The sequence below is a fragment of the Brumicola blandensis genome (assembly GCF_031846165.1).
In the GTDB taxonomy this organism is placed as follows: Bacteria; Pseudomonadota; Gammaproteobacteria; order Enterobacterales; family Alteromonadaceae; genus Glaciecola; species Glaciecola blandensis.
On the sequence record NZ_JAVRIE010000003.1, the window covers coordinates 230,686 to 288,356 of the forward strand.

Sequence of the window (57,671 nt, forward strand, 5' to 3'; positions counted from 1 at the left end):
TTACTATTCCCATTGAAAAATACCTGTCTAAAAAAAATATCGGCTTTAAATGTGCCAGAGTCACTGAAATTGATGCCCAAAATAGTCAGTTAAAAACGGCTGATGACGATATTGTTGATTATGATTATTTAATTATTGCCACGGGACCAAAATTGGCGTTTGCAAATATTGAAGGTGCGGGTCCATCGGGGTTCACGCAGTCGATTTGCACATTAGAACATGCCAAGCAGTGCTACCTTGATGTTCAAGCACTCATAAAAAATCCAGGTCCTGTCGTTGTCGGTGCATTTCAAGGAGCCAGTTGTTTTGGCCCGGCTTACGAATATGCTTTTATTTTAGACAAGGCTTTGCGCGACGCAAAAATAAGGCACAAGGTCCCGATTCATTTTGTCACTAGCGAACCCTACATTGGTCACTTAGGTTTAGGCGGTGTAGGAGATTCGAAATCACTGCTTGAATCAGACTTACGCAGCAAAGATATTAAGTGGGTATGCAATGCTCAAGTGGATAAAGTAGATGACGGCTTGATGTATGTGTCGGAACTAAACCGAAAGGGCGAAACGGACTTTACTCATGAAATTGGCTTTCATCACGCTATGTTGATCCCTCCTTTTGCTGGTATTGATGCTGTTGCAAATGTAGAAGGTTTGTGTAACCCCAAAGGCTTTGTTATCACTGATGAATTCCAGCGAAGTCCTAAATACCCGAATATATTCTCTGGCGGTGTTTGCGTAGCTATCCCGCCGGTGGAAACGACACCAGTGCCAACAGGAACGCCGAAAACAGGGTATATGATTGAAACGATGATGACGGCAATTGCGCACAATCTAAAAGCCATTATTATTGAAGATAAAGAACCTACGAGTAAAGGGACTTGGCACGCCATCTGTTTGGCTGATATGGGTGATACCGGTGCAGCATTTGTCGCAATGCCGCAAATTCCTCCTAGAAACATTACTTGGTTCAAAAAGGGAAAGTGGGTTCATTTAGCAAAAATTGCGTTTGAGAAATACTTTATGCGTAAGATGAAAACGGGCACAAGTGAGCCTGTCTATGAAAAATACGTACTAAAAGCCTTGGGTATTGAGCGACTTGAGTAGGGCAGACCGACTAGCTATACTGGCTTCTTATGCCAGCGTAGCTTTTTGACTTCAAGTGAGCCGAAGCGAATCGTCGCTCTTAAATACGCTGAATGTGGTCGTAGACTACGCGTAAACTGCGCTGCAGTCCTAAGCGAGTAGGGTACCAACGCAATAGAGCATTATCATCAAGCCCTTGACTACAATCAAACTCAATGCTTTGTGCTAAGTCAATGAGTGGCTCGGCATTGATACTTTTCGACAGTGTTACTAGCTTCTGAGCAAGTGAAATAAGTTGCTGAGCGCTGCCATCACCGGTTGCTTCGTCACCGTACTTTATCAGTTCATCGATGTTATCAAATAAACGCAGTAGAGCATCAGTGAGTGACGTCCCTGCAGATTGTGTTGACCAATACGTCGTTAAATCAAACCATGTACTAGGTTTACTCGGTAATTCTGTGGCCTCAACATCGGGTCTGTTTAATTGTATAACATTGTCGGCTTTTGCATTGCCTGTTGATCCACTTGAACTGCTGGCAGATGCTTGCTCTAGCTGTTTTTGCGCCTGTGATAGCTTGGTCTGAAGTTCTTTTTGAGTCTGCTCAGCTTTTGCTACGCTTTCTTCGTACTCACTTGCACGTTTCTTTTGTGCTTCGAGCTCTTGACTCAATTGTTGGTGCTGACCTTCTTTTCTATCAATCTCACTTTGCAATGAATGCATCGTATCGTTTGCTTCAATCAACTTGCTTTGTAAATCTGCTTGGCTAGATTGACGCTCGGCGTTGTCATGAGAGCTTTGCTTTTCAAAGTTGGCAATAGTATCCAATTGCGCTTGAATTTGTTGCTTCAGCGCTTCAATTTCTTCGTTTGACTCTTGAACACTGGCTTCAAGCGTCTCGGCTTTGTTGTGTTCATTTGCGATCTCTTCAGCAAGTTTTTCATTCACTGCCGATAGCTCTTTTCTTTGGCTAGATGCTTCATTTTCAAGCTCTACGATTTGCGCTTTTAGCTTCTCAATAATAGAAGATTGTACGTCACCCTCAGACGCTCTCTGTTGCGATAGTTGCTGACCTTCTTCCAGTGATTGATTTGCTTTTTGTAGCGCTCGCTGAGTGCTGCTGAGTTCATCTTGAAGTTGTTCTCGCTCGCTCAGTAGAGCCTGTTGTTTTTCTTCAGATGATTTTGTTAATGTGTCTAGTTGAGCTCTCAACTCACTTAATGCGTTAGAGCTATCTTGATGCACTTCCAAATGACTTTGCTTTGCTTTTTCAATAATGTCACGCTGCTCAGAGACTTTTACGGTTAACTGACTAACCTCATCTTGGGTCTTCTCTTTTTCTCTTTTGAGGTTGAAGATCAGGTCTTCAAATTCATCCAGCTTTTCAGTTTTTGATTGCACATCGCTTTTCAGTGACGTCAATTCAGACGTCGCTTTCTCGAAGAGGGCTTCTTGCTCATTATGTGCACTTTTTAAATTTCTTAACTCTTGATCGCGTCGCTCTAGCTCATCACGTTGTTCAGCGCACTCAGTTTTCGTTGCTGATAATGCTTCAGAGGCTTCACCGTGCTGCTTTTCGAGTGAGGCAATACGTTGCGTAAAGGTATTGTGCTCTTTGTTCAAAGAGGCTTCACGAAGCTCAGCATCTTTCAATTGTAGAGCTAAGGTGTCGATTTCAGCTTGCAGCGCTTCTTTGCCACTAGATGAGTTTTCTTTTTCTAAAACTAATTGCTCTACGTTTTCGCGCAACATTTTGTTTTCGCTGTGTGCAATAGACAATTGCGAAGCGATATTATCTCGTTCAACAGAGAAAGAGCTTATTTGTTCTTGTAGCTTGCCGAGTTCACTCTGTTTGTCGTCGAGCGTAGATAATGCTTCTTTTAACTTGGCTTCACTTTCGATTAAGCTGTCGCTTTTTATTTGCAATTCAGTCATATCTGTCCATAGGAACAAGACTGAATCGAATTGGTTGTCTTTAAATATCGGGATCAGCTTGATCTGACATGGACGTTTTCTGTCATTGATTTCAAATGACCACGTAGCAGAAGCTGTACCGCCGTTTGTGCGAGCAGTTTGAAACATTGAAGCCAATTCCTCAGCTTTAGTATCACTATCATTGTACTTCTCTGCGTATGGGAACACACCGCGCAGCATGTCATCAGATGCAACATTGAAAAATTGGCAGGCAGGACGGTTTGCCTTAGTCATGCCTTCACTTGTAACAATTGCAGCAGGAGACTGACTGTTTTGTAACAGTGCTTCAAACTTCTCATATTGGAACTGTTCATCTGAGCGATTAATTATCCAGAATAAATACTCACCTTTACCATCATCAATAGGGTCGATGGTGATCTCACCCGGATATTCTTTACCATTTTTACCGACAAGTTTTACGTGAAAATCACGTAATAGCTTTTGTTCTTTAAGCTGCGTTGAGGCTAATTCTGCTTGTTTTGAATTACTAAATAGTTTGTAAAAATTGCCTTTCTTCAGTTCTTCTTCACTGTATTTGAGGCGTTTAATTAGGCTTTTGTTCGCACCAATAATTTGATGGTCTTTGTTTAACTTACCGATTCCGACAGGTGAAAGTTGCAAAATTTTGTTAATGTCGCCTTCAGCGCCCGCCAGAGCGGTTTTATATTCTTCAAGTTCACTGATTAAGTGTTCATAGCCTTGCAAGCTGTCAGAACTTGAGCTTGGCGCACACATAGTGATAAGACGGACTTCTTCCTTTCCAGAAAGGAGCATTTCGCCAACCGACAAGGTGATAGGTGAGTTACCCTTTATGACTTTCGTATTGATGGTGATAGGTGCGCCATCTTCTTTACTAAACAGCTTCGAGCTGTAGGTGAACTCTAAATATTCATCTATGTTTTTGCCAATAACATCGTTATTTTCTTTGAACAGGTTTTTGACCATTGTATTGGCAAATACGATTTTGCCGTGAGTATCAACATAGACAGCGCCCGTGTTCTTCTCACGCATGGCTTGGTGCAGTGCTTTTCGCTCTTTTTCCATACTGACACGTTTAAGCGCTGCAAAATAAAACTGGATAACTGGAGTGATTAACAAGACGGTAATAACGAACAATAGTGCGTAGATTAACGCAGAAACGGTGCTTGCGCTTTGCTCTTGAACAAAGCCGCTGAACGCATATGCAGAGGAATCAGGAACAAGAACGAGTGCTAAAATACACAGCGAAAGCAATTTTTGTGAGGTGAAAAAACGTAAGTCCATTTGTAATATCCTAAGCTTCTGCATGGTCTAGATAAACGATAATCGACATGATGGCTTCCTCTACTGACCAGAGTTAAGTTTGTTTATGAGATCCGCAGGTAAGCTCAAACTAAAGGTTTGTGCAGAATTAAATTGATTGAAAACATCATCAATTTTCAATTCAATTGTATATTCACCAGCATCAAGGATCTCATCATCAAAAGTAAAGCTGTAAAGGTTTACTTCTTGTGCAGCAATTGAATCGCGCTCAATAGTGTCACCATCCGGGCCAACTAATCGCAGAGAGATGAAGCCATTAGGACGGAAGTTGAATTTTGTCACCATTTCAAATGAGCTAACACATATTTGTGTTGCTGAACGATGTTGGTCACAGAGCACAGGGAGTGTTTCAAATTTCTCTATTGCAAGAGGGCCTGATACACCGCTTGAACTGTTTTCGTCTTCAGCTTCTAGTTCAGTAATTTTCGCTAGGAGTCCAATCTTTTCTTGATTGAGTGTCGCTAACTCGGATTCTAGTTGTGATTTCGCTGCTGCAAGTTCTTGGCTTTGCTGAAGTCTTTCTTCAGTATCGGCAAGTTTACGCTCGAGCGATTTGATACTCGATGACAGTTTGCGGTTTTCATTGTTCTTGTCGGCTAGGTCGGATTGAACCTTGGCTAGCTTCTCATCTTCTGTATCACCGCTATTGCTAGCGCTAATGAGTTGTTGTTTCTCTTCTTCTAGTGCCTGCTTTTCTTCTTCTAGTGTGAGCATTTGAGCTTGAAGCGTGTCTACGCTTTCTTTCGCGCTTTGCAACTCACTTTGCAGCTGGGCTTGTAATTCACTGCTATCGTCTTGTGATGATGATCTTAATGTTTCAAGTTGGCTTTGCAATCTAGAGATATTTCGTTCTGTTTGATTCAGTGAGGCAGAGCAAGCACTGTAGTCGTCACGGGCAATATTAAGGTCTTGTTTAAGACTTGATAGGGCATTTTCATTTGAATCAGTATCGCATTGTAATTGTTCTTGGGCACGCGGTGTTTCGCTTGCAACGTCGACCGTAGCTGCGTTCGTGCTTTGGTCTTGATGACTAAGGTTCTTGCTCATCATGAAGAAAAAATAAAGCGCAAGAGCTGTTAAAAAAGCAACTATTCCGATCGTGTATTTCAATGCGTTTTTTATCATATTATCCATAGACTGACTCATTCCAACAAATACATGCGTTGGTCAAAAAATTGTATCGCTGGGATGCTTTGCAAACCAGAAAATTAGGATTGACCAGGAGTTTTAGGTCAATCCTAATAGGAAGTAGAAGCCCACAACAAGTGGGCTGGCTTTCATTCACTAACTTAGAATACGTAGTTGATTGCAAATCTAGCGAGTGAAGCGTCTCTAGCTTCAACCAAGTCATCTGTGTACTGGCTGAATTCTAATTTCACTGCAAAGTTTGCTGCGTAGTCATAGCGAATCGTTGCCGTGGCAACTTGATAGTTTTGAGCAAATTGTGCATTAATACCTAATACAGCCGGTGTTAACGCCGCCTCTAAAGGCTGACCTAAGGCTGCTAGCTCTTCAACACCCTTCACTTCATCCCCTTCAAACACAGAGTATGTTAATGAAGGCGTCCACTTACCTGCTCTGAAACCAGCGGTAACGAACATAGCTTCATCAGTTGGCGTGTAAGAATCAGCAATCTCGATGTTGGTATACTCACCAGATAAGAACCAGCTGAAGCGGTCAATGTTGAAACCGACACCAACAAAGTTTGCTGTATCTTCATCAATTGCAAGGAAGTCAGCAAAACCAGCGTTGGCTTGACCAATTTGTCCTACAACTGCATCTAATTGTGCTTGTGAGAAGGTTGCTTCAGTACCACCATATACAGCACGAACACTGAACCAGTCATTAGACAATTCAGCATTAACCATATGAGTATTGTCGCCAGTGATAACACCGCCAGATACTTCATTCTCGAATGCACCGACCGCGCCACCTAACTTGATTTCCCAATCTCCAACGAAGTCAGAATAATCTAAACGGAATCCGTCGATGTTGTTAAATGGTACATCATAAACTGCTTGAGGTACTGATACCCAATGGTGTGAGTAACCAATATCCAAAGAGTCAGAGTATTTGAATAGCGGTAGACGGAATCGACCTGCTGAGAATGTTGCTCTGTTAGTCATTCTGTATGATACATAAGCCCATTCAAAGTTTGGAGAATAGTCGTCTGCTCCACGTGCTAGAATTTGAACCGTTGCTGACATTCTTTCGTTAATGCTGCCACTTGCCTGAAGAGCAAAAAGGCTTTCTTCACTAAAATTAAATGTGTCGTCGTATCCGTAAAGTGATTCCTCACTCCCGGTAACACCACCAACTAAATTGGCAAAACCGTTTATACGGATGTCAGCGTGTGCTGGAAGGGCAACTGCTGTACTCAGCATTGCTACTATTAATGATTTTTTCATGACAATCTCCTTAGTCTATTTTCACGACTTTCACGTCACTGTTGACAGAAGACGTATCGATGAAGCCAATTGCGTTTTTGTTTTGTAGAATTAATTCGATCATTTCTTGATCTGAGCTCACAGTCTTTGGCATAGTGCCTCGACCTGTAAATACGAGCTTTGACCAGTAGGCGTCAACAGCAGCGGTTCTGCGCTGGAGAACTGCTTCGTCAAATTCCACACGTAGCGCGGAGTCTGGAGAATGGGTTAATACTGTAGCGACTTCACCGTTCGAGAAGGCAGTTTCTTTGCCTAGAAAAATGCGTTTCACTAATTGATAGTCAATTTCAGATGTGTTTTCAGGGTGCACGACTACTGCGTAGCCTGCGAAAACTTGAGAACTGAATAAGGCACCAAATATGAAAGTGCCAATAATACGCTTCATGTTGTCTATTTCCTTGAGTTGAGTGTAGTTACTTGCAACCTGTCACAATCACATCTGTCTTTCCGTGAATGTCACTGCGGGTGCATTTAGTTATTAATATCGCCACCTTTTCCGTATCGTTAGAAATACCTATTTAACGACTTGTCTGATGACTTCAATAGCTAAGGCCGAAGAGACTAAAGGCCACTGAAATAAAAGTAAACGAAGATAGGGTATGAATAAGTAGTAGGGGGGTATGAAAATGACTAATTATAGGAAGTACTTTATACGCGTTTTTGAACTGATTATTGCTGACCAATATTACATAACTCTGACCTGTAACAAAGACTTAGGGGTGGGTGTATACTCAGCAAAATGGCGGTGTATGCAGAAAGCAAGCTTCACTGATAAGTAAACGATCACTTTGGTTGTAAGGATATTTAGCGATTCGGTAGCACGCTAACTCAAACATTTACTTCCAGCTCCTTTTTTAGAGAGCTATTCCCAAAATCCATATGGTGCCACCGACTTTGAAGGCATCAGAACATTTCTGCTACAGCTCCGCTTTTTCTTTCACCATTTCTTCATATAAATTATTATATTTCGGATAATGTTCAATTATGTATTTATCTAAAGAATTTATTTCGAGTTTTATTTGCGCATCAGATACCTTATCAAATACTAATTTAATAAGTGACTCTTCGCTTTGACCATAAAAATTAAGTTCATCGAATCTCGCCCTCGCTAATAAACCAATACCTGATTCGTTGCGAACAGACGCTTGGGCTAAGATTAATAGCTTTGCAGCCTCTTTGACTTGTTGTGGTCTTTTTCCCTCAGGCCAGTCTTCACCTCTTGGAAAAGGCTGTCCTCTGGTGTATGAAGGAATAAAAAATCTTATCGTTCTTTCTAAATTGACTATAGCCTCCAACAAATTGAGAGATGCTACAGCATCAAAATTTAAGTCAGCACTTGAGTCCAATATAGGGTGGTTTTCCAATTCGCTAAATAATTTTTGGCTCATATAATCAGGGTTATTTTGAAGAACGTATTTTACGTCCTCAATTGAAGGGAATCCGTTATTCTTTAAACTTTTAAATTCTCTTTCAGTACTAAACTCCAAAGCACCAAAAAGCAGTTGGTTAAAAAGAGTGTATTTTTCCTTAGTGGGAAAATCATATTCAGCGATAAGACTATTGAAGTTGGTCGGTTTATAGTCAGGTTTTGTAGCTACTTCGTCAACGTTTAAGGTGGTCTTATTCGCCCTTTGTTCGACTTCTAACGGATTCTGAATTACTTGACTCGGCTTCGATGTGTCTAATCCTTCATCCAGGGGTTTGTCATCATTCGAAAAAATGTAAACACTAAGTCCCAAGGTCATTGTTATACACAATATTATAATATATTTGATCTGATACCCCTGGGATTATCCAGAACACTGCGTCTCTTCGATTTCCCTGCACATGTTTGCATAGTCAAATGCTACATGATTACCTGTTGCATACGCGTGCTTAGATTGTTTTAAGTTGTGAAGCTCTCGCTTTCATTGCGTGCTCAACATCTATTTGAGTTGGCGGGTTACATCCGTTTTTTTCGACGTTTAGAGTTGCCGCCATTAGCGCGAACTGCAAAGTGTATTCGAGAGCCTCATCTGACCAAGGTTGTTTTATTTGTCCTTGCCGTAATAACTGAGCGAGAAACGCTGAGAAGAAAGTATCTCCAGCACCTACTGCATCGACGAAAGGTGTCGGGGAAAAAACGGGTTTGGTGACTTCAAACTTGTTGGTGATTAAAGTGGCACCATGTTCGCCAAGGGTCAACAAAACCATGCTGGCATTCGTTTGTGCAAGTAGTTCTTTTGCACCATCAAGAGGCGCTACTGTTGAGCCGAGCGCAAGTAAATCTTCATCACTTACTTTTATAATATCAGCGTAGTTCGCTAATGATGTTACCGCTTTTACGTAGCTTTCGTTATCGGCCTCTACACCTTTTCGCATGTTAATGTCGATACTGACGCAGACTTCACGCTGTTTTAATACTGTAAAGCAAGGCTCTAATACGTCTACCATACTCGGCACAAGTGCTAACGAACCAGTATGAAACAATTCGATATCTTCAGGGATGACCGATTGCAAAGTAGCTGCATCAATGTCTAAATCGGCAATGTGTTTACGATAAAGGCAATAGTCAGGCTGACCCTGCTCGTCTTTGTATACTAACGCTAAGGAAGTAGGTAAATCTGAACGGTTATTCTCAGGAAGCGTAATGCCTTCTTTGCTGGCAAACTGCTTTAAACGTGTACCGTAAATATCGTTTGAAATAGGCGATAAGTAGCTGATATCTATGTTTTGGCGTGCAAAGCTTTGCGCTACGTTAAAAGGGGAGCCACCAATATGAGAATGCAGAATGCCTTCAGTTTGTTCTATGAGGTCAAATAGAGCTTCACCAAATACTGCAGCTTTCGGTTTGTTTGTGTGTTCAGTCATTTACTTCATCTCTAGCAGATGCTCTGCTGTATATTTATTGGTAATTATGCCACAGTCGAGCAATTCACGTTTTTTGTTATAGACCCAGCCAATAAGTTCGCCTACTGCGCCTAGTTTAACGAGTTCTTTTGCGTCATCTACATTTACATCAATAAAGTCGTCGTTGATTGGAGGGGAGTTTACACCGATATTACCCAAACCGACAAATATAACATCGGCTTGTTTAGTAAGTTATAGGTTACGATAAACAAAAACTGGCCACCCCTACAGGACTTGAACCTGTATCAAAGACTTAGGAGGTCCTCGTTTTATCCAGTTAAACTAAGGGGTGGAGGGGCAAAGCCTTATTTTGTGCTACTTTATGAATCAAAACAAGTCGGTGCGTTTTACCGACATTGTGCTGCTGAGCTTACAGAATAAATGAAGCGTCAAATCAATCGACGATTATTGCCTAGCAACAAAATCATTTGCTTGAATATTACCTAAAAGGCTTCGGTCTCGGCTAGTGACCGTGGCTGTTTCAGCAAATACTTGTGTCACAACAAGAGGAGTAGGGTGTAACACAAACTGCTTATATTGTTGACCAAAGTTGTCCTGAATTTGTTTTACACTAAATAAGGTAAGTTGGTCTCCAGCTTTCACTTGTTGGTTTTCACCAAGGTTAATTTGTAGTTGGTTGTTTGCTACTGCCAAGATTCTACCCATAGTCGGCTCGCACATGGCAAATTCTTCTAAGTCGACTGCTGCTTGCTGCATGCTCTCTAAAACAGCACGGCCGAAACGACTTCGCCAAAATTGATCTGAATGCACGTCGACAGTTTTGGTCCGGTCAAACTCCCAAGCTTCTGATAGTCGATATTGCTTACTCATCAAGGTTTCACCTGAAGCACCGTTCAATAGCGTGATGCTATAGGCAAGGTTTCGCACCGCTTGTTCACCCTTCCAAAACGTAAACGCATTCGATTGATTGCGCTCTACGCTAATGTCATCAATGGTAATTGCTAATACATACTGAACATCCGTTTTTTCTGCCAGTCTGACGGCCTGCATTGCTTGATTTGTTGTATGCCAATTTAGAATATACGGTTCTACATCAGAGACGGTAAGACTTGTTGTGATAGCCGCAAATGTCTCCTGAAGCTTCATTGCTGCCGCTTCACCGAAAGTATGTAGCTGGCCATCCGCCGCTTGTGCACCGTAGCGTAAAGGGAAATATGTAGTTGCAATACGCTTGGTATAATCGGCTGCGCTGCATTGTGATTCTTGTGAAAAGATATCTGCGCGAATAGATACGGTGACATAGCCATCTTCATATACCTCTTCAATAAACTCAATCGTATTTACCTCACCACTAGAGCGAATCTCTAAATGATCATCCATCAGTAGACCGTTCGTCATTTGTTGTACGCTTCGCACAGATGCGCCAGCAAACAATAAGGCTTGCTTAATTGCTTCTTCTGTTGCCTGTTCTCTAGCAGCCACTTTATCACCGTTTAGAATAGCTGCTTGCCCAGTGGCTGAGAACCAGGCCGCCTTAGCTGTGTGGCTAAAACTAAGTGACAAAAGAACAAACCCAAAAATAGTGTACCAAGGTGTTTTCATATCAATGTGCTCAACGTTATGCTGTTCAAGGTTGCATTGCATTTATGAGTCTCTGCAAGACAACTAAGACTAAACTGATACTGTCAAAAAACAGTGTTATTGCTTTGGCTATACAAGTTATATGCCATAAGGCACATTTAGAGGATTTGAAGGTTTAATCTGAAATAGTTGGTTCGCTTATTGCTTAGTGTCTCAATAACGAAGCATATGAATACAGCGTCTATTAAGAAAAGCTACTAGATAGACTCTGCTAAAACAACAAAGCAAGGCAGTAGGAAACAACCATGCAAGAGTATACGAACTATTTACCAAATAAAAAACAGCTTCTAATGAGCGCGATGATGCTTTTCGCTGTCGCCGCTTTGTCGGGCTGTAGCTCAATGTTTACCAAGCATGTGGAATGGGAAACGATTGAGCCTGAATCTTATCCTGTGCTCAGTGCTGTGGGTTATGCACCAATAGATGCACAACTGGCGTCGGATGATTCTACCAAAACACTGATGGCGATAAAGGCATCAAAACTTGACGCCTACCGCGAATTGGCGGAACAAGTTTATGGCCAAAAAGTTGACGGTGAGCAAGAGTTAGCAAATTTGATCCTGACAAACAACCAGTTAAAAAGCTCGGTGGAAGGCGTTATTCGAGGCGCTCGTGTTGTAAAGAGTTACCCCGTAGGTGAAGACACATACGCAACGGAATTAGAGCTAGACATGTCACGAGTCTATGACATCTACCTTTCAACAGCCAAGCCGAAAAAAATACGAAAGGTCACTTACTATTGATTTGAGCAAGCAGACTTCTAACAAACCTTGAGTTCAGCACAATTTGCTCTAACATAAGAGCTTCTATAAGCTAATTTGGGATTTTATGAGTCAAGACATGAGTCATGCAGGTGAGGGTGAACACCTATTAGAACTTCGCCATTTAACGCTCGACGATTTCGACGACATTAAAGAGTTAATGGATGACGTGTATCAACACGTTGGTGGCGCTTGGAAATTACGCGAATACCAAGCCCAACTCAATACCTTCCCCGATGGACAAATATGCATAGAAGATAAGGGTAAAGTTGTTGCCGCAGCATTTGCTGTGATTGTTGACTATGACAAATTTGGTGACAAGCACACTTACGATCAAATTACCGGTGATGCTTACTTAACCACGCACGATCCCAAAGGTGATGTTCTTTATGGCGTTGATATATTCGTATCGAATGACTACCGAGGCTTGCGTTTAGGCCGACGTTTGTATGAGGCGCGCAAAGAGATTTGTCGCAACCTGAACCTTCAGTCTATTATGGCCGGTGGTCGCATTCCTAATTATTCAAAGTATTCTAGCGAACTAACTCCATACGAATATATTGAGAAAGTTAAATCAAAGGACATTTTCGATCCTATCCTGACCTTTCAAATTTCTAATGGCTTCGAAGTGAAGCAAATTTTAAAGGCCTATTTACCGGAAGATAAAGCGTCACGTGGCTATGCAACGTTATTGCAGTGGCACAACATATACTACGATGCAGAGAAGCCATCTATTATTAATGGTGTTAAAGAGTCAGCGCGTATTGGATGTGTTCAATGGCAAATGCGTTACTTTGAAAATGTTGGTGAATTGCTTCAGCAAGTAGAATACTTCGTCGATGCCTTATCTGATTACTCGTGTGATGTTGCATTGTTTCCTGAGTTTTTCAATGCGCCGCTAATGGGCTTAGCTGACTCAGATAGTTCAATTGATGCAATTTGGCATCTAGCGACCTACACCGATGAAATCATCACTGCCATTTCTAAGCTTGCGATCACCTATAATATTAATATTATCGCTGGTTCAGTGCCTGTCATTGAAGATGATGAGCTATATAACGTGAGTTATGTTTGTCATCGTGATGGCTCATTAGAAGCACAGTCGAAGCTGCATCCTACACCTCATGAAAAGTCTGATTGGATCATGAAAGGCGGGGATGAGCTTAAGGTGTTCGACACTGATTTTGGTAAAATAGGTGTGCTGATTTGTTACGACGTTGAGTTCCCAGAGCTTGCGCGTATTTTAAATGAGCAAGATATGCAGGTGTTGTTTGTGCCATTTTGGACTGACACTAAGAATGGTTACCTGAGAGTTCGTCGTTGTGCGCAAGCTAGAGCGATAGAGAATGAATGTTACGTTGCCATTGCTGGTAGTGTGGGTAACTTGCCTAAAGTAGACAACGTTGATATTCAATACGGACAAACGGCTGTATTTTCGCCCTCGGATTTTGCTTTCCCACATGACGCAATTGTGTCGGAAACCACGCCTAACACTGAAATGACCTTAATAGTCGATTTAGATTATAACAAGCTCACGAAGTTGAAAAATGAGGGCTCGGTACGCAATTATTTAGACCGTCGACGCGATTTATACCGAGTCGATTGGATCGGTAAAAATGCGTACGACAGTGGCAAGTCTTAACGGCTAATTAAGGCGAGCTTAGAGCAGTAACAAGCTACCTAACCCTAAGAAAGCCACAAAGCCAACGATGTCGGTTACCGTTGTAAGAATGACAGACCCTGATAACGCAGGGTCTATCTTTAACTTATTCAATACGATAGGTAGCAACACGCCGGTTAATGCTGCCATTGCTATATTCAATAGAATGGCAATAGAAATCACGATGCCAAGTAAACTACTATCGAACCACAAGTAAGCAATTGCACCAACCACAGTTGCCCAAATGACACCATTCAACAAACCTACCTTCAATTCTTTTTCTAGTAACGCTTTGCGGTTACTGTCAGTGACTTGCCCTAGCGCTAGGCCACGAACGATTAGGGTGAGTGTTTGACTGCCCGCTATTCCGCCCATACTTGCAACTACTGGCATCAATACAGCCAATGCCACTACCTCTTGAAGAGTCGCCTCAAACAAGCCAATGAACCATGAGGCTAGAAAAGCGGTGACCAAATTGATACCCAGCCAAATAGCACGCTTTTTTGCACTCTTTCTCACACTAGAGAACAAATCCTCGTTTTCGTCCATACCTGCAGATGACATGACTTGTCGTTCATAATCTTCATTCACTAATTCACAAGCAGTGACAATATCAACGCGGCCCAATAGCTTATTGGTATCATCCAACACGGGTAACGAAATAAATCCGCTGTTCTGAACGACTCTAGCAGCTTGCACTGCATCTTGTTCTGCCTTAATTACACTGATGAATTCAACCGATAAGTCGACCAATGGAATATGTTCTGGCGCACGAAAAAGCCGATCAAACTTCACGGCTGAAGAAAACTGCCCAGTTCTGTTGACTAAAAAGATACATTCGGTTGATTCAGGTACTTCGCGGCGTATCAAACGTAAGGCGTCACTGACTTTGGCATTGAGTGGCAACACCAATACATCATGGTTTAACCAGTGACCAATTTGATTGTCTTTGAATTGACTCGCATCTTGAAAGAATTGGCGCTGTTGCTTACCCATTGCCGAGACGGCAATATCAACTAGGTTGTTTGGCAGACTGTCGCAAATTTCTAGTAGTTGCTCGGAATCAACATCTTGAAAAATGTTTTCCCATTTATCAATTGGGGTAGCGTCGATAAGTGGGGAGCGCGGGTCAGCGCGCATGTCGACTAATACATCTAGTTTTTTATGGCTGGGGATTTGCTCCCAGCTATTTACCCTTTGTTCTACGGGCAATGATTCCAATAGCAATGCAAGGCTTTCAGAATCGGTAGATGCAATGGTATTGATCAACTCGGCATTATCTTCGAGCGCGTCGGCTTTAACGATTTCTTCGATTAAACTAGGAATTTGATCAGACATAATTGCTCAATAGGCTGCCGTGAGAACACCGCCATGCTATGGAAACTAGTGGCATTTGTAAATCAAAAAAAGGGGTTAAGCTGTGAATCCTTTAGATGATCCGTCGCCTGTTGGTTTTCCGCTGCGGTCGTAGGTCATTGATTCACGAGCTCTAAGCTCCATCATCAAATTGCGCAGGTGTGTCAGTCTTAGCTGACCCTGTTCAACCGATTTAGCGTTGATTTGGGTGAGATATTTACATTCATGGATGATTGCGTTGCATTTGTTCATTGCAGCGACTGCTTCTTCCACGTTTTCTTCGTTTGCTTTTGCTTTTTCAAATAGGCTTGCGATAGATGCGTCTTCAGACTCTATTTGATTTAATAGCTCTTCTTTTTCTTTCAATAAACCCATCAATGTTTCGGGTTCTCTGGAGCTAATCAGATGCAGCTCATTCTCAAGCAAGGCTTTGAGAGAAGTCAGTTGTTCGAATTGCTTATCAATTGCGCTCAATAGACTAGGCATCATATTTTATTTACGCTCCAGAACCGAATATTTGAGATTCCAATTTAGCGATTTTCTGCGCTAATACTTCTGGGTTGATTTTGTACTCACCTTCAGCGATTGCTTTCTTTAGTTTGTCCACTTTTTCCTGATTAACAGGGGCTTCGGTACCTTTTTTCTGTACCTGAGACAATTGCTGTGCTGACTGTGTTAGTGACACAGAATCACCACGCGGTGCTGCAGCTGGTGCGGCAGTTTGCGTTGCGTTTCCTGTGGTCGCAGCTTGACCTTGCGTCTGTTGTTGTGACAACTTCTGCCCGTCAATTTGCGGTTTGTTTGCATTGTTATTTACGTTATTAATAGTCATAATTTTTTCCAGAACCTATAACACCTCAGTCATGTTATCGGCGTTCATGTGGTTTACTTTAGCAAAAAAGTGAATTAAAAACACATTTTCTGCTTGTTTTTACGTAATTAATTCCCTTTCTTTCAAGCTCATAAGATAAAAGTGTCAATTTTTTATCACTACTAAATATGAATACTCACTTCACTTGTACTAGAAACCGTCGCAGAAACCGTCTTTTTAGACTGTGCATTTTGCACGCGAATGGTATCACCCAAGTTGCCATCTTGCTGAGCAATGCCTGACACTTTCAGCTGCAAACCCTTCGTTTGCGCCATAATTGTCACCTTGTCGCCTTTACATACAAAGCAAAGCATAGCGTTATTGATTATCTGACCGGGGCGGACTCTTCTTTTAAGACGCGCGCCAATTAAATGATCAGGGTTCGTATATGTCGACCCTCTGAGCCTGTTAATAGGGATATCGGCAATATACAGATTTTGTTCACTTAAAAGTGAGCCTGGACTCATGGTTTCCGACATCACAACAACCGGTTTAGTTTGTTGTACCTGCACTGAGGTAAATAAATACCAACTTGAATTAGGACAAGTTACTTTGACCGAGACATTCGATTGCTTCAGGCTCGATTGCGAGGCTTCAAATGCAAAAGGTGTCTGGCACTGTGGTATATGAATACGTTCATCAATTTTCGCCGCTTTAATGGTTAAATCGGCACTATTGTCTATAATTGCATTTTGTTGCACATATAGTTCGGCTTGATGCTGTATGCTTTGATGTACCGACGCTTTGGAAAAACTTGCAAAAAGCGTGAAAAATAATGTCAAGCCAATGCCAGTAGTGGTCGATAACGAGTTACTTATGTTAATTTGCATCTGTTTATACCTATGCTTATGTTGCTTTCCAGCATGCTAACTTTGGCACTTAGTATGGTGACAATATAAGTGTCAAAAGTCCGGCACATTTTTCTCTTAAACGTGCGCTGGTAATACGGTATATTACACAAGGCAACAATCATGCCTAAAATGAAATTGGAGGTAATGAATGTCCAGTATTATGGATTCTGTAAACCAACGAACGCAGCTTGTTGGGCAAAACCGACTTGAACTGCTTTTGTTTCGTCTGAATGGTAGACAGCGTTTCGGGATCAACGTATTTAAAGTACGTGAAGTCTTGCAATGTCCTCCTCTTACTCAAATACCCAAATTGAACTCTCTTGTAAGAGGGGTTGCGCACATTCGTGGACAAACTATTTCCATTATCGATTTGAGTATGGCGACGGGTGGTCGAAAGATTGAAAACCTAGAGTCAGGCTTCATTATCATTGCTGAATATAATCGTTCAGTGCAAGGATTCTTAGTGGGCTCCGTCGAGCGTATTATTAATACAAACTGGGACGCCATTATGCCGCCGCCACAAGGCACCGGTAAAGCAAGCTATTTAACTGCCGTTACGGAAGTTGAGAATGAGCTGATTGAAATTTTGGATGTAGAAAAAATCCTCAATGAAATTTCACCATTGAACACTGATATTAGCCAAGACTTAGCTGATACCTTAGATGTGAGCTCAAGTGAAGGTAAGATTATTTTCATTGCGGATGATTCATCTGTAGCCAGAAACCAGGTCAAGAAAGCTTTGACAGCGCTAGGTTTGGAGATCGAAGTAGCTAAAAACGGTCTGGAAGCGCTGAAGATGTTGAAAAAGTTAGCCAGTGAAACCGGTGATGTGACTGATAAAGTGGGCGTATTGGTTTCTGACATAGAGATGCCAGAAATGGATGGGTACACGCTAACGGCTGAAATTAAAAATGACCCAGAGTTGGCACGTTTGCATGTGGTTTTGCATACTTCGCTAAGTGGTGTCTTTAATCAGGCAATGGTTAAGAAAGTGGGCGCAGACGATTTCATAGCCAAATTCCACCCTGATGAATTAGCAAGCGCAGTTGAAAAATGGTTAGGTACTGAGCTAAAAGCGAAATAATGTGTGAATAAAGACCTTTCACCAGCCTTGTACGAAAAATTCTGCCACTTTTTACACACAAAAAGTGGCATTGTTTTAGGAGGCTCGAAACAATATTTAGTTCGCAGCCGTATGGTGCCTCTTTTACATCGTCATGGGCTGACCGATATTGATCAATTGATTGAAAAAATCATGCGACAAAGTGACTCTGGCCTAACTCAGTCAGCAATCGAAGCGATGACCACTAACGAGACACTTTGGTTTAGAGATAAGTATCCCTTCAGTATCCTGAAAAACACTATTTTGCCCGAGTTGGCCAAAAAGCAAAATCGCTTGCGAATTTGGAGTGCGGCAAGCTCAACCGGGCAAGAAGCATACTCCATCGCCATTACCATTGCGGAATTCAAGAAGTCCTATCCATCTGCCTTTCAAGGTGGGATCCAAATTCTTGGGACTGACTTGTCTAATACTGTGGTTGCTCAAGCGAAGGCGGCAACATATGACGAGCTCTCCTTAAGTCGTGGCCTAGAGGATGATGTGAAACGAAAATACTTTGAGCATCATGATAACAAAACGATGAGTGTCGTATCTGCTATTCGAAAGTGGGTGGACTTTAAGCAATTCAATCTGACGACCAGTTTTGCCTCCCTTGGGAAGTTCGATGTGGTCTTTTGCCGTAATGTGCTGATTTACTTCGATAGCGAACAAAAAAAACGGATACTGCAAAATATTTCCGCTTCTTTGCAGTCTGAAGGCAGTTTGATCTTGGGGGCATCCGAGTCACTAGGAGGTGCGAGTGCTCATTTCAAAATGTTAACTCAGCCTTCAGGCCTTTATTACCGTAAGTCTGCGTAAAACACTTCAATAAAAATATCACTTTCCTACAAAAATAATTACTGATTGGCACATCATTTGCTGAACACTGGCATGAAAGAATGTGTGAGTAATTATTATGGCGATTAGTTTAGACAGACTTGTAGGCTTCCATCAAAAAGCGCTTTCGATACGAAGTGATCGTATGGAAGTCATTTCTGGCAACCTCGCAAACGCTAACACACCGGGTTATAAAGCACGAGATATCGACTTTAATAAGGCGATGAAAAGTGCGCAATATGACCAAGGTAGCCTTGTAAAAACCCACGACAAACATTTATCTGGCCGCTCGCAAATGCAAGCGGAAATTGAATTCAGAGTTCCGGACCAACCTGATACTGGTGATGGCAATACTGTCGACGCGCAAGTTGAACGTAATAACTTTCTCGACAATGGTATGCGCTATCAGGCCGGTATTATGCTCCTGAACGGAAAGATTAAAGGCATGAAAAAAGCGCTAGGTGGCGGAGGTCAAGGTTAATGAGTTTATTTAATATTATGAAAATTGCGAGTACGGGTATGGGGGCAGAAAGTGTCCGCTTGAATACCACGGCAAGTAACATTGCTAACGCTAACTCGGTCAGCAGCAGTTACGAAGATACATATAAAGCTCGTCATCCGGTCTTTGCCGCAGCATTGGATCAAGCATCTAACGACATGACAAAAGGCGCAGGTGTCAAAGTGTTAGGGGTGGTTGAAAGCACAAAGCCGCTGAATGTGGAGTATGCACCAAATAACCCTATGGCGGATGAGAATGGTTATATCTATCGTCCCAACGTCAATATTGTTGAAGAAATGGCAGATATGATGTCAGCCTCAAAAGGCTATGAAACAAATGTTCAAATCGCAGATACCACGAAAAGAATTTTCCGACGTGTATTGCAATTAGGTCAAGGCCAGTAAGTTTAAGCTAAACGTTTTAGCGAGGAAATTTTATGAATACATTAGAACGCAATACAACGGGCTTAAATAACGATTTGTATTGGCAACCTGAGCCAGTCAAAGTGTCGGATGGCTCAGAGCAGAACCTAAAGCAAGAAGATTTCTTTGCTCTGCTAACCGAACAATTAGCCAACCAGGATCCCACTAAACCGGTCGACAATGACCAATTGGTTGCCCAGATGACGTCATTTACAACAGCAGATGGTATTTCACAGTTGAATGAAAAGTTTGAATCATTCTCTTCTTCAATGACATCCAACCAAGCTCTTCAAGCTTCCAGCTTGATAGGTCAAGACGTACTTGTTACCGGTAATATTGGCCATGTTGCCAACCAAGGTGAAGGAATTACTGGGGTTATCATTAATGAACAAACCTCTCAGAATACCAAAATAGCCATTCAAAATGCCCAAGGCGAAGTCGTTAGAACGATGGACGTCGGTACCCTTGCTGCTGGTAACATTGAATTTAATTGGGATGGTACAGATCAAAACGGCAATCCATTGCCGCCTGGTGATTATGCCGTTCAAGTACAAGGCGATGTTTTCGGTGAGCCGACATCACTTGCCACTGCAATCAATCGACACGTAGATAGTGTGAGCTTGGCCGCTTCAAGCCAAGGTGTCATTCTTAATTTAGATGGTGACGTTAGCATCAAGCTTGATGACGTTATCCAAATCGGTAGTTAATAGGAGTTTTTTCCCATGTCATTCAATATCGCACTAAGCGGAGTCTCAGCTTCACAAAAAGACTTAGATACGACAGCCAACAACATTGCAAACGTAAACACGGTTGGTTTTAAAGAATCACGCGCTGAATTCGGAGATGTTTATGCAGCATCACTCTTGGCGTCAGGTAAAACAAAAGTAGGTGATGGTGCGCTTACACAAGAAGTAGCCCAACAATTTTCACAAGGTAGTTTAACCTTTACCAATAACTCTTTGGATTTGGCAATAACCGGTAACGGCTTCTTCGCAACAGTGCCAGAAATTACTTCTCGTGACTTCTCATTCACTCGAGCTGGCCAATTTAAATTAGATTCCAATAACTTTGTCGTTAACTCACAAGGCGACAACTTGTTAGGTTTCCCGGTAAACACTGATGGAACATCAGCGTCAGTTGCTTTGAGTACGACGGTACCAGTGAGAATTCCAGATTCGTCAGGTTCGCCACAACAAACAACAGAAGTTGACGTTCGCTTTAACTTGCCAGCAGGCGACCAAGCTAAGGTGGCTGCAGATTTCGACCCAACAGATCCCTTAACTTATAATGCAGCAACCTCAGTTACTGTATATGACTCATTGGGTGACAGTCATGTTATGACTTATTACTTTATTAAGGACAATGATCCAGGTGTAGTAAACGAATGGTATGTGGCAACAGCAGTCGATGATCAGCTGATTGATGCCGTAAACTCGGATGGTTCAGATTCAGATCCTGCTACTGCGGTCAACACAATCGGTGGTAATACCGGCAATGCAGTAACGACTGCTAAAATACAATTTAGTGAGGGCGGTGATTTCATCGGTATCCAATCTGCCGACGGCCTGCCACAGCCAGATTCTAAATTCAGAACAGAAGCGCTAGGTCCAACGATACTTAGTAACGGTTCCGATCCAAACCAACAAATCACTATCGATTTTAACTTGGATAGAAACAGTGCGACACCAAATGAGCCAACACAGTTTGCGTCTGCATTTGAAGTAACCTCACTTGAACAAGATGGTTTGCCAGTAGGGCGATTAACCGGTATTGATATTGGTGCAGATGGTCTAGTGAGAGCAACGTTCTCTAATGGTACTTCTGAACCTATCGTAAGAGTTGCACTTGTGCGCTTCTCTAACGAACAAGGTTTAACACAACAATCGGGTACGCAATGGAAAGAAAGTATTCTTTCTGGTGAGGCACTAGCGGGCGAAGCCACAACAGGTACTTATGGCGACATTAACTCGTCAGCACTTGAGCAAGCTAACGTGAACTTAACCACTGAGCTAATCGATATGATTATTGCTCAACGGAACTTCCAAGCAAACTCAAGAGCACTTGAAGTAAACAACCAGTTGAACCAGACAATTCTGAATATTCGATAATACCGAATAAACTAAAAAAAGCGGCAATTGCCGCTTTTTTTGTGCCTGCAAATAAACCGTAGCTTAAGCACACTAACAGCCTTCAGCCTTTGCCCGTATAAAAGCCGCGTGCGACATTTTGTAAAGAGTGCGGTAGCTAAACCAACAGCGGAAAAACCTTAGGGCCTTGAAAGACGCTTCAAGCCCATCCATGGGTCGCTTGGCACTCGACATCCATGTCGAGTGACACTTTCAAGTCCCTAAGATTCATCCGCTTTTTGTTGATTTAGGTACCGCACTTTATAGGTGAAGCGCTCACCTGCAGCTCAAGCACGCTAACAAAAAGCCGTAAGTCTTTGCTCGAATAAAAGTGTCAATCGGCAGGACGCCGATTGTCAAGCGTCCCAAGGATGGGCTCGCAGCGACTTTTATTCGGGCAAAGGCTGAAGGCTGTTAGTGTGCTTGAACTGCGGATTATCAGCGAGCTTGAGCTACGAGTTAACGTTCGCCTGAAGGCGAGCGCGCGTGTTTGGCATTGTCTTTGCAAACATCTCAGTATTCAATTTTAGTTACGTCAAAAAAGAGTCGAATGCTATGGATAAAATGCTGTATATCGCTGCAAGTGGCGCGAAACAAGACCTTCTTGCGACTTCAGTACGTGCCAACAATTTGGCAAATGCGCAGACCACGGGTTTTAAAGCCCAGCTAGAGCAAGCGAGAGCGATGCCTGCTTACGGCGAAGGTTTGCCTACTCGCGTATTTAGCATGACTGAAAGTCCTAGCAATGATTACGAAAGTGGCCCTTTAATTACCACTGGGCGTCCACTTGATGTGGCAGTTCAAGGCTCAGGCTGGCTGAGCGTGCAAACACCACAGGGCGAAGAGGCCTATACTCGTAGTGGCTCATTAACGATGACGGTGGATGGTGCTTTACAAGACTCAAAAGGTAATTTGGTATTGGGCGAAAATGGTCCGCTATTTTTACCTGTACCCATAACTAATCTCACTATTTCAGGCGATGGCCGCATTTCTGGCCGTTTGCAAGGAGCACCACCGGATCAAATTGACGAAATAGGCCGCTTAAAAATGGTTAACCCTGCATTGGATACCATGAAGCGCCGAAACGATGGTTTATTTGATTTGAAAGAAGGTGGTATTGCCCCTCAGGATATAAACGTTGGTGTTGGTTCGGGCATGCTCGAAGGTTCAAATGTCAATGCGGTTGAAGAGATGGTCAGCATGATTAGCTTACAGCGTCACTATGAGATGCAAGTAAAGCTAATGAAGAAAGCTGACCAAATGGTTACTAGCTCGAATACCTTACTCAGAATTATTTAATTTTTTAAAAAGCGAATTGTTTTTTCGCGGAGGTTGTTATGCACCCAGCATTATGGATAAGTAAAACAGGACTAGATGCAGCACAAACTGATGTATCAGTTGTATCGAATAACTTGGCAAATGCCAGCACCGTAGGTTTCAAGAAGGACCGTGCGGTATTCGAAGACTTGCTCTATCAGAACATTAATCAACCGGGTGGTCGTTCGTCGGCGGATACCGAACTTCCCTCAGGCTTGATGCTTGGCGCAGGTTCTAAGGTCGTTGCGACCCAAAAATCGCATACTCAAGGCAATCTATTAACCACTGACAATGCTTTAGATATCTCTATACAAGGTCGTGGTTTCTTCGAGATTCAGCAACCTGATGGCACCTTAGCGTATACCCGAAATGGTCAGTTCACGCTGAATGACCAAGGTAATATCGTGACACCTGGTGCGGGTTTCGTGCTGCAGCCTGTCGTGACTTTGCCGCCAGATGCGCAGCAAGTGACAATTTCGCAAGACGGTGAAGTGTCTGCGCAATTGCGTGGTCAGGCTGAGCCTCAAGTCTTAGGTCAGCTGAACCTAGCCGATTTCATCAACCCTGTTGGTTTACAACCAATTGGTCAAAACCTTTACGTTGAAACTGCTGTTTCAGGGGCGCCAATTCAAGGTGTTCCAGGTCTTGAAGGGCTGGGAACATTAGCCCAAGGAACCTTGGAAACATCAAACGTGAATGTGACGGAAGAACTAGTGAATCTCATTGAAAGCCAACGTTTGTACGAGATGAACTCTAAAGTGATTTCTTCTGTCGACCAAATGCTTGGCCAAGTTATTCAGCAGCTTTAGGAATAAATTCATGACTCTATTATCTTTACGTTCGTTCAAACTCATCGCAGTGCTTACCACAGTTGTGATTGCTCTGAGCGCTTGTCAGTCTACCGAAGTACAACCGGTTACCGCGAATGATCCTTATTACGCGCCAGCCGTGCCGAGTTTGACACGCGACGAAATTGTTGAAGATGGTAGCTTGTTCATGAAGGGAATGGCAAACAGCTTGTACTCTGATGTTAAAGCTCGTCGCGTGGGTGACATTATCACTGTTCAATTGAGTGAAAACACAAATGCCACTAAATCCGCAGGGACAACCTCAAGCAAAGAGTCAACAGTCGATGTGCAACCTATTATTGGTCTTGGTGGGAATGCCATCAATATAGGTAAAGAATCCTTGCAGCTGGGATTAGACTCCTCGAATGAATTTACTGGTGACGCACAAGCGAATCAGAGCAATAGCTTGTCTGGCAATATCTCCGTCACTGTTGTGGAAGTGCTCCCAAATCAAAACCTGATTATTCGTGGTGAGAAGTGGCTAACCCTTAATAACGGGGACGAATATATTCGTCTTACCGGGGTTATTCGCGCCGCCGATATTTCGCCTACCAATGAAATCGAATCAACCAAAATAGCCAATGCTCGCATTCAGTACAGCGGCAAAGGATCCTTTGCCCAAGCGCAGGAAAAAGGTTGGTTGACGAAATTTTTCTCTTCAACTTGGTGGCCACTTTAGGAAATTATGATGAAGTTTATCACTGTAGCACTCATGCTAAGTCTCTTGCTTTCGCCGTTTCAAGCGCAAGCACAACGAATTAAAGATCTCGCCAGCGTGCAGGGCGTGCGATCCAACCAATTAGTGGGTTATGGCTTAGTTGTCGGTTTGCCGGGTACTGGCGAAACCAGTCCATTTACCGAACAGAGTTTTCGCACCATGCTATCCAATTTTGGTATTTCATTGGATAGTAGCGTAAAACCAAAAATCAAAAATGTGGCTGCGGTAGCAGTCCATGCAACGCTTCCTGCGTTTTCTAAACCGGGTCAAAATATTGATGTTACGGTATCTTCGGTCGGCGAGGCATCTAGCCTGAATGGCGGAACTTTGTTGCAAACCTTTCTACGTGGTTTGGATGGTGAAATTTATGCGGTTGCACAAGGTAGCTTAGTTGTCAGTGGTTTTGGCGCAGAGGGCAACGATGGTTCTCGGATTGTATCGAATACGCCAACCGTAGGACGTATCGCCAACGGAGCTGTGGTGGAAAGAGCGGTTCCTTCTGGTTTGATGCAGAATGATTATCTTACTTTGAACTTGAATACGCCCGATTTCAGCACGGCACAAGCCCTTGCTGATGTGATTAACATGCGTTTAGGTGGCGATCCGAGCAAAGGTACTGCCATTGCAATGCCAATGGATGCTGCTTCTGTGAGGGTGTCAGCGCCGCGTGATCAAGCTCAACGAGTCAGCTTTTTGGCTACCATTGAAAATTTTGAATTCCAGCCAGCAGCGGCACCTGCGAGGGTGGTAATTAACAGTCGTACCGGCACTATTGTCATAGGTGAAGATGTAAAACTATTGCCTGCAGCCATCACGCATGGTGGCTTAACGGTCACGATTTCAGAAAATGCCCAAGTTGATCAACCAAACGCGCTAGCGAATGGTAATACCGTCATTACGCCGCAATCCATTGTTGATGTGCAATTGGATGACAGTCGTATGTTCTTGTTTGACCCTGGTGTGAGCCTTGATGAATTGGTTCGTGCCGTGAATGAAATCGGTGCTGCACCTGGCGATCTGATGGCAATCCTTGAAGCCCTGCGTCAAGCGGGCGCGCTCCAAGGTGAATTGGTAATTATCTAATGGACTTAAGCGCTGGCACTAAATCACAACTGGAAATGTCACGAAACTACCACGATATGGGTAGTGTGAATAAGTTGCGTGAAGCTGCTCAATCGGGCGACTCCGGTGCGCTTGAGGAGGCGGCAAAACAGTTTGAAGCGATATTTGTTCAAATGATGTTGAAGTCAATGCGAAAGGCACAAGATGCGCTAGCAGATAAAGACAGCCCATTTAGTTCCGAACAAGTAAAGTTTTATCGTGAAATGCATGACAAGCAATTGGCAACCGATCTGTCTGCAAACGGGAGTATCGGTCTGGCCGATATCATTATTCAACAAATGAGCCCCGGTGAGGGCGTGATGCCCGCAGGTGCCGTGCGGTCCGATGGCGATCTATCAATACTGAATAAGCACAATGTTGCCGCAGTACAAAATGCGCAAGACAGAGTGCTTGGCGTAAACAATGAAAACGTATCACCTGCTGCATTCAAACAATCAGCCTTTGCGTCCCCTGAAGAGTTCGTTAAAGCGCTTTACCCTCATGCGGTTGAAGCCGCAAAAGAGTTGAACTTAGATCCTAAAGCAATGATCGCGCAAGCTGCCTTAGAAACAGGTTGGGGTAAGAGTCTCATTCACAAAATGGGGGGTGAGAGTAGCCACAACTTGTTTGGTATTAAAGCTGACCGTCGTTGGGAAGGTGAAAAAGCAAATGTAGACACCTTAGAGTTTGTTAACAACATGCCTGAAAAGCAACAGGCGTCATTCCGTAGTTATGGTTCTTTCGATGATTCAATGCGCGACTATGTCGACTTTATTAAGTCGAATCCTCGATACGAAAAAGCAGTACAACAAACCGAAACACCACAAGATTATTTTAAAGCATTGCAAGAGGCGGGTTATGCCACTGATCCTCAGTATGCTGAAAAAGTCATGTCGGTCTTTAACGGTAATATCTTGGGTGAATTACTACCATGATCAAAACGGCCGATTTATTCTCAATAGCCAAAACCGGTGTTAACGCGAGCAACCGCTTGCTTAACACGACCAGTAACAATATCGCCAATATCAATACCGAAGGCTATGTCCGCGAGCGCACTGAATTTAAGTCAGAACTCACCGGTGGCGTTGATAGAGGATTCACTGATCGTGTTTTAAATCAATTTGCGGCTAACCAATTGCGCAGGGATATTACTAGTGTAGGTGAATCACAAGCTTTCTTTGACCGCGCTGAAGGTCTCGACAACGTGTTGGCTAGCGAAGCCAATTCAATTTCAAGCGCGTTAACGCGTTTCTTTGCATCAGTGCAAACTGCGGCTGACGATGCGACTAATATTACCTCTCGTGATTCTGTATTGGGCGAAGCTCAAGGCTTAGTTAATCGCATCAATACGCTTGGCGACTTTATGACAGTGAAAGAGCGAGAGGTTGAGCAACAAATTGAGGACAGCGTCAATAACGCCAATGCGCTAATCAAACAAATAGGGCAACTCAACGAAGCAATTCAAGTTGTGGGTAATAGCAGTAGCGTTGATACACCATCTACTTTGATGAACGAGCGTGACTTGGCTATCCGCAAGTTAGCGGAATACATGTCTATAGAAACACGTACGAGTCCAAATAGTGATTTAGGGATTGTGGTTAACCTTAGTTCAGGTGAGTCATTAGTATTAGCAGATGGCACTTTTAATGTGCTCGCCCTTGACGGTGAACCTGATTTTACCAGTGCTCAACTGCAACTTTCTACAGGGTTTGAAGCGCCAAAACGCAATACGACTTTGAATGTTGAAGAGCAAAAAATGGGCGGCGCTTTGGGTGGTTTGTTTCGCTATAGAGAGCAAATATTAGAGCCTGCACAACGTGATTTGGGCAAGCTATCAATTGCCTTAGCAGATACGTTTAACAGCACTAACCGCCAAGGTATGGACTTAGATGGTCAACTGGGTGGTGATATTTTTGCTTTGCCAGAGTTCCGAGGTATTAACTATCCTGATAACTCTGATTTAAGTTTAGGTATCCAAGGACGTTTCACACCTGGCGCAGGTGGTGATATCACCAAGACGGACTATCGTATTGAAGTATTGACTAGCCCTGCAGGATCACCTCCTACTTTTGATGTGCAAGTGAATGCTTTGAATACTGATGGCACTGAACAAACGGACTCAGATGGGAACCCAATCACACAAACGTTGACGGTTACCGCCGAGTCGGGTACCTACAATGCCATTATGGGCGGCATCGAAATTGAGTTCTCCAGCGGAGCTGGATATGGTGTAGGTGATCAATTCTTATTTCAACCATTACGAACCGCTGCGAATGACTTATCCCTGCAGACAACGAGAGGAGAAGACTTAGCATTCGCCAAGCCACTGAGAGTCGATACAAACCAAGCAAACTTGGGCGATGCTACAATTTTACAAGTCAATATCACAAATTCTTTGGTTGATAATTCCCTGACCAATACTTTAGCTTCTGGTTTCAATGGCACGGGAGGCATACAAAGTGCGGCAGATAATGGCGCAAGCGTTGGCGCTCCAGCTGTTGTGCGCTTTACATCAGAAAGCGATTTTGAAGTATTAGACAACGCTGTGCCACCGAATGTGATTGCAACCGTTACTGGCGCTAGTGACCTTAACAACCTATTACAACAAGCCAAAGACAGCGGCACATGGCCTGCTGATTTTGCCGGTTTAGAAGACTATCCGGGTTATGACTTTAGTCTTCAAGGCCGCCCAAAAGCGGGTGATAGTTTTGATATTGGTTTTAACACTGATGGCTTTGCTGACAACCGAAATGCCGTATCGCTTGCTGGTTTACAACAAGCCGACACTGTTCGTCAAAGCGTTGGAAGTAATGGAAATAAAGCCACATTCAATGAAGCTTACGCAAACATCGTTGGTAGTATTGGTGCCAAAACTGCCAACGGACAGATCGAATTAGAAGCAGCGAAAGTGTTGCAAACACAATCTTCAGATTGGTTTGAATCGACGTCGGGCGTGAGCCTTGATGAAGAGGCGGCAAATTTGATCCAGTTTCAACAATCATATGCAGCCGCCGCGAGAATCTTAAGCACCGCTCAAGATCTTTTTGACACCATTTTAGCAGCAGCTAGGTAGTAATTATGCGCGTAACAACAAACCTTATTTATAATCAAAACTTGCGAAATATTGATGCGAACCAAGGCAACCTTGTGGATATTCAACAACAACTTGCTAGCGGCAAAAAGTTGCTGCGTCCAAGTGATGATCCGGTGGGTGCTGCACAAGTCATTCGTTTAACCGAAGAGTTAGACAAAATTACGCAATACAATCGCAATAATGACCTCACAACGAATGCCTTGGAATTGCAGGAAACTGCTTTGCGAAGCATCAATGATGTCGTGAATAGAGCAAGAGTGCTTACTGTGCAGTCAGGTAACGGTATTTTGGCATCAGAAGACAGGAAGGCTATTGGCGCAGAGATTGAACAAATTCGCAATCAAGTCTTGGATTTAATGAATACCCGAAATGCCAGTGGTGAATATATTTTTGCTGGGTACCAGTCGTCTTCGCAAGCGTTTGAATTCAATCCAAGCGCAAGCGGCAACAAAGTATCATTCAAAGGTGATGATGGTGAGAATCAGATTCAAATCTCTGACAGTGTGAAGATCCAAAGCACCTCCTCAGGCAAGAGTATTTTTCAGGAAGTGTTTGCTCGTTTGAATTTCGATATTACTGCAACAAGTGGTGTGAACGTTGAAACAGCCAGAGTAGACGAACAAGGAACGTTTGATAAGTTTCATAAAGCGAACTTCGATCCCGTTAATCCTCTAAATAACCAGTATCGTATTGAAGTATCGGCCGCTGGCGATCAGGTTAATGTAACGAATATTGGCACGGGCGATATTATATCAACACAGAGTTTTGTATCCGGGGAGACGATACGTTTCGAAGGACTTGAAATTAATTTTGACGGCGGCGCTGGTGACTCTATGGAAATTAGCTTAAATCGTCCAGAGAAAAAGAACTTAGCAGAAACCTTGAACGATATGTTTATTGCACTGACTTCTGACGATATCTCTGAAACAGACTTTGTGAATGCCATTGATAATACGCTAGTGGGCTTGGATAATGGCCTTGAAAAAATGTCCCTAGAAAGCTCTTCTATAGGGGCCAGGTTAAACATTGCACAAGCGATCAAAGAATCCAATTTAGATAGCGAAATAGCCTTGGCGTCGGCACGTTCGAGCATAGAAGATGTTGACTACGCGAAAGCGTCAACTGAGTTTGCTAAACAAGAAACGGCCTTGGAGGCAGCGTTCCAGTCTTTCCCAAGAGTGAGCAACTTAAGTTTATTCAACTATATAAATTAACTTAGCAAAACTCATACAGCAAAGATCAGCAGGCCTTACTATACTGGTGTTGTTCAATGAAAGCGGTAAACGCATCTAAGACGAGGTTCGGTGCTTCCAATTGCGGATAGTGACCAACATCTAATGCGGTAGTTTGTGGATTTGGCATCAACTCTTGATATTGCTCAAGCATGTGCAGTCCAGAAATCGGATCCTGAACACCGTTAATAAAATGCAAAGGAACTCGCGTTTGCTGCATTGCTTGCACCCATCGTGTGCGATGCTGACTGCGTTCGTCGATATAGGACAATAAGTCGTGCAATACTTGCGTTCCTTTTTTATATTCTAGTAATTCCCACAACACTTCTATTTCATAATTTGATGGGGGTGTTTTATCCCCAAAAATTTTTAAAAAGCTTTTCATTAAACTATCTTTAGACATGAAGCGACAGATCAAAGGACCTAGCGAGCTTTTCAATAGTTTTTGCATGAAAAGAGGCCGATGACTCTCTGCAAATAAACCACCATTGAGAAAGCACATGCTATGAATACTTGGGCGAAAGTTAGGATCTTCTTGTCTTTCAAACGCTCGTGTTAAGATCTCTTGGACCACAGAATTACCATAATCGTGGGCTAAAATATGGCAGTCACTTACTTGATGGTGTGCCAGCACAGAGAATGCGATATTAGCTTGTTCTTGTAAGCTATATTGATGAGGAAGTGGCTTATCAGACAGACCAAAACCCAACATATCGAATGCGAGTAGGTGATAACGATCAGCAAGCTTTAGCCATAGGTGGTGCCAATCCCAAGATGCACTAGGAAAGCCATGAATGAACACAATTGTTTCTTTGTGTTGGTTTTCGTCTAAGGCTGTCGGTATAGATTGCCAACAAGCAATATTGTGATTATCTACTCGGATAAATTGCGCTTGTTCCCGATATTCTTCAATACTGCTAGTAGGCATTTTGTTCCCTTAATTATTTAGTTATCTTGCTGGTTACTATAGGCAAAATCTTATTCATCGTAGCCAGGGTTAACACGATTAAGCTTTCTTAGTATGCCAGGCCAAGCTAATGAGCCTCCGGCCGAACGGGTTACTTCTGCTGCTTGCTTTTGAATACCTGCCAAAATTGGGTCTGGAATTTTTATCATTTCTTGCCCAGTCGCCTGCGCCTGAAGTTGAATTTCACAAGACCGTTGTAATAAAAACATAAAGGTAAATGCATCGGCAATACTTTGCCCGCACGTTAACAAACCATGATTTCGTAAAATCATAAAATTGGTATTGCCTAAGTCTGCGACTAGGCGTGCTTTTTCCTCAGGATTTAGCGCAACGCCCTCATATTCGTGATAGGACAGGGACGATAAAGCAAAAAGAGATTGTTGACTGTAAGCTTGTAAGCCGTCTTTTAAAGTTGATACAGCAATGCCTTCCGTTGTATGCAAGTGCATGACGCACTGTGCATCTTCTCGATTCTCGTGCACCGCGCTATGAATAATAAAACCAGCGGGATTAATATCGAAATCACTTTCCATCACTTTATTACCATGGATATCGACTTTGACCAAACTTGACGCAGTGACTTCGTCGAACATCATTCCGTATGGATTGATCAAAAAGTGATGTTCAGGTCCTGGAACGCGAGCTGAAATATGTGTAAAGACTAAATCATCCCAGCCATAGTGGGCAACAATTCGATAAGCAGCAGCGAGATCAACACGCGTCTGCCATTCAGCTTCGCTTACTTTGTCTTTTACTGAGGGGATTCCAGCTGATAAATCAAGTGGTGGCATAGTCACTCCGTTGGGCATAATGTTAATAATAGGTTAACGCTAGATTAGCGTAGTTATACACGCTACACTGTCGCCAATTTGACAATTCGGTGTTTTTCTTATGGTTATTAAGAAACACGTAAATGAGACAAGGTCTGCCCATGAATTGTGAGCAATACAAACCTTTACTGATGAAGAACCCATGGTTTGCGATGTTGCCAGCCTCCACCATCAAGCAACTTCTTGATCTGTGTAAATTAAAACACATTGCAAGAGGGGAACAACTGCTAGCTAAAGATGCAGAGGCTGATGGCATGTATTGTGTGCTTGAGGGCAAAATTAAAATCAGCAACGTGAATCGTGAAGGTAAAGAGATGGTGCTCACCTGGCTTACTGCCGGAACATGGTTTGGTGAAATCTCTATGTTTGATGGCTTGCCTCGAACACATGACTCATTTGCTGAGTCGGATTCTCAGTTACTCATGATCCCAAGCCAATCTTTTCATCGTTTGTTGCTTGCACATCCTGAGCTTTACCCCCACTTTATGAAACAGTTATGTGAGCGCATTCGAACGGTATTTGCGATCTTAGACGAAACCAGTGGCTTGTCTTTAAGAAGTCAATTAATGAAGCGTTTAGTGATGCTTTCTAATGGGTGGAACGCAGCTAGTCAGCAGGATGAAATACAGGTTTCGCAAGAGTCCTTAGCTCGTTTACTGAATACATCGAGACAAACAATCAATAAATTATTACAAGCCTTGCAGCGCGAAAAACTGATTGAAGTGAAGTACGGTAAGATAAAACTATTAGAGCCAGAAGCTCTGCGTTCACAAAGTGACTTGTAAGCACATGATCGCTAGCACCTTACAATTTTTACACCTTAAAACCTAAACTCACCAATCAACAGAGCCTGACGTTCAATTTGTTGTTGCAATAGTGCTAATTGGGCACGATTAGCAGCCCGGTTTTTATTGAAATGAAATTCAATGCCAGCGGTGAATGAATCAGAGAACTGCTGTTTGGCGGTGAAGGTAAATGCGTAACCATGGCTATTATTGTTGTCTTCGGGGATATCATCTCGTTCATTTACATCGAAAATATCTAAACGACCAGTGACCTTCGTATTCTGCCCAATTTTTTTCGTGACTTGAGCAAAGCCTGCTAAATAATTTACATGCACAAAATTGTCACCCATCAAAGTACTACCGCCGAGCAATTGGGCTTTTATGCTCATTGATTTATTGAGCTGATGTTGTAGAGCTAGGGAGTGAAATTTGGTTCTCCACGCGTATAGGCGCAAGCTGTTGACGACATTAGGGTCGGCAAAGTTATCGTAATAGTAGTATTTGAACTGTGTTTGGCGAAGGTAGCTAATGTGAACACCAAGGTATGCACCCACTCTGGAATCTAATTCGCTGAATGCTTCAACCCATGCTGGATGATTGATTACCTCTGCACTTATAACGGACGGATAGGGTGCAAATTCAAGCCTTTCATCAAATAAACTTTGGCGGTCATGAGTGGCAAAACCTCGCCAAGCAATCACACTACCCAGCGGATCATTTCCCTTATAAGCGCCGAGTTTGGCATCCCAACTCCATGGACTTGATTGTCTTCGACCACTTTTAAATAGCGATGCTTCAATGCCAAAAATCCGTAACTCCTCTCCGAACCAAGAGTTGATAGCAGATTGTGTGTAAGTATCAGGTGATAGCCAAGCAATATCGGTGTTTTCAACTGACAACTCAGGATAAAACATACCCAGTCGAATTCGGTATTTCAGGTCTGAGCGGCGAATTGGCTGATATTTTACAAATGCCTGTGATGGGCCTAGTTTTTGATCACCGTCGGAGTAGGAATTTAATATCACGGTGCTTGTAAAACCTGCGCTGAAGTCAGACTCAATTTGTACGACACCTTGGTTCCATTTTAGTCCACTGGTATCGTAACGAGTGATACCAGTGCCACTATTGAGAAAACTGCTTTGAGTATTACTGTAGACAATGCCAGTTTGTATCAATCCTGAAACTTGGTGATGAACCTCTGCGGTCACGATGGAAGGGCTTGATGCCAAAAAAAACAGCAAAAAAGCGCTGATGACTCTTTTGGGGAGATTGATAGACACTCAGTTAGTAACCATCAATACTGAGGTCTTCATAACCTTCAACATCTTCGCGCATTGCGTTTGTTAATTCAAAACGCATTTTATTACCAGTGAATTTCTGTTCAATACGTCTCTCATTTTCCTGCATACGAGGGTGCCAAATAGTGATACTTTTTACGTGTTTGTTTTCGAGTGTGTATTGAAGTTGCGCGATACCTTTTTCATTCGTTTTGGCGAAGTAGGAAGTATCTGCGATATAAATATAGCCTAACATCCAGTCGTGAATATTGCAGCCAAGGTCAACCACTCCGGCGTTTTCAAAAACAATCGGTGGTGCCTGTTTACCTGCATATAGGCCCTGCTCAAATGATTTGGCTTCGGAAAACGAATACACATGATGCTTTATATTATCTGAATTGGGAAAGCTAACAGAAGTGCCCTTTTCGACAGTTAATATATGAGGGCTAAACTGTTCCTCAATTTGATCCATGATTGCCGTTGGGGTGCTTAAATTGCTAGGACGTTTTTGTTTTGCGGATTCATTCAGGTGCCACTCTACCACGACATTTCTGACGGGCTTTCCTTGATGATCAATGACGGTCACTTCTAAAGCATTGCTGTCGAAGCATAAGGAACTGAGTAACAGTAAAATAAGATAAGTCGTTTTTTTGTTGAACATGTATTTCGCGCGTCCTGTAAAATCAGAGGTCAAGGTTCAAATATCGGAAGACCTTAATACACCGAGTTAGATAGACCTAGGAAAAAGTACAAATCTATTCAACAAATCGATGATTTTGAGAATTATAATTCATTTGTATCATTTAGATATCGACTTCACACAAATATACCTGAGTTCTGCACTGATCTGCACTGGAGTAATAAGTGATAAACAACTTATTTTCTGCCGAAGTGATTCCGGGATATCCGTTGTCTCCTGCACTTGGCAAAGGTAATGTAAAGTCGAGTTGCTGGGTGTTTATATTCAATATGAATAAACCCGTTTTTAAACTACCCTCAACATACGCATCTCTTTCAACGTCGCTCCCAAAATACTGCAACAAACTCTTGTGAGCTTCGGTCAACGGCGTTAATACAGAATGCTCATAGCGAGCAGCAACTAAAACTCGATTTTGATCTAATAGGTACAAGCAGGGGCTAGCAAGATAAACGGATAGTGCTTGCCATTCCCACTTCGCTATCGTGCCTTCTTCGTTAATGTCACTCATGCCAAGTTGAGTCGTAAAGCTATCAGCATCTCTGCGCGTAATCGCAAGCACCTTATTGTTGGGTAAAAAAATTAAATCGCTCTCATTGGGATAAGCCAATCCATGCTCTTCCAATGAGAGCACTGGAGGTGTGAGGTGTTTGAAAACTTCCAAACCTTCACCTTGATAGAGAAACAGGCTGTTTTCGCTGCGTTTGTAGGCAAGGCTGTAAGCTATATTTTTATACCACCTTGTTCGCCAACACCAATGATAAGGCTCAGCAAAACGCCCTTTATATTTCCAATTTAGACCAACTACCATGTCTTGTGCCTGGTCTATCGAGTGATAATTACCTGCGTCAACGAGGCACTCCCAAAAGACATTTTCACTGATATGGTGAACAGACTCTTGTTGCTGTATTTCGTTCTTTTCGGTATTCGCACAAACAGTGCTGTGTAAATACCTCTTCGCATAAGCACTCACGTAACGAAGCTTTCCATTAACCACGTGAATTCGAGGGTCTCGTAAGTCTGTATTAGCGAGCGAAAACACATACTCATCAAGGAGTTTGCCCGACAGTGTTCGCTTTTGTAAAACGATCATACCCTCTTTGCTGTGATGATCACTTCCACGCCTAAAACAAAGCAAAAGCATGTTATTTACGCACTGCAAATCAGTAAACGCATCATGAGTATTGGCGTTAAAAATTTTTTGCAGGGAAATTAAATTAAATTTCTTCATTTTACTCATTGTTTTATATCAGTTTTTCTATGCTTTTGATAAATAGGGCGGCAATTTTTTGCCGCTAATAGCAAAAAAAAGCAATATTTAGTTAAAGGGAATTTGTCGCTTGTCGATAAACATTTACGAGAGAGCCAGTACATTAACTTATCACTAGTATAGTTATTGTTCTACAAGTTGTTATTAAACCACCGGAGTCACGTCCGGCGACCAGCATGCCGCTGGACTGAGAGTGTAGGAGAGACTTATGTCCTTGTTCGTAAATACAAACCAATCGGCGTTGAACGCTCAACGTCAATTAATGAATTCATCTAGCAGTTTGAATACTTCATTCGAACGCTTATCTTCGGGCTTCCGTATTAACCGTGCATCTGATGATGCTGCGGGTTTGCAAATATCGGACCGCATGACAACCCAAATCAATGGCTTAAACCAAGCTGTACGTAACGCTAATGATGCTATTTCATTAACGCAAACTGCAGAAGGTGCGCTGTCTGAGACTACAAACTCATTACAAAGAATTCGCCAATTAGCAGTTCAATCACAGAATGGTATTAACTCTTCTGCTGACCGTCTTGCCCTTCAAAAAGAAGTATCAGCGCTTAAAACTGAAATTTCTAGAATCGCAACTGATACCCAGTTTAACAAAGTCGATTTGTTAACTAACAACTTCTCAGCGGCATTCTTAGTCGGTGCAAACAGCGGACAAACTATCTCTGTAAACCTTTCAGGTCCTAATCTACAGGGTATTGATGGTTTCTCAGCGACTGGTTTGAACATTGGCGACCTTTCTGTTGCAACTTTCGCGGGTGCTTCTGCAGCCCTTGTTGCAATTGATAATGCAATCTCAGCTGTGGGTGGCGTAAGAGCCGATCTCGGTGCATTAACTAACCGTTTCCAGTCAACAATTCGTAACCTGACTAACATCTCTGAAAACGTATCTGGAGCGAGAGCGCAGATCCGTGATACAGATTTCGCGTCAGAGACAGCAGAGTTGACTCGTAACCAGATTATTCAGCAGGCAAGCACAACCATACTATCACAGGCTAATCAGCGTCCTCAGGCCGCTCTTCAGCTTCTTGGTTAAGCCTAACTGACCCTACTGTTTGGGGAATGAAGCCAGGAGGTAGTATCTAGCGTCACCATCCAAACAGCAGAGAGTCCGCTCACTCTCGACACACCAGAGCGAATGGCCAGGCATTGCCTGGCCGCTTATTTAGCTAATAAATACAATGGCTTAATAAGATTTGGTTTTTCCCTTCAAAAATAATTTCAATTTATTTAGTTTAATCACTAAAGGTTTTTGCGTATCTGCACGATAAGTATTTCAAGCACGGAGATAAAAACAATAAATACTCTGTACAGCGATGTTGAGACAAATGCCAAAGAGCGTTCGCCAACACAATCGACACATAATAAAAGCAATAGTCGACGCTGAAAAATACGATGAATGACGAGTAGCACCCAAAGAGGTTCGCCGATGTTCATTAAAAATCGTTAGGAGAAAAATCGTGAGTTTATTCGTCAATACGAATGTGTCTTCGTTAGAAGCACAGCGCCAGATTTTTACTGCGTCAACGCGACTAGATACCGCATTTGAACGCTTATCTTCTGGTTTTCGGATCAACAGTTCAAAAGATGATGCTGCAGGTTTGCAAATTAGTGACCGCATCTCAACGCAAGTGAACGGATTGAACCAAGCTGTACGCAATGCTAACGACGGTATTTCACTTGCTCAAACCGCTGAAGGTGCAATGCAAGAGATTACCAACGCATTGCAACGTATTCGAGTACTAGCGATCCAATCTCAAAATGGGATTAATTCCTCCAACGATAGAGTGTCATTACAAAAAGAAGTGTCTGCACTGAAATCGGAAATCGATAGAATTTCATCGACGACTCAATTTGCTGGCGTAGACATTTTAAACGGCAACTTTTCGTCCATATTTTTAATCGGCGCGAATTCAGGGCAATACATTGCCATCAATTTGTCTCGACCTGGTGGATTCGGCACACAAGGGCTGTTTGGCAGCAATGAAGTGTCGGTCAGTGATGCGGCGCAAGCCTCTGCAACACTTGGTTTTATGGATAGTGCAATTTCGATTATAGATGCCAAGCGCGCCGATTTAGGAGCATTGCAAAATCGCTTTCAATCTAGCGTACGCAATTTGGCAAATGTGGTTGAGAACGCCTCGCAAGCTAGGTCTCGTGTTCGAGACACAGATTTTGCGGAAGAAACGGCTGAATTGACGCGGTGGCAGATAACGCAACAAGCCAGTGTTACCGTGTTAGGGCAGGCAAATCAGCGGCCGCAGCAAGCCCTGCAGTTATTGCAGTAGCGAAAAGCGGATAGCGCTAGGCTGTCAACAAAATGAAAATAATTTTTAGGAAGTTATATCACACTCGTGAGGGATGAGTGTGGGTGAAAAACACTGATATGCCGCCCCAGGATGAATTGGGGAACTGCTGACTGACAGGAACGATGCCAGGAGGTAGTGAGAGGTATAGAGGTCTGGACCACCATACCTGTCTGTCAGCAAGAGCTTTCGCTCTGTTACAGCAATTGCTTCATCCGGCGAGTGACTGCTAGATGACAATAAGTCAGTCCATGACTTGACTAGATTAAAGCACTAAGTGTGCCAAAAATTAATTTTGCGCAAAAAATAATAATAAAAAGCGCTGTTGTTTTATTTTAATAATTATCGAAAATCGTTAGGAGATTATCATGAGTTTATTCGTCAATACTAATGTGTCAGCTATTAATGCCCAAAGGCAGTTAATCAACACTTCATCAAGTTTAAATACATCTTTTGAGCGTTTGTCTTCGGGCTTCCGAATCAATAGCGCGAAAGATGACGCGGCAGGCCTGCAAATTTCAGACCGCATGACCTCGCAAATACAAGGTTTAGACCAAGCCGTCCGTAATGCCAATGATGGTATTTCTCTTGCTCAAACAGTAGAGGGCGCATTGCAAGAAACGACTAATGCCTTGCAGCGAATTCGCGTTCTAGCGATTCAATCACAGAACGGTATCAACGATCCGTCTGACCGATTAGCGCTTCAAAAAGAAGTATCAGCACTTAAGTTTGAAATGAGCCGAGTGGCAACGACGACACAGTTCGCCGGTGTGAACGTACTTTCTGGTAGCTTTTCTTCTGCATTTTTAGTTGGAGCGAACGCTGGCCAAACTATAAACGTGAATATTTCAAGAGTGAATGGTTTTGGTACTTTAGGTTTATTCGGTAGTGCTTCATTAAGTGTTGCTACCCCTGGACAAGCATCGGCAGCATTAGCACAAATCGATAGAGCAATTGAAATTGTCGATGACAAGCGTGCGGACTTGGGAGCAATACAGAACCGTTTTCAGTCTACAATCAGAAACTTAGCTAATATTTCAGAAAATGTTTCGTCAGCAAGATCTCGTATCAGAGACACTGACTTTGCAAAGGAAACAGCCGAGCTAACTCGCTCGCAGATTATACAGCAGGCTAGTACAACTATTTTGGGGCAAGCAAATCAGCGTCCTCAAGCTGCATTGAGCTTACTGCAGGGTTAATAAAAAGGTAATTCCAATGTTAGAGTTATTATGTTGTTTATTATTGGTAAAGCTTGTTGTTAAGGCTGGTTTGTACTTAAGTCTGTTGAGCTAAGCGTTAAAAGCTGGAAGTAATAATACTTGGTGTGATTGTAGCGGCAACTATTCACCATGGCGGCAAAGTTTAGATGTTAGATCCGTCATAATGAAGCCAGGCACCGAATAAACAATGACGCATGATAGACAGTGGAATAGATAGAAAAAGTATCAAGTAATCACTCATAGAAAAGGTTTTAGTGATTAGCTTGTATAATAAATTGGAAAGCGTTGAGAGGCTCTCTATTGCCAAGGATGGCAGCCGTAAGGCGAGTCAATACGATAATCTTAAGCGCATCAACAGAGGTAAAATGTCGACCGACAGGACTGAGAGTATAGAAGTTTTGGTTGAGAGGCCAGTAACTTGTTCTACAATCCTGCAAGCCGACGAAACTGCTTTGCTCCAACTCCTAACGTGAGCAAGTTGGTCGGGCCGCCCTATGGCTCGACCTTTTTTCCTTTCTAACCAATCATCCTGATGATTAGCTAGTAATTACCTCGGCACGAGATATTGACACACACTTTAAAACAACAAATAACATGTTTTTTAAAGCATACCGTGTGCCAACTTTTGTAGAGTTACCTTTCTTTTAAATGTTTTTTTCAATAAAACGGATAGCGTTTTCTAAATAAATACGGCGACTGTTTCCGGAGGACATCCAATGATCTTCACCTTCGATTTCAATATATTGAGTATCCTTATGGCCTAACTCAATTAAACGCTTATGCATTTTATCGGATTGAAAAGAGGGTACTACGGTGTCTTCAGAGCCATGAAGTAACAAGATAGGAGAGGTTTTTTCAGTTGCCATGAACAGTGGTGAGTGTTTCTTTAATTCTTCTAATGCACTGCGTTCACCGATACTGTTGGTCCAATAACTAATTGTGTTTTTTTGTTGCTCCTCATGGTAGAAAATATTACTAAGCTCACTTATACCACCAAATGACACAGCACATTGATACATATCTGGTTTAGCTGTTGCTGCATACATAGCCGCATATCCACCATAACTGGCACCTACAATACAAACATGTTTAGGGTCAACAATGCCTGCAGCAATCAAGCTATCGACGCCCTCGTCTATATCGCTTTGCATGCGTTTACCCCATTCTCCATATCCAGCTTCTTTAAATGCTCGGCCAAAACCCTCAGATCCTCGAAAGTTAGGCTGAAAAACGGCGTAGCCCATTGCAGCGAAAAATTGTCTTTCCCAACTAAATATCTTGGAGTCTCTTGATGCAGGCCCACCATGGACCAGTACGATGAGTTTGTGTTTTTTCGCTTCGTTTGCTTTTGGCAAGGTTAAGTAAGCAAATAAAGGGAGATCATCACTTGCTTTATAGGTATGTCGTCTTACTTTTTGTAATTGAGCATCCTGCGGCAAAGGGAAACCACTTCCAAGAAAGGCTAAACTGCCTTCTTGGGTGTCATATAAGAAGTATTCCTCCGGATTTTGGTCGCCTGTAATTGAGGCTACAAATTTTGTGTTTTCCCGGTTTGATGAGTTGATATTGACTTCGGCATCAGGAAATGTGGCCACTAGGTCGGCATAGGCTTGCGCGTGCGTAACATCGAAAAAGGATGCTTCATTGTAATCTCTTTCGACGTCATAGCCTATCAATTCGGTGGTGTTGTAATCGACTAGGATATAATCGAGGTCATAGATTTGGTTTTCAGAGATAATTTTGGATTCAACCACTTTATTGCCTTCTATACGCCCCTCCAACAGTACTCCAATATCATCATCTTTGAGGCCATAATAATAGATGGCTTTTCTGTTAGGGCTTAGCTTTATGACAGAATAATCAAACAAACTAAGCTCTTCGCCCTCTTTAATGTATAAAGCTTCATAGTCATTAGTATTTGGCACAAGATACATGTTCATGCTTGTATCTGACCTTTTATCGTACTTTTTGTACATGACGATATCGCCTTGATCATCAACGGTAAAATCCATAATATCGGATTTACTAAACACTCTATCCCGTGAGCCATCTTCAATATTTATTTTAAAGACTGCATTCATGAGTTTCCGTTCTTTGCGTGCAGTTCTTTTTTGTTCTGAAGAGGTGGCATCAGCACCAAGCCGATAGTAGTAAGACATGATGATATGAGATGTGTCCTTCGACATCTTACTTTCGAGTTTTGGTCCGCTTACGTTGTATTTGAACTTAGCGGAATCAAACGGCCACACGACACTGCCGTCGTCTATATCCATGATGCCCGTGCGATAGAGTGTAAAGGTTTCAAAATCACCGCCAGAATATAGCGTGCCAGAAGAGGTAAACAATAATTTCTTATCACCCACCCAATTAATGTCGCGCATTCTGTTGTCACTTATTTTAAGCGTGCGCGGTTGTTGTTTAGGATTCACTAAGCTTTGCACAACCACTATGTATTCGTGATTAACCTCACGCAGATAGGCAATGTGTTTGCCGTCTGGAGACAGTTGTATATCTTTTACAAAAGGCAGTCTTCCGAAAGTATCCAAATGTGGATTGGCATGCGATAAATTCGCCAGTGAAAATAACGTGATAATGAGTAAAACAGACGTGATTAATGTTTTCATCTTTATTCTTACATCCTTGTAGAAATTAGCCTTAGAGCTTATCAATATTCCCGTCTTTTGTGAACATTAGCGGGTGGCTATCTAACTAATAAGCGGCGTTTTTAAAGTTACTTTTAAAATAAGCAAAGGCACGATAGCTGAGGATAGTGGTTACAAATACAGGCAATTTTGATAACAAAAACTGTGTATCCCATTCGCCCGTAATAACACTGAATAATGCAACAAGCATAAAGATAGCGCTGAATATTGCAAACAAACCAAATACGACCGCCCAGACCACTGATAAGTGAAACCATTGTTTCTTGTTAAGCGAGTTGCGACTCACCTTCAAGTACGAAAAAAGGCTGATACAAGCCATGATAAACACAATGATAAGGGTGATGTATTCCATTATTAGTCGCCAGATTCTGATTTAAAGTTGTTGAAAAACAATTGTTTAGTTTTTTTGTATTTTTTTTTGATTTTTTTACTAAAGTTCTTCAAGTCTGCGCCGATACAGTTAGTCGAGGGGTAATTTAAAGTTTTTTTGGTTTCGTGTCGAGCCAGAACAACAAGAGGTAGCTATCAAGGCCTAGTGAACCAAGATAGCATGAATATAGGTTCGAAACAGAGTTTCATACACTCGCTCTGTTTTGATTGGAGGTATTATGTCAATTTTTGTAAACACCAATGTATCTGCGCTAAACGCTCAACGTCAGTTATTTGACTCTGGGCAAGCTTTAAATAAATCATTCGAAAGATTGTCGTCAGGTTTTCGTATCAACAGTGCTGCTGATGATGCTGCAGGCCTGCAAATTTCTGATCGTATTACAAGCCAACTTGAAGGCTTGAATCAAGCGTTGAGAAATTCAAACGATGCGATTTCTTTAGCACAAACAGCTGAAGGCGCATTAGCTGAGACGACCAACTCTTTGCAACGAATCCGCCAATTAGCAGTGCAAGCACAGAACGGAATCAATTCTTCGTCTGACCGTCTCGCACTACAAAAAGAAGTATCTGCTTTAAAAACAGAGATTTCTCGTATTGCAACAGACACCAAATTCAACAATGTGAGTCTTTTGAATGCTAGCTATTCTGCTGCGTTTTTAGTGGGTGCGAATAGCGGTCAAACCATCAGTGTTAACTTGTCAGCAGGCAACATTACTGGTGCTAGTGGCTTCAGCGCTACTGGTCTAGGTATTGGTTCCTTGACTGTGGATACCTTTGCAAATGCGTCAGCAGCCTTGACCAGCATTGATACTGCTATTTCAGCTGTAGGTGGTGTGCGTGCTGACTTAGGTGCTTTGCAAAATCGTTTTGAGTCTACTATTCGAAACTTAAGCAACATTTCGGAAAATTTAGCCGGTGCAAGAAGCCAAATCAGAGATACTGACTTTGCGACTGAAACCGCTGAATTGACGCGCAATCAGATTATCCAACAGGCATCAATTTCAGTATTGAGCCAAGCAAACCAGAAACCGCAATCTGCACTTGCTTTATTGGGCTAATAAAACAGATTTTTAGTTGCGTTGAACGGGCGGTTCACTTGTTTTTTGAGTGCAACCGCTCCTCACTTAATAGTTGGAGGTATTGAAAATGGACACAATAATCCCGCAAGCTGGCAACAATGTTGCAAGTCAGTATACGAAACCGACAGAATTGCCGGTATTCGAGCGTGTCTCTCAGGTTAATGATTCTGACGAGGCAAAATCTGACGCACAGAACGCTAATATTGCGAATAAGCAAAGTAGTGAAGTATTGAGCACAGAAACTCAGCAAATTGCTAAAGGTATTTCCAGTGAGGCCGATACTAAACAACGAGAGGAAAGCGTTGTTGAGGTTGAACAAGCGCTGGGTGATATTAGTGAGTTTCTGCAAAATAGAAACACGCAATTAGCATTCTCTATAGATGAAGCAACCGATAAATCAGTAGTGACGGTTACGGATGCGGCATCTGGAGATGTGATACGGCAAATTCCTTCCGAGGAAGTGCTAAAATTTGCAGAGCGGATTAACGAATTACAGTCTGAATTTGGCAGTAGTGCAGGTATTCTACTGAGAGGGCAGGCTTAAACATGAGGTAACATTATGGGCATTTCATCATTAGGGGTCGGTTCTGGACTGGATCTCGAAGGATTAGTAGCACAACTACTAGAGGCGGAGCGCGCCCCAAAAGCAGCTCGCTTGGATGCCCGTGAAGAAACCATTGAGTCCGAGATTTCAAGTCTCGGACAAATCAAATCTAAATTATCTGAATTCAAAGACACTGTTGACGATCTTCGAAAAGATCAATCGTTAACTGGTCGCGAACCCACAATCAGAAACCCATCAGAAGACACCGAACCTTTTACTGCAGAAGCGTCCAACTCGGCTTTAACCGGTGAGTACGATATTACCGTTGAGCGCTTGGCAAGCGGCACGAGAATTGAAACAGAGAACGCAGCATTCGCATCATCGAGCGATTCTGTTGCTGATGCAGACGGGTCTCTAACTTTTCGAGTAGGTGATGCGGGTGAAACGTTTACACTTAATATCGCTGCAGGCACCACCCTCGCGGAATTGCGTGAACAAATTAACGATGCCGAAGACAACTTTGGTATCACTGCCAACATCATCAACACCGGGACCGACTCGGGTGGTGTAAAGCTGGTCATAAATTCTACTGTGACAGGGCAAGGCAACGACCTGAATATTATCAATGATAATGATCTAGTGGGTTTGAACCGCCTAGCCACAACAAATTCAACTGAGTCGACTGCCTTATTAACACCAACACGTGTCGCTGAAAATGCACAGGCGATCATCGACGGCATTACAGTGCAAAGCGACACGAATAAGTTCGAAAACACCATTCAAAATGTCACGTTTACTGCGAAAGCTGTTTCTGAAAAGAACGCGAATGATGTATTTCAGTCGTCATCTCTTGTCATCGGTTTTGATGAAGAAGCCTTAGATGAAAAGATCCGAGCATTTGTGGAAAGTTATAACTCTTTGAACGATGAAATCCAAACACTGACCCGCTACGGTGAATCTTCGTTGGAGGAGGATGGCGCTCTAGCAGGCGACTTTACGGTGCGCGGCATACAGGCTGGCCTAGGTAATATTTTGAGTGGCACAGTATCTGAATCAGCCTTGGGTGGTCTTTTCCAGATTGGTATTGAATTGACCAGTGATGGAAAGCTTGAAATTGGCAGCTCTGATTTTGGTTTGGGTACCGGTGAGAGTCGGTTAAGTGACGCATTAGAAGATAACTTCGATGAAGTGTCTAAGCTATTCACCGCTGACGATGGCATCGCAAATAAATTATATGACTTTCTCGATCAATACACTAAGTCAAATGGTGTTCTTGCCGATAGAGAAACATCAGCAAAAGATCAACGAGATCAATTGCTCGATGACCGAGCGGCTTTCGAATTACGTTTGGTCAGTTTTGAAGAAACATTGCGTGGACGTTATCTAAATTTAGACCAAACGGTCGCGCGTTTACAGCAAACCAGTTCGGCCTTACTTGCTTCTTTGTAAGCAAGTTAGGTGAATGGATAGCAACATTACGTTTAGTAATTGATAAATCTACTAGCTACCTCGAAAGGTAAGTTTTCACATTCGAGGCGTCATCAAAAAATTAGAAATAGTAGAGTATCACCCATATTTGGAGATCATATTGCATGGCCCTTAAAGGCATTAACGCATACAAAAAAGGCAGTCTGAAACAAGACGTCGCCACCGCCGACCCTCACCGTTTGACCTTGATGCTTATGCAAGGCGCTCTCGACCGTATGGCCTATGCGAAAGGCTGCATGGAGAGAAAAGATCTAGCCGGCAAGTCTGAGCATCTATCGAGAGTCAGCGCAATTTTAATCAATCTTCGCGATACTTTAGACTTAGATATTGGTGGCGAAGTCGCTGATAACTTGTATGCCCTATATGATTATATGGTGCAACGTCTGGTCGACGCGAACATGCAAAACAGCTTGCAGATAATGGATGAAGTGATTAACCTGCTGTTACCGATTAAGACGGCATGGCTGAGTATCCCCGAAGAAGCAAAGCAAGAGGCATACGAAGCTCAACGTCAAAAACGCCAATCAGTGTGAGTAAAATAGAATTGAACCACGAGCTAACGCCAGAGCGCCTTAGCGAAATCAATGAGTCGATATGTGTGTTGTTAGCGGCTAAAGAGTTAGATGATAAAAATCTTCGTCTGAAAGTGACTCAGCGAGATGAGTTCATCCAAACACACTTACAATCACTGTCGACTGATGAGCGCAAAGCATTTGCAAATGCTGAACTATCTGTGAACAACCGACTTCAAGCAACAATAAAGAACTTATTCACCGACTCATTAAGTGAATTGAGTGGTTTAGTCAGGGGTATGAAAGCGGTCAAAAAATATAAGTGATACCCAAACATTATGTTGAACGATATCCGTGTCCATATACATCCAAATGAGCAACAACAAGAAGCCATTGAGCAACGTTCAGCTGCTTATATCTCTGAAACAATTCAACAAAATAGGCTTGCTTTTGCACGCCATATTCCAAGCTTAAATGGTGAACTAGACGCCATACGCAGTGACAATATTTCTATATTTTGTAATAAAAATGAAGAGTACAATATTGTCGATTTTGGACTAGGTCGCACACTTTATGGTGAGCAACCAGGTGCTGAAATACTCCGTCAATGTCAACATTTTGCGCAACACTCCGCTATTTTATCTTTCTCAGAGGATAGGCGCCCACCGTTTTCTGGCTGTGAGAGTGAGCAGGAAGAAGCTGAGCAAAAGAGTGCATCAATGTTACTCCAAGAGCTAAGAGCAAACGCACAATTTGTTGATGCTCACGCAAGTCAATCTGACGTCTTAGTCATTTTGGGCTTGGGTCTAGGTCAACATGTCGACTTCTTAGTCAATTATTTGCTAAACGCTAAGGCCCCTGTAAAGCACATTATTATTTATGAACCAGAAGCACAGTACTTTAAAAGTGCTTGTATGGTCAAAGATTGGCGCATGTTGCTTGAACTCATACAAGAGCATGATATTGGTTTGTATTTTCAATTGGGCAAAGACGCCAGCACGTTAGTACAAGATTTAAATGAACTGAAAACGCATTTCCCTGTAAAACAGGCTTTGGTATATCAACACTATTATGCACCTGCTTTCGATACTGCAATGAATGCAATTCGCTCATCAACATGGGAAGCGCTTAGTAGGCAGCAAGGTTCGTTTGGCCGCAAAGAATCATTTCAGCAATACACCCAAGCTTGGGCCTTAAGCCAGAACGTTGAGGAACTTGTAGCAAGCGATTGTCAACATCCTCAATTTGTTAAGAATCTGGCGGCATTCAAACAGTATTACCCGAACATTTATGCCGAGTTTGAAAGCTATCAACCTGTCTCATGGTCAGTGGTTGAGAATAAAGCGCATGAAATTAATTTGCTCAATCACTTTAACGGTGCATGTTTTTATGGGCCAGAACCTAAGCAAGATGGTTTGGAAAACTACCAAAGCTTTGAAAAGAATCCGAATAAAGACGGATTGATTTTAGGGTACAACGGCCAAAAGCTAAAACACTATTTGCACTACCGGATGGTCAAGAAAACCGAACGTTTGTTGGCGAAAGCTGAAGACGAAGCTGGTATGTTGCCTGACACAATAAAGTCACTTATTTTGTTTGGATTAGGTGCAGGCTACGAGCTAGAAAGTCTGTTAGATAATCGAGAGGTCGAGAAACTTTTCATTTGTGAGCCTAACCGTGATTATTTTTATGCTTCTTTATACGCAATTGATTGGGCTGGCATTTTACAAAAAATTGATGCGCAGGGCGCCAATCTGTATATCAACATAGGCGATGATGGAACTAACCTATTTAGAGATCTATTAGGTCAATTTTATAACATTGGACCCTATGTTCTAAGCCAAACATTTTTCTACCAAGGGTATTACAATGCGTCGTTGAATGACGCCATCGTGCAGCTTCGTGAACAGCTTCAAATCGTTGTCTCCATGGGCGAATATTTCGATCATGCGTGTTTTGCTATTGAACACACCAAAGAAGCCTTCCGTAAAAATGTGCCGTTTTTAAAAGCGAAACCAAGTCAATATCTGAACGCAGATGAAAAAGAGTTGCCGATTTTGTTTGTGGGAAATGGGCCATCTTTAGACTACAGCTTGGAAACAATTCGAGAGCTACAAGAACAAGCGATTGTGATTTCATGCGGAACCTCATTACAGGTGCTACATCGTAATAATATCGTTCCCGATTTTCATGCTGAAATTGAATTGAACAGGGCCACCTATGATTGGGCATGCCGAGTCAATGATCCTGCCTACCTGAAGAAAATAACCCTGCTCAGCTGTAACGGAATTCATCCCGATACCTGTGACTTGTACAAAGATGTGATGATTGCCTTTAAGGAAGGGGAGTCAGCGACGGTTTCAGCGCTAAACGTGATTGGCGAAGACAAAGTTGAGTCATTGGCCTTTGCTTTTCCAACGGTCAGTAACTTCGCTATTAACTTGTTCTTAAGGCTTGGATTCCATCAATTCTATTTGTTTGGTGTGGACATGGGGTTTGTAGACAGCACTCAGCATCACTCAGCGCAGTCTGGTTACTACGACGAGAAAGGCAAAGAGATGTACAAGTATGCCGAAGCAAATAACACCGGCTTACTGGTACCGGGCAACTTCCGTTCAGTGGTGAATACCAAGCATGAGTTTAAGTTAGCTAAAACAATTATTGAACAAGCCTTAGCGTCTCAGGCTGTAGATTGTTACAACACTAGCGATGGTGCGCGTATTGAAGGCACATCTCCACTAGATATTGATAATATCTTATTAATGACTAGTCCTGAGCTTAAGTCTCAAACGCTACACACTTTGCAGACTTGTTTCTGTCATCTACCAGAAGGGCAGTTCAATCGAAGCTTTGATGAAAAGTACGACATGAATAAGCTACAGGGTGAGCTAAGGCAGCTAAACGAGATGTTGAACCTTGAACTACACGATCAAGACGATATATTTGAGATAGTCGAAAGACAAAAGCAATTTTTATTTTATTCTTACAAACAGGGCAACTCGCTATTCTTTTATTATTTATATGGCTCGATGAATTATATTAATTCTGTGTTGAGTAAAGCCGCTATGCATCAGAATCGAGAAACCGCTCTAGACGTTGCAAATGAAGCGATATCGATTTGGCAAGACCTGCTTAGCAACGTCAAACTTTTGTTGTCAAATCCAGCGCAACTATTTGACACCTCATCGAGTTTTACCTTAACCCGAGAGCGTTTTATAAAAGCAGCTCAAGCTAGCCAAGATATCCACTTTATTATTTTCGATGGTGCACTGAATAGTGCAGTCGATAAAGAAATACAAGAACTATCTGAAATATACCCACTGCAATCGCTATGTGTTGACGGCAATCAGATATTGTCGGAGCCGCAATATGTGGATGAGAACGCAACAGATAAGATTATATTGGTGAATAGTCGCAGTCAGTGGGAGGCCGTCACCGACTTACTACATGCCATGAACGAGTCTGAACATGCGTGCGATAGACACAACAACATATTGATTTGTATCGCTTGTGATTACGAACCTGACTGGATTTCTTCTGCTTCACATTTTGAGCACTTACAACTTGGTTTTCAAGTGCTACCCAGCTTATTGGAAAGTGGTGACATTGAGCAATATAGGCAAGGTGAAGTGCCATTTGCACCGCTTAAGCTTCATTTAGAAAGTGCAATTAACCACCTTGGCGACTTAGATAAGCAACTTATTTTTATACAAAAATTAGAATTTTCTGAGCTTGGCTTGAAAAATGCATTGCATTCGATATTGGAGCATGCAGAAACTGATGACGCAGCCTCCAAAGATCCTGTATTGCAATCAGCAGCGACGGATGACGAAACCCGTGCGTTTGCCTATATTGAGCAAATTATATTGGATAAGGTCGTTTGTGATGGCTTTGTCGACTATAAAAACTATATTGCAATACCAAGGCAAACGAGCAATGACAATAAAGACGAGTCTGCGCAAAATGCGACAGAGCTCGATTCTGTTGGTTCTCGTGGCTTAAAGATCGCAAGACAACTAAGCGCATTAGAAGTGTTTCAGAATTGGCAAAAGCACGCGGTAGTTGAAAAGAATATTGGTGTTTACCAAAAGGCAAAATAAGCATGTTTGATAATAAAACGATACTCATTACTGGTGGGACTGGCTCATTCGGAAAGCGATATGTTCAACATATTCTCGCTAACTACAGCCCGAAAAGAGTGATCATATATAGTCGCGATGAATTAAAGCAATTTGAGATGCAGCAAGAGTTTTCTCATAAAAGTATGCGCTACTTTATTGGCGATGTAAGAGACGCCGCGAGACTTGTCAGTGCAATGCGCGGTGTGGATTATGTGATCCACGCTGCAGCACTAAAACAAGTGCCCGCTGCAGAATACAACCCTAATGAGTGTATTAAAACGAATATCAATGGCGCGCAAAACGTGATTGATGCGTGTATAGAAGCGAAAGTGCACCGCGTTATTGCACTGTCTACAGACAAGGCAGCCAACCCTGTTAATCTGTATGGTGCAACAAAACTGGCTTCTGACAAATTATTTGTTGCTGCAAATAACATAGCTGGTGCTGATGGTCCTCGATTTGCGGTTGTCAGATACGGCAATGTTGTGGGCTCAAGAGGATCAGTTGTGCCGTTTTATCGACAACTATTGGCCCAAGGCAAAAAAGTATTGCCGGTTACCCACGACGAAATGACCCGATTTTGGATCACCCTAGATGAAGGCGTTGAGTTTGTATTGAAAAACTTTCAACGCATGCAAGGTGGTGAAATTTTTATTCCAAAAATACCATCCATCAGAATACTCGATTTAGTCGAAGCGATGTGTGGTCATCGAGAACATGAGCTTATTGGTATTCGTCCTGGTGAAAAGTTACATGAAATTATGGTTCCTGCTGAAATGGCGCACCATTCTTATGAGTTTGATGATCATTTTGTGATTACTCCAGCCATCAAGTTCTTCGATAAAACCGTTAGTTATGCTAAAAATAGCTTGGGTGAAGAAGGCAAAAAAGTAGATGATAAATTTGAGTATCATTCTGGTACTAATCATCATTTCCTTAGCGTTGATGAATTAAAAGATTTGGACAAGCAAACCTTATGATCCCTTACGGCAAGCATCATGTTGATAGCGACGATATTGACGCTGTCGTCGATGTATTAGAAAACCATTTTCTGACGCAGGGCACCAAAGTGCCTGAGTTTGAACAAGCCTTATGTGATTACACGGGCGCAAAATATTGCACTGCTGTGAACAGCGCAACATCTGGTTTGCATGTCGCTTGTCTTGCCGCAGGCGTCGAGGCTGGCGATCTTGTGTGGAGCACGCCTAACTCCTTTGTTGCATCGGCAAATTGCGCATTGTATTGCAATGCGAAGGTCGATTTTATCGATATGGACCCTGCCACGCGTAACATTGATATCGAAAAATTAGCGAAAAGAGTGAACGCAGCCAAACGGGATAATGCCTTACCAAAAGCTATTATCGTCGTTCATTTTGCAGGATTTAGTTGCGATATGCAGCGAATTTCGAGATTACTAAAGGACACTGATGTTGTCTTGATTGAGGATGCTGCACATGGTTTGGGCGGTTCTTATCACGGCAAAAAAATTGGCTCATGTGAGTTTTCGGACATGTCCGTATTGAGCTTCCATCCAGTGAAAAGCATTACCACCGCAGAAGGTGGCGCAGTGATGACCAATAGTGCTGAGCTCGCAGAGCGCTTGGTTTTATTTGCCAAGCATGGCGTCACGCGGAATCAAGATTTATTCGAAGGTAGCCCAGAAGCCCTACTGCAGCAAGGCCCGTGGTATTACCAACAGTTAACATTAGGCTACAACTATCGATTGAGTGATATGCAAGCCGCCCTGGGTATTTCTCAGCTTAAGAAGCTTGATGGCTTTGTTGCAGCGCGACAAAAGTGTGCTGACTTTTATTTTGAGAAGCTAAAAGGTCTGCCGGTCGTCCTGCCAATTGACGAAAAACAAACGACTACGACAAATGAGAAAGGCAATCAAAGTGGTTGGCATCTATTCATGATTGAATTGCTCGATGATGAGAATTGCGAAAACGCAGAAGCGATATCCGCTAAACGAAAACACGTTTTTGAGCAGTTACAACTGAAAGGAATTGGCGTTAACGTACATTACATTCCAATTCATTTGCATCCTTATTATCAATCCTTAGGCTTTAAAGCTGGTGATTATCCGTGTGCTGAACGGTTTTATAATAGAGCCATTACCCTTCCTCTTTATCCAAGCTTAACTGAACAAGAACAACAAAAAGTAGTGGACACCTTAACGGAGATATTGCAGTGAAGATAGCAGTGATCCCGGCACGAGGCGGGAGTAAGCGTATTCCCAAGAAGAACATAAAAGCATTTGCTGGACAGCCCCTCATCGCTTATTCAATAAAAGCGGCACAAGAAAGCGGGCTGTTTGATGACATTATCGTATCTACAGATGATGAAGCGATTGCTGAGCTTGCCAAACAATATGGTGCAAAAGTGCCTTTCATGAGACCTGATGTACTTTCCGATGATATGACAGGCACGCGTCCGGTGACAAACCATGCTATAGAGTGGTACCGAGACAATATCGCGACACCCACATTCTGCTGCTGCATTTATGCAACGGCACCTTTTTTACAAGCAAAGTATCTTCAGCATGGGCTTCAAGGTTTACTTGATGATCCGAGTAAGGGCTTCGCATATTCAGTCACTAGCTTTCCTTTTCCGATCCAGCGAGCATTGTTCCTAAAAGAAAACTACGCTTTCCCAGCATTTCAAGAAGATATTTATAAGCGCTCACAGGACTTGCCAGAAGCGTATCATGACGCTGGGCAGTTTTATTGGGGCACTACCGAAGATTACTTAAGCCCAAAAGCTATTTTCTCTGAACACGGTATTCCTGTTGTATTGCCGAGACATTTAGTGCAAGACATTGATACACCCGAAGACTGGGACAGAGCTGAATTGATGTATCAAGCATATATGATGTCGAAGGCTGCAAAGTCATGAGCGGCGAAAACAAAGAAAAAATTCTAGTGATCAGAATGCTAGGACTCGGTGATGTCACCTGTATTGGCCTGCCAGCTGTTCGCTATCTTAAGCGCAAACATCCTGAGGCAGACATTCATGTATTAAGTTATGCAGCCGGAAAAGAAATGATGGCACTGGCTGAACCGGGCATAAAAACCTTTGGCTTGGATAAAGGAGAGTGGCCGGAAGATATTATTCAAGCCATGGAGTCGTTCTTAGGTTTAGCTGAACAAATTATAGGTGAGGCTTACACAAAAATCATCAACTTGGATACTTGGTTTATGCCTTGTTTCTTGGCGCGTTTTCTAAAGGATGCTGGCGAGCCGGTGCAAGGCAACTATATTGGCATGTCTATCGCAGACCTTATCGACCAATTTCAGAATCAAACGCTGCAACCTTCGTTTGTGAACGACCCTAGTCATTATATGCAAAGCACTTGGTTTAGTATGATGCGGTGGCACACTACTTGGTGGGAGACTGATTACTTGCCAGAGGGTGGGTATCCTGAATTTTATCTAAAAACATGTTGTGGTTGGCAAGACTTAACACTCGATATGCAAATCGATGTTACTCAAGATCGTGCTCTTGCCAAAAAACGGAAACAAAAAAAGGTGATTGCCCTAGCAACTGAAGCAAGAACATCAGAACGCAGTTATCCTTATGCTGAGGCACTTAAAAACGCGCTTCAACTCGCCGGTTTTGAGGTGTGGTCTCAGTTTGATGGTACACAATCCCTGCGAGATACTCTCGCTATGCTGAAGTCCAGTGATTTGCTAATTTCAGTGCCATCAGCACCTCAGTGGATGGCCACTGCGGTGAACTGTCCCTGCATGATTATCAGTGGTACGGTTGACCCTAGAACTTTAATGCCGGATTACGCCACAGACATGTCACATCAACCAGCGGAAGTCGAAAGTTTAGTCGAGGGTGTGTTGAGTATATTTGATGGTAGTGTTGATGGTGCAAAAGAAAATACCTATTGAGTAGATATAGGCCATTAAGAAAGGCCATTTAGAAAGTAAAACAGCGTCAAGTTTATTAATTCATTAAGAGAGTCATTCGAGTGAGCTCTCTAAGCGCAAAAGGACCAGTAATATGTCGGGCAAATTAGACACACAACACGAAAACGCAGCACAAGCGACGATTCGTATTGGTGATGACGATTTATTCGTAGACATCGGAAAAGGCCACAAGCCTTTCATCATTGCTGAGTTGAGCGGCAATCATAGCCAAGATTTTGCCTTAGCTAAAAAGATGGTGCACGAAGCAGCAAAAGCAGGGGCACATGCTATAAAGCTACAAACCTACACAGCCAGCAGCATGACCTTAGACCTTGACTCCGGTGACTTCGTTATTCAGGAAAAAGACAGTTTATGGGCTGGAGAAAAACTGTTTGATTTATATGGTAAAGCATCCACGCCTTACGAGTGGCATGCAGAGCTCTTTGCACTGGCAAATAGTCTGGGGATGCTGGCATTTAGCTCCCCATTCGACGAAGATGCAGTGGATTTTTTAACAAGTTTAAATGTTCCTTGTTTTAAAATTGCATCATTTGAATTGACTGATATTCCCCTTATTCGCAAAGTCGCGAAGCAAGGTAAACCGATGATTATGTCGACTGGCATGGCAACGGTCAGCGAAATTGAAGAAGCGGTAAAAACAGCTAAATCTGAGGGTTGCGAGCAGATTATTTTGTTAAAATGCACGAGTACTTACCCAGCATTGCCGGAAAACACTAATTTAGTCACCATTCCAAACATGCGAACCACATTCGATTGCCAAGTAGGCTTATCTGACCATACTGCAGGTATTGGTGTGTCTGTAGCGAGCGTTGCTTTCGGTGCAAGTGTTATTGAAAAGCATTTTGTTTTATCACGAGATGCCGGTGGCGTAGATGCTGAGTTTTCAATGGAACCAAACGAACTGGCTCAATTGGTGTCTGAAACTGAACGTGTTCATCAAGCCATGGGCAAAGTAACTTATGGTGGCAGCCAAGCAGAAGAAAAATCTAAGCAGTATCGTCGTTCTATTTATATCTGCAAACCAATCAAAGCGGGTGAAACTCTGAGCAGAGAACATGTGAAAATTGTTCGCCCAGCGCATGGCTTAGCGCCTAAACATCTTGATACGGTTGTGGGTTCGATCGCGAAGGAAGATATGCATATAGGGACTCCGCTAAGCTGGGCACTGATTTCTACACAGGGTTCGTAAAACGTCATGCAGCTAATATTCCGAGTCGAAGGTAATCAACAAGCGGGGCTTGGCCATCTAATGCGGTGCTTTGCTCTCGCACAGGCTGCTCAAGAAGCACACATCGAGTTTACATTTGTTTGTACCGAGTCAACTCAGCGCTTTTTACAAAGCCGTCACCAATGGCAGGGTAACACTGCACTTATTCCAAATGGTGCCAGCATTGATGATGAAATTAATATTATTCAGGGGCTCTTCGCTGCAAAACAGGGAAAGGATACCATCAACAATAAGCCTGTATTTTTGGTACTAGATGGCTATCAGTTTGACTACGATTATCAAACAAAACTCAAATCCGCAGACCTCCCTTTTGCTTACTTTGATGATATCAATACCTTCTTAGCCAATGGCCAACAACACCTAGCCAATATTATTATTAATGGCGCGCCTTCTGCCACAGAACTCGGTTATGAGCAAAATGCGAGTACTAGTCTTTTGTTGTTAGGCGATGCTTATCAAGCTTTGCGTCTGGAATTTTTGGACTTAGCCCCTATCCCTATTTCTGAGCGTCATTCTATGCTTATCTCATTTGGTGGTGCAGATGCACAAAACCACTCCTTACATTTACTCGCTGCATTAAGTGCCTTGCGAGTAGAAATACCAGTGCGAGTAGTGACAGGCGCCGCGTATGCAAATACAGGCGAATTGGATGCATGTATTAGACAAGGTCGCATAGAATCACACGATCAAGCTTTCGATATCTCTATGCCTGTGCAGCATGTTCATGATGCTCAAGACATGGCCGATATGATGCTGCATAGCAAGTTAGCGGTGTGTGCTGCTGGAGGTAGTCAATTTGAGCTACTCCATTGTTACACTCCAAGCTTTTTGCTAGTGGTGGCTGACAACCAATACCCGGCGACGCAAAAGGCAAGCCAGCAAGGCTGGTGTGAAGCTGTTGATTGGCGAAAAGAGCCGGTCACTTGGGACGATTACTTAGCCCTAGCAACACAGCTTTCACTTGCGTTCGATCAAGACAAGGCGCTAGAAAAATCGCAGCAGATGGCTATTGAACAGATGCAAGGGCGACAAGCGCAAGGCTTTGGTATACACAACATACTTGACGCGTGTATCGCGCAAGCTAAGTTTGTGGCGAACGAACAATGATAAAACATGAATTGAGTGGTTATGGGCTTGTGCTTCGCCCGATTGAAGAAAAAGATTTAGTACAATTGTTAGCGTGGCGAAACCGTGAAGATATCCGCAGTATGATGAAGTCACAAGACATCATTTCGATGTCAGATCATTTGGCTTGGTTTGAAGGCTTAGCGAATAAACCACACGTCCAACATTTTGCAGTGTGCTATAAAGGAACGTTGATTGGTGCGGCTAATATCATGACTGAGTCTGATAGTTTAAGCCTATGTCAACATGTTGAGCCTGGCTTATATATTGGTGATGAGAAGTATCGTGGCAACATCCTTGCCTTTGCCCCCAGCTTAGTGCTGAACGATTACTGTTTTGACACCTTGAATGTGAGCTCCTTAACGGCGACGGTGCATCACAATAATTCACAAGCGATTTCCTATAACGAAAAGTTAGGCTATCGAATTGCTAAGCGTGGAGACTGGTTAACAATGACATTAAACATTGAGGACTATCTTGAGGCGACTAAAATGGTAAGGCGTTTTCTTTCACGCAGCAACACAAACAAAAAACCACAAAAGAACGATAAGAAGGATGAGGCATGAGCACAAACACTGAAAAACTAGAGGCGGCATTCGTCACCGCTTTGGATATTGACGCGAGTGCCGTCACCGATGACTTGGCTTACAATAGTATCGAGCAATGGGATTCCACGGCACACATGATTTTGATTGCTGAATTAGAAGATCAATTTGATGTGATGCTAGATACCGACGATATTATCGACATGAGTTCGGTTGGCAAAGCCAAAGAAATACTAGGTAAATATGAGCTTAGTTTCTAAGGATAAAGCCCCAGCTATTCTCATCACAGGAGCAAGTGGCGGTATTGGTCTTGCTACCCTCATCGCGTGCTTAAAAGAAAATTGGCACGTGTTTGCTGCATGCCGCGATGAAAAAAAGTTAAAAGAAACGCTGGCTAGTGCAGATATCAGTGCTTCGGATATTGAGCATCATCTCACCGTGCTCACTTACGATGTATCAGATCAAGAGGCAGTGAAACAGGCGTTTAGACAAATTCAACAATCACCATTCTCACTCTATGGCTTAGTCAATAATGCTGGTGTGATGTTGGACAGTATGCTCGGTATGACATCGCTAGCGCAATTTGAGCAG

53 protein-coding genes, 1 tRNA gene and 1 pseudogene (2 of these 55 only partly in view) are annotated in these 57,671 nt (G+C 42.7%); 35 read left to right on the forward strand and 20 right to left on the reverse strand.

Annotated features, from left to right (window positions below; all coding sequences use genetic code 11):
* Nucleotides 1-1,100, forward strand: the 3' portion of a protein-coding gene (locus tag RM544_RS09460) for an NAD(P)/FAD-dependent oxidoreductase (RefSeq protein WP_311361547.1). It extends 172 nt beyond the left edge of the window; the window shows 1,100 of its 1,272 coding nt (coding positions 173-1,272); its start codon lies beyond the left edge, outside the window; the stop codon is at nt 1,098-1,100.
* A gap of 79 nt (nt 1,101-1,179) precedes the next feature.
* Here the strand turns inward: RM544_RS09460 and RM544_RS09465 are convergent, their stop codons facing one another.
* From RM544_RS09465 to RM544_RS09505, 9 genes and pseudogenes are all read right to left on the reverse strand, one after another.
* Nucleotides 1,180-4,314 (reverse strand): PAS domain-containing protein, encoded by a 3,135-nt coding sequence (locus RM544_RS09465; protein WP_311361548.1) that lies wholly within the window; start codon nt 4,312-4,314, stop codon nt 1,180-1,182.
* A gap of 60 nt (nt 4,315-4,374) precedes the next feature.
* Entirely contained in the window at nt 4,375-5,487 is a 1,113-nt protein-coding gene (locus tag RM544_RS09470) for a hypothetical protein (protein ID WP_311361549.1), read from the reverse strand.
* 155 nt (nt 5,488-5,642) lie between these two features.
* A complete protein-coding gene (locus RM544_RS09475; RefSeq protein ID WP_311361550.1) occupies nt 5,643-6,761 on the reverse strand; it encodes a topoisomerase IV in 1,119 nt (372 codons plus the stop codon).
* Between the two features lie 10 nt (nt 6,762-6,771).
* Nucleotides 6,772-7,185 carry a type 2 periplasmic-binding domain-containing protein gene (locus RM544_RS09480; RefSeq protein WP_311361551.1) on the reverse strand — a complete coding sequence of 138 codons (414 nt, stop codon included), beginning with the start codon at nt 7,183-7,185 and terminating at the stop codon, nt 6,772-6,774.
* 532 nt (nt 7,186-7,717) lie between these two features.
* Nucleotides 7,718-8,545, reverse strand: coding sequence for a hypothetical protein (locus tag RM544_RS09485; RefSeq protein ID WP_311361552.1), 828 nt, complete (start codon nt 8,543-8,545; stop codon nt 7,718-7,720).
* A 130-nt stretch (nt 8,546-8,675) separates the two neighbouring features.
* On the reverse strand, nt 8,676-9,650 hold the full coding sequence (locus RM544_RS09490; protein ID WP_311361553.1) for a PfkB family carbohydrate kinase: 975 nt from the start codon (nt 9,648-9,650) through the stop codon (nt 8,676-8,678).
* Nucleotides 9,651-9,866 (reverse strand): annotated as a pseudogene (locus RM544_RS09495) (hypothetical protein); the annotation flags it as partial.
* Between the two features lie 39 nt (nt 9,867-9,905).
* Nucleotides 9,906-9,981: transfer RNA gene (locus RM544_RS09500), tRNA-Arg, on the reverse strand.
* A gap of 113 nt (nt 9,982-10,094) precedes the next feature.
* Entirely contained in the window at nt 10,095-11,294 is a 1,200-nt protein-coding gene (locus RM544_RS09505) for a flagellar assembly protein FlgT (RefSeq protein WP_311361554.1), read from the reverse strand.
* 287 nt (nt 11,295-11,581) lie between these two features.
* Here RM544_RS09505 and RM544_RS09510 point away from each other — a divergent pair, with 287 nt between their 5' ends.
* Nucleotides 11,582-12,034: an LPP20 family lipoprotein gene (locus tag RM544_RS09510; protein ID WP_311361743.1), complete on the forward strand. Its 453-nt coding sequence runs from the start codon at nt 11,582-11,584 to the stop codon at nt 12,032-12,034.
* Nucleotides 12,035-12,119: 85 nt separating this feature from the next.
* Nucleotides 12,120-13,694, forward strand: coding sequence for a bifunctional GNAT family N-acetyltransferase/carbon-nitrogen hydrolase family protein (locus RM544_RS09515; RefSeq protein WP_311361555.1), 1,575 nt, complete (start codon nt 12,120-12,122; stop codon nt 13,692-13,694).
* 18 nt (nt 13,695-13,712) lie between these two features.
* Here the strand turns inward: RM544_RS09515 and RM544_RS09520 are convergent, their stop codons facing one another.
* From RM544_RS09520 to flgA, 4 genes are all read right to left on the reverse strand, one after another.
* Nucleotides 13,713-15,050, reverse strand: coding sequence for a magnesium transporter (locus RM544_RS09520; RefSeq protein WP_311361556.1), 1,338 nt, complete (start codon nt 15,048-15,050; stop codon nt 13,713-13,715).
* A 75-nt stretch (nt 15,051-15,125) separates the two neighbouring features.
* Complete coding sequence (locus RM544_RS09525; protein WP_311361557.1) at nt 15,126-15,557, reverse strand: flagella synthesis protein FlgN; 432 nt, start codon at nt 15,555-15,557, stop codon at nt 15,126-15,128.
* A gap of 7 nt (nt 15,558-15,564) precedes the next feature.
* Entirely contained in the window at nt 15,565-15,900 is a 336-nt protein-coding gene (gene flgM / locus RM544_RS09530; RefSeq protein WP_311361558.1) for a flagellar biosynthesis anti-sigma factor FlgM, read from the reverse strand.
* Between the two features lie 161 nt (nt 15,901-16,061).
* On the reverse strand, nt 16,062-16,769 hold the full coding sequence (flgA, locus tag RM544_RS09535; RefSeq protein WP_311361559.1) for a flagellar basal body P-ring formation chaperone FlgA: 708 nt from the start codon (nt 16,767-16,769) through the stop codon (nt 16,062-16,064).
* A gap of 169 nt (nt 16,770-16,938) precedes the next feature.
* Here flgA and RM544_RS09540 point away from each other — a divergent pair, with 169 nt between their 5' ends.
* From RM544_RS09540 to flgL, 13 genes are all read left to right on the forward strand, one after another.
* On the forward strand, nt 16,939-17,874 hold the full coding sequence (locus RM544_RS09540) for a chemotaxis protein CheV (RefSeq protein WP_311361560.1): 936 nt from the start codon (nt 16,939-16,941) through the stop codon (nt 17,872-17,874).
* 3 nt (nt 17,875-17,877) lie between these two features.
* A complete protein-coding gene (locus tag RM544_RS09545) occupies nt 17,878-18,708 on the forward strand; it encodes a CheR family methyltransferase (protein WP_311361561.1) in 831 nt (276 codons plus the stop codon).
* Nucleotides 18,709-18,805: 97 nt separating this feature from the next.
* Nucleotides 18,806-19,207 (forward strand): flagellar basal body rod protein FlgB, encoded by a 402-nt coding sequence (gene flgB, locus RM544_RS09550; protein WP_311361562.1) that lies wholly within the window; start codon nt 18,806-18,808, stop codon nt 19,205-19,207.
* A complete protein-coding gene (gene flgC / locus RM544_RS09555) occupies nt 19,207-19,629 on the forward strand; it encodes a flagellar basal body rod protein FlgC (protein ID WP_311361563.1) in 423 nt (140 codons plus the stop codon). The genes flgB and flgC overlap by 1 nt, the downstream gene beginning before the upstream one ends.
* Before the next feature lie 32 nt (nt 19,630-19,661).
* Nucleotides 19,662-20,354: a flagellar hook assembly protein FlgD gene (gene flgD, locus RM544_RS09560; RefSeq protein WP_311361564.1), complete on the forward strand. Its 693-nt coding sequence runs from the start codon at nt 19,662-19,664 to the stop codon at nt 20,352-20,354.
* A gap of 15 nt (nt 20,355-20,369) precedes the next feature.
* Nucleotides 20,370-21,755: a flagellar hook protein FlgE gene (flgE, locus tag RM544_RS09565; RefSeq protein ID WP_311361565.1), complete on the forward strand. Its 1,386-nt coding sequence runs from the start codon at nt 20,370-20,372 to the stop codon at nt 21,753-21,755.
* A 573-nt stretch (nt 21,756-22,328) separates the two neighbouring features.
* The gene (flgF, locus tag RM544_RS09570; RefSeq protein WP_311361744.1) at nt 22,329-23,072 is read left to right on the forward strand and encodes a flagellar basal-body rod protein FlgF; all 744 of its coding nucleotides are present in this window, start codon (nt 22,329-22,331) and stop codon (nt 23,070-23,072) included.
* 38 nt (nt 23,073-23,110) lie between these two features.
* Nucleotides 23,111-23,899, forward strand: coding sequence for a flagellar basal-body rod protein FlgG (flgG, locus tag RM544_RS09575; protein WP_195732029.1), 789 nt, complete (start codon nt 23,111-23,113; stop codon nt 23,897-23,899).
* A 10-nt stretch (nt 23,900-23,909) separates the two neighbouring features.
* The gene (gene flgH, locus RM544_RS09580) at nt 23,910-24,617 is read left to right on the forward strand and encodes a flagellar basal body L-ring protein FlgH (protein WP_311361566.1); all 708 of its coding nucleotides are present in this window, start codon (nt 23,910-23,912) and stop codon (nt 24,615-24,617) included.
* Nucleotides 24,618-24,623: 6 nt separating this feature from the next.
* Entirely contained in the window at nt 24,624-25,739 is a 1,116-nt protein-coding gene (locus RM544_RS09585) for a flagellar basal body P-ring protein FlgI (RefSeq protein WP_409220066.1), read from the forward strand.
* Nucleotides 25,739-26,692 (forward strand): flagellar assembly peptidoglycan hydrolase FlgJ, encoded by a 954-nt coding sequence (gene flgJ, locus RM544_RS09590; RefSeq protein ID WP_311361567.1) that lies wholly within the window; start codon nt 25,739-25,741, stop codon nt 26,690-26,692. Before RM544_RS09585 ends, flgJ begins: the two co-directional genes overlap by 1 nt.
* Nucleotides 26,689-28,830, forward strand: a complete 2,142-nt coding sequence (gene flgK / locus RM544_RS09595) for a flagellar hook-associated protein FlgK (protein ID WP_311361568.1) — start codon at nt 26,689-26,691, stop codon at nt 28,828-28,830. The genes flgJ and flgK overlap by 4 nt, the downstream gene beginning before the upstream one ends.
* 5 nt (nt 28,831-28,835) lie before the next feature.
* Nucleotides 28,836-30,065, forward strand: a complete 1,230-nt coding sequence (gene flgL / locus RM544_RS09600; RefSeq protein WP_311361569.1) for a flagellar hook-associated protein FlgL — start codon at nt 28,836-28,838, stop codon at nt 30,063-30,065.
* A gap of 25 nt (nt 30,066-30,090) precedes the next feature.
* On the opposite strand, the gene RM544_RS09605 is transcribed toward flgL, so the two are convergent.
* The gene (locus RM544_RS09605) at nt 30,091-31,011 is read right to left on the reverse strand and encodes an alpha/beta fold hydrolase (protein WP_311361570.1); all 921 of its coding nucleotides are present in this window, start codon (nt 31,009-31,011) and stop codon (nt 30,091-30,093) included.
* A 50-nt stretch (nt 31,012-31,061) separates the two neighbouring features.
* On the reverse strand, nt 31,062-31,841 hold the full coding sequence (locus RM544_RS09610; RefSeq protein WP_311361571.1) for a class II aldolase/adducin family protein: 780 nt from the start codon (nt 31,839-31,841) through the stop codon (nt 31,062-31,064).
* Between the two features lie 140 nt (nt 31,842-31,981).
* Between RM544_RS09610 and RM544_RS09615 the strand changes: the two genes are divergently transcribed.
* Nucleotides 31,982-32,665, forward strand: a complete 684-nt coding sequence (locus RM544_RS09615; RefSeq protein ID WP_311361572.1) for a Crp/Fnr family transcriptional regulator — start codon at nt 31,982-31,984, stop codon at nt 32,663-32,665.
* Nucleotides 32,666-32,700: 35 nt separating this feature from the next.
* Here RM544_RS09615 and RM544_RS09620 read toward each other — a convergent pair whose 3' ends face one another.
* From RM544_RS09620 to RM544_RS09630, 3 genes are all read right to left on the reverse strand, one after another.
* A complete protein-coding gene (locus RM544_RS09620) occupies nt 32,701-33,945 on the reverse strand; it encodes a hypothetical protein (RefSeq protein WP_311361573.1) in 1,245 nt (414 codons plus the stop codon).
* Nucleotides 33,946-33,949: 4 nt separating this feature from the next.
* A complete protein-coding gene (locus RM544_RS09625) occupies nt 33,950-34,603 on the reverse strand; it encodes a methylamine utilization protein (RefSeq protein WP_311361574.1) in 654 nt (217 codons plus the stop codon).
* A 142-nt stretch (nt 34,604-34,745) separates the two neighbouring features.
* The gene (locus tag RM544_RS09630; RefSeq protein ID WP_311361575.1) at nt 34,746-35,870 is read right to left on the reverse strand and encodes a hypothetical protein; all 1,125 of its coding nucleotides are present in this window, start codon (nt 35,868-35,870) and stop codon (nt 34,746-34,748) included.
* A gap of 247 nt (nt 35,871-36,117) precedes the next feature.
* Here RM544_RS09630 and RM544_RS09635 point away from each other — a divergent pair, with 247 nt between their 5' ends.
* The 3 genes from RM544_RS09635 (at nt 36,118) to RM544_RS09645 (ending at nt 39,426) form a co-directional block, all read left to right on the forward strand.
* The gene (locus tag RM544_RS09635; RefSeq protein WP_311361576.1) at nt 36,118-36,957 is read left to right on the forward strand and encodes a flagellin N-terminal helical domain-containing protein; all 840 of its coding nucleotides are present in this window, start codon (nt 36,118-36,120) and stop codon (nt 36,955-36,957) included.
* A 424-nt stretch (nt 36,958-37,381) separates the two neighbouring features.
* Nucleotides 37,382-38,209 carry a flagellin N-terminal helical domain-containing protein gene (locus tag RM544_RS09640; RefSeq protein ID WP_311361577.1) on the forward strand — a complete coding sequence of 276 codons (828 nt, stop codon included), beginning with the start codon at nt 37,382-37,384 and terminating at the stop codon, nt 38,207-38,209.
* A gap of 386 nt (nt 38,210-38,595) precedes the next feature.
* Entirely contained in the window at nt 38,596-39,426 is an 831-nt protein-coding gene (locus RM544_RS09645) for a flagellin N-terminal helical domain-containing protein (RefSeq protein ID WP_311361578.1), read from the forward strand.
* A gap of 665 nt (nt 39,427-40,091) precedes the next feature.
* Here the strand turns inward: RM544_RS09645 and RM544_RS09650 are convergent.
* Nucleotides 40,092-42,071, reverse strand: coding sequence for an alpha/beta hydrolase family protein (locus RM544_RS09650; protein ID WP_311361579.1), 1,980 nt, complete (start codon nt 42,069-42,071; stop codon nt 40,092-40,094).
* A gap of 85 nt (nt 42,072-42,156) precedes the next feature.
* Nucleotides 42,157-42,462, reverse strand: a complete 306-nt coding sequence (locus tag RM544_RS09655) for a hypothetical protein (RefSeq protein ID WP_311361580.1) — start codon at nt 42,460-42,462, stop codon at nt 42,157-42,159.
* 256 nt (nt 42,463-42,718) lie between these two features.
* Between RM544_RS09655 and RM544_RS09660 the strand changes: the two genes are divergently transcribed.
* From RM544_RS09660 to RM544_RS09730, 15 genes are all read left to right on the forward strand, one after another.
* Entirely contained in the window at nt 42,719-43,558 is an 840-nt protein-coding gene (locus RM544_RS09660) for a flagellin N-terminal helical domain-containing protein (RefSeq protein ID WP_311361581.1), read from the forward strand.
* An 88-nt stretch (nt 43,559-43,646) separates the two neighbouring features.
* Nucleotides 43,647-44,123: a flagellar protein FlaG gene (locus RM544_RS09665; RefSeq protein WP_311361582.1), complete on the forward strand. Its 477-nt coding sequence runs from the start codon at nt 43,647-43,649 to the stop codon at nt 44,121-44,123.
* A 15-nt stretch (nt 44,124-44,138) separates the two neighbouring features.
* A complete protein-coding gene (gene fliD, locus RM544_RS09670) occupies nt 44,139-45,572 on the forward strand; it encodes a flagellar filament capping protein FliD (protein WP_311361583.1) in 1,434 nt (477 codons plus the stop codon).
* A 143-nt stretch (nt 45,573-45,715) separates the two neighbouring features.
* Nucleotides 45,716-46,144, forward strand: coding sequence for a flagellar export chaperone FliS (gene fliS / locus RM544_RS09675; RefSeq protein ID WP_311361584.1), 429 nt, complete (start codon nt 45,716-45,718; stop codon nt 46,142-46,144).
* Nucleotides 46,141-46,449 carry a hypothetical protein gene (locus RM544_RS09680; protein ID WP_311361585.1) on the forward strand — a complete coding sequence of 103 codons (309 nt, stop codon included), beginning with the start codon at nt 46,141-46,143 and terminating at the stop codon, nt 46,447-46,449. Before fliS ends, RM544_RS09680 begins: the two co-directional genes overlap by 4 nt.
* 12 nt (nt 46,450-46,461) lie before the next feature.
* A complete protein-coding gene (locus tag RM544_RS09685) occupies nt 46,462-50,223 on the forward strand; it encodes a 6-hydroxymethylpterin diphosphokinase MptE-like protein (RefSeq protein ID WP_311361586.1) in 3,762 nt (1,253 codons plus the stop codon).
* A 2-nt stretch (nt 50,224-50,225) separates the two neighbouring features.
* The gene (gene pseB / locus RM544_RS09690; RefSeq protein ID WP_311361587.1) at nt 50,226-51,224 is read left to right on the forward strand and encodes a UDP-N-acetylglucosamine 4,6-dehydratase (inverting); all 999 of its coding nucleotides are present in this window, start codon (nt 50,226-50,228) and stop codon (nt 51,222-51,224) included.
* Nucleotides 51,221-52,438, forward strand: coding sequence for a UDP-4-amino-4,6-dideoxy-N-acetyl-beta-L-altrosamine transaminase (gene pseC / locus RM544_RS09695; RefSeq protein ID WP_311361588.1), 1,218 nt, complete (start codon nt 51,221-51,223; stop codon nt 52,436-52,438). The genes pseB and pseC overlap by 4 nt, the downstream gene beginning before the upstream one ends.
* On the forward strand, nt 52,435-53,139 hold the full coding sequence (pseF, locus tag RM544_RS09700; RefSeq protein WP_311361589.1) for a pseudaminic acid cytidylyltransferase: 705 nt from the start codon (nt 52,435-52,437) through the stop codon (nt 53,137-53,139). The genes pseC and pseF overlap by 4 nt, the downstream gene beginning before the upstream one ends.
* Entirely contained in the window at nt 53,136-54,143 is a 1,008-nt protein-coding gene (locus RM544_RS09705) for a glycosyltransferase family 9 protein (protein WP_311361590.1), read from the forward strand. The genes pseF and RM544_RS09705 overlap by 4 nt, the downstream gene beginning before the upstream one ends.
* A 112-nt stretch (nt 54,144-54,255) precedes the next feature.
* Nucleotides 54,256-55,371, forward strand: a complete 1,116-nt coding sequence (gene pseI / locus RM544_RS09710; RefSeq protein ID WP_311361591.1) for a pseudaminic acid synthase — start codon at nt 54,256-54,258, stop codon at nt 55,369-55,371.
* Between the two features lie 6 nt (nt 55,372-55,377).
* Entirely contained in the window at nt 55,378-56,517 is a 1,140-nt protein-coding gene (gene pseG / locus RM544_RS09715) for a UDP-2,4-diacetamido-2,4,6-trideoxy-beta-L-altropyranose hydrolase (protein WP_311361592.1), read from the forward strand.
* Nucleotides 56,514-57,101 carry a GNAT family N-acetyltransferase gene (locus RM544_RS09720; protein WP_311361593.1) on the forward strand — a complete coding sequence of 196 codons (588 nt, stop codon included), beginning with the start codon at nt 56,514-56,516 and terminating at the stop codon, nt 57,099-57,101. The genes pseG and RM544_RS09720 overlap by 4 nt, the downstream gene beginning before the upstream one ends.
* Entirely contained in the window at nt 57,098-57,340 is a 243-nt protein-coding gene (locus RM544_RS09725; protein ID WP_311361594.1) for an acyl carrier protein, read from the forward strand. The genes RM544_RS09720 and RM544_RS09725 overlap by 4 nt, the downstream gene beginning before the upstream one ends.
* Nucleotides 57,324-57,671, forward strand: partial view of an SDR family NAD(P)-dependent oxidoreductase gene (locus RM544_RS09730; protein WP_311361595.1) — the beginning only. 420 nt of this gene lie beyond the right edge of the window; the window shows 348 of its 768 coding nt (coding positions 1-348); its start codon is at nt 57,324-57,326; the stop codon falls past the right edge of the window. Before RM544_RS09725 ends, RM544_RS09730 begins: the two co-directional genes overlap by 17 nt.

Coding starts and splice junctions, on each gene's coding strand:
- RM544_RS09515 (WP_311361555.1), top strand. CDS start 12,120: ATGAGTCAAGACATGAGTCATGCAGGTGAGGGTGAACACCTATTAGAA.
- flgB (WP_311361562.1), top strand. CDS start 18,806: ATGGCGATTAGTTTAGACAGACTTGTAGGCTTCCATCAAAAAGCGCTT.
- flgK (WP_311361568.1), top strand. CDS start 26,689: ATGATCAAAACGGCCGATTTATTCTCAATAGCCAAAACCGGTGTTAAC.
- flgL (WP_311361569.1), top strand. CDS start 28,836: ATGCGCGTAACAACAAACCTTATTTATAATCAAAACTTGCGAAATATT.
- flgM (WP_311361558.1), bottom strand. CDS start 15,900: ATGACTATTAATAACGTAAATAACAATGCAAACAAACCGCAAATTGAC.
- RM544_RS09610 (WP_311361571.1), bottom strand. CDS start 31,841: ATGCCACCACTTGATTTATCAGCTGGAATCCCCTCAGTAAAAGACAAA.
- flgF (WP_311361744.1), top strand. CDS start 22,329: ATGGATAAAATGCTGTATATCGCTGCAAGTGGCGCGAAACAAGACCTT.
- RM544_RS09525 (WP_311361557.1), bottom strand. CDS start 15,557: ATGATGCCTAGTCTATTGAGCGCAATTGATAAGCAATTCGAACAACTG.
- flgH (WP_311361566.1), top strand. CDS start 23,910: ATGACTCTATTATCTTTACGTTCGTTCAAACTCATCGCAGTGCTTACC.
- fliD (WP_311361583.1), top strand. CDS start 44,139: ATGGGCATTTCATCATTAGGGGTCGGTTCTGGACTGGATCTCGAAGGA.
- RM544_RS09465 (WP_311361548.1), bottom strand. CDS start 4,314: ATGGACTTACGTTTTTTCACCTCACAAAAATTGCTTTCGCTGTGTATT.
- pseI (WP_311361591.1), top strand. CDS start 54,256: ATGTCGGGCAAATTAGACACACAACACGAAAACGCAGCACAAGCGACG.
- RM544_RS09605 (WP_311361570.1), bottom strand. CDS start 31,011: ATGCCTACTAGCAGTATTGAAGAATATCGGGAACAAGCGCAATTTATC.
- RM544_RS09625 (WP_311361574.1), bottom strand. CDS start 34,603: ATGTTCAACAAAAAAACGACTTATCTTATTTTACTGTTACTCAGTTCC.
- RM544_RS09665 (WP_311361582.1), top strand. CDS start 43,647: ATGGACACAATAATCCCGCAAGCTGGCAACAATGTTGCAAGTCAGTAT.
- pseB (WP_311361587.1), top strand. CDS start 50,226: ATGTTTGATAATAAAACGATACTCATTACTGGTGGGACTGGCTCATTC.
- flgG (WP_195732029.1), top strand. CDS start 23,111: ATGCACCCAGCATTATGGATAAGTAAAACAGGACTAGATGCAGCACAA.
- RM544_RS09485 (WP_311361552.1), bottom strand. CDS start 8,545: ATGACCTTGGGACTTAGTGTTTACATTTTTTCGAATGATGACAAACCC.
- RM544_RS09490 (WP_311361553.1), bottom strand. CDS start 9,650: ATGACTGAACACACAAACAAACCGAAAGCTGCAGTATTTGGTGAAGCT.
- RM544_RS09720 (WP_311361593.1), top strand. CDS start 56,514: ATGATAAAACATGAATTGAGTGGTTATGGGCTTGTGCTTCGCCCGATT.
- RM544_RS09630 (WP_311361575.1), bottom strand. CDS start 35,870: ATGAAGAAATTTAATTTAATTTCCCTGCAAAAAATTTTTAACGCCAAT.
- fliS (WP_311361584.1), top strand. CDS start 45,716: ATGGCCCTTAAAGGCATTAACGCATACAAAAAAGGCAGTCTGAAACAA.
- RM544_RS09480 (WP_311361551.1), bottom strand. CDS start 7,185: ATGAAGCGTATTATTGGCACTTTCATATTTGGTGCCTTATTCAGTTCT.
- flgA (WP_311361559.1), bottom strand. CDS start 16,769: ATGCAAATTAACATAAGTAACTCGTTATCGACCACTACTGGCATTGGC.
- RM544_RS09510 (WP_311361743.1), top strand. CDS start 11,582: ATGAGCGCGATGATGCTTTTCGCTGTCGCCGCTTTGTCGGGCTGTAGC.
- RM544_RS09650 (WP_311361579.1), bottom strand. CDS start 42,071: ATGAAAACATTAATCACGTCTGTTTTACTCATTATCACGTTATTTTCA.
- pseG (WP_311361592.1), top strand. CDS start 55,378: ATGCAGCTAATATTCCGAGTCGAAGGTAATCAACAAGCGGGGCTTGGC.
- pseC (WP_311361588.1), top strand. CDS start 51,221: ATGATCCCTTACGGCAAGCATCATGTTGATAGCGACGATATTGACGCT.
- RM544_RS09470 (WP_311361549.1), bottom strand. CDS start 5,487: ATGGATAATATGATAAAAAACGCATTGAAATACACGATCGGAATAGTT.
- flgJ (WP_311361567.1), top strand. CDS start 25,739: ATGGACTTAAGCGCTGGCACTAAATCACAACTGGAAATGTCACGAAAC.
- RM544_RS09475 (WP_311361550.1), bottom strand. CDS start 6,761: ATGAAAAAATCATTAATAGTAGCAATGCTGAGTACAGCAGTTGCCCTT.
- flgE (WP_311361565.1), top strand. CDS start 20,370: ATGTCATTCAATATCGCACTAAGCGGAGTCTCAGCTTCACAAAAAGAC.
- flgC (WP_311361563.1), top strand. CDS start 19,207: ATGAGTTTATTTAATATTATGAAAATTGCGAGTACGGGTATGGGGGCA.
- RM544_RS09520 (WP_311361556.1), bottom strand. CDS start 15,050: ATGTCTGATCAAATTCCTAGTTTAATCGAAGAAATCGTTAAAGCCGAC.
- RM544_RS09505 (WP_311361554.1), bottom strand. CDS start 11,294: ATGCAATGCAACCTTGAACAGCATAACGTTGAGCACATTGATATGAAA.
- RM544_RS09615 (WP_311361572.1), top strand. CDS start 31,982: ATGAATTGTGAGCAATACAAACCTTTACTGATGAAGAACCCATGGTTT.
- RM544_RS09725 (WP_311361594.1), top strand. CDS start 57,098: ATGAGCACAAACACTGAAAAACTAGAGGCGGCATTCGTCACCGCTTTG.
- flgD (WP_311361564.1), top strand. CDS start 19,662: ATGAATACATTAGAACGCAATACAACGGGCTTAAATAACGATTTGTAT.
- RM544_RS09655 (WP_311361580.1), bottom strand. CDS start 42,462: ATGGAATACATCACCCTTATCATTGTGTTTATCATGGCTTGTATCAGC.
- RM544_RS09685 (WP_311361586.1), top strand. CDS start 46,462: ATGTTGAACGATATCCGTGTCCATATACATCCAAATGAGCAACAACAA.
- RM544_RS09540 (WP_311361560.1), top strand. CDS start 16,939: ATGTCCAGTATTATGGATTCTGTAAACCAACGAACGCAGCTTGTTGGG.
- RM544_RS09635 (WP_311361576.1), top strand. CDS start 36,118: ATGTCCTTGTTCGTAAATACAAACCAATCGGCGTTGAACGCTCAACGT.
- RM544_RS09705 (WP_311361590.1), top strand. CDS start 53,136: ATGAGCGGCGAAAACAAAGAAAAAATTCTAGTGATCAGAATGCTAGGA.
- RM544_RS09660 (WP_311361581.1), top strand. CDS start 42,719: ATGTCAATTTTTGTAAACACCAATGTATCTGCGCTAAACGCTCAACGT.
- RM544_RS09585 (WP_409220066.1), top strand. CDS start 24,624: ATGATGAAGTTTATCACTGTAGCACTCATGCTAAGTCTCTTGCTTTCG.
- RM544_RS09645 (WP_311361578.1), top strand. CDS start 38,596: ATGAGTTTATTCGTCAATACTAATGTGTCAGCTATTAATGCCCAAAGG.